At 75.2% G+C, this 52,779-nt stretch carries 52 protein-coding genes and 1 rRNA gene (1 of these 53 cut by a window edge); 14 read left to right on the plus strand and 39 right to left on the minus strand.

Annotation, left to right across the window (positions count from 1 at the left end; all coding sequences use genetic code 11):
* Positions 1–19, minus strand: partial view of a cysteine--tRNA ligase gene (gene cysS / locus ACZ402_RS15790; protein ID WP_375825183.1) — the beginning only. It extends 1,412 nt beyond the left edge of the window; only the first 19 of its 1,431 coding nucleotides appear in the window; its start codon is at positions 17–19; the stop codon falls past the left edge of the window.
* Between the two features lie 90 nt (positions 20–109).
* Positions 110–1,390 (minus strand): alanine racemase, encoded by a 1,281-nt coding sequence (locus ACZ402_RS15795; protein WP_375825181.1) that lies wholly within the window; start codon positions 1,388–1,390, stop codon positions 110–112.
* Positions 1,391–1,434: 44 nt separating this feature from the next.
* Here ACZ402_RS15795 and ACZ402_RS15800 point away from each other — a divergent pair, with 44 nt between their 5' ends.
* Positions 1,435–2,856 (plus strand): D-arabinono-1,4-lactone oxidase, encoded by a 1,422-nt coding sequence (locus ACZ402_RS15800; RefSeq protein WP_375825179.1) that lies wholly within the window; start codon positions 1,435–1,437, stop codon positions 2,854–2,856.
* Between the two features lie 31 nt (positions 2,857–2,887).
* On the opposite strand, the gene ACZ402_RS15805 is transcribed toward ACZ402_RS15800, so the two are convergent.
* Complete coding sequence (locus tag ACZ402_RS15805; protein WP_375825178.1) at positions 2,888–3,526, minus strand: TetR/AcrR family transcriptional regulator; 639 nt, start codon at positions 3,524–3,526, stop codon at positions 2,888–2,890.
* 175 nt (positions 3,527–3,701) lie between these two features.
* Between ACZ402_RS15805 and ACZ402_RS15810 the strand changes: the two genes are divergently transcribed.
* The gene (locus ACZ402_RS15810) at positions 3,702–4,280 is read left to right on the plus strand and encodes an LpqN/LpqT family lipoprotein (protein WP_375825176.1); all 579 of its coding nucleotides are present in this window, start codon (positions 3,702–3,704) and stop codon (positions 4,278–4,280) included.
* Between the two features lie 2 nt (positions 4,281–4,282).
* Here ACZ402_RS15810 and ispF read toward each other — a convergent pair whose 3' ends face one another.
* The 3 genes from ispF to ACZ402_RS15825 form a co-directional block, all read right to left on the minus strand.
* The gene (gene ispF, locus ACZ402_RS15815) at positions 4,283–4,828 is read right to left on the minus strand and encodes a 2-C-methyl-D-erythritol 2,4-cyclodiphosphate synthase (protein WP_375825175.1); all 546 of its coding nucleotides are present in this window, start codon (positions 4,826–4,828) and stop codon (positions 4,283–4,285) included.
* Positions 4,825–5,604 carry a 2-C-methyl-D-erythritol 4-phosphate cytidylyltransferase gene (gene ispD, locus ACZ402_RS15820; RefSeq protein ID WP_375825173.1) on the minus strand — a complete coding sequence of 260 codons (780 nt, stop codon included), beginning with the start codon at positions 5,602–5,604 and terminating at the stop codon, positions 4,825–4,827. Before ispD ends, ispF begins: the two co-directional genes overlap by 4 nt.
* A gap of 96 nt (positions 5,605–5,700) precedes the next feature.
* Complete coding sequence (locus ACZ402_RS15825; RefSeq protein WP_024841917.1) at positions 5,701–6,183, minus strand: CarD family transcriptional regulator; 483 nt, start codon at positions 6,181–6,183, stop codon at positions 5,701–5,703.
* Between the two features lie 313 nt (positions 6,184–6,496).
* Here ACZ402_RS15825 and ACZ402_RS15830 point away from each other — a divergent pair, with 313 nt between their 5' ends.
* Both ACZ402_RS15830 and ACZ402_RS15835 read left to right on the plus strand, forming a co-directional pair.
* Positions 6,497–7,003: a hypothetical protein gene (locus tag ACZ402_RS15830; RefSeq protein WP_375825171.1), complete on the plus strand. Its 507-nt coding sequence runs from the start codon at positions 6,497–6,499 to the stop codon at positions 7,001–7,003.
* 110 nt (positions 7,004–7,113) lie between these two features.
* On the plus strand, positions 7,114–7,641 hold the full coding sequence (locus ACZ402_RS15835; RefSeq protein WP_375825169.1) for a septum formation family protein: 528 nt from the start codon (positions 7,114–7,116) through the stop codon (positions 7,639–7,641).
* Between the two features lie 90 nt (positions 7,642–7,731).
* On the opposite strand, the gene pstB is transcribed toward ACZ402_RS15835, so the two are convergent.
* From pstB to ACZ402_RS15865, 6 genes are all read right to left on the minus strand, one after another.
* A complete protein-coding gene (gene pstB, locus ACZ402_RS15840) occupies positions 7,732–8,511 on the minus strand; it encodes a phosphate ABC transporter ATP-binding protein PstB (RefSeq protein ID WP_087469843.1) in 780 nt (259 codons plus the stop codon).
* Between the two features lie 14 nt (positions 8,512–8,525).
* Positions 8,526–9,509: a phosphate ABC transporter permease PstA gene (gene pstA, locus ACZ402_RS15845; RefSeq protein ID WP_375825167.1), complete on the minus strand. Its 984-nt coding sequence runs from the start codon at positions 9,507–9,509 to the stop codon at positions 8,526–8,528.
* Complete coding sequence (pstC, locus tag ACZ402_RS15850; RefSeq protein ID WP_375825166.1) at positions 9,509–10,522, minus strand: phosphate ABC transporter permease subunit PstC; 1,014 nt, start codon at positions 10,520–10,522, stop codon at positions 9,509–9,511. Before pstC ends, pstA begins: the two co-directional genes overlap by 1 nt.
* Positions 10,523–10,635: 113 nt before the next feature.
* The gene (gene pstS / locus ACZ402_RS15855) at positions 10,636–11,775 is read right to left on the minus strand and encodes a phosphate ABC transporter substrate-binding protein PstS (protein WP_375825165.1); all 1,140 of its coding nucleotides are present in this window, start codon (positions 11,773–11,775) and stop codon (positions 10,636–10,638) included.
* 259 nt (positions 11,776–12,034) lie between these two features.
* Positions 12,035–12,739 carry a response regulator transcription factor gene (locus ACZ402_RS15860; RefSeq protein WP_375825164.1) on the minus strand — a complete coding sequence of 235 codons (705 nt, stop codon included), beginning with the start codon at positions 12,737–12,739 and terminating at the stop codon, positions 12,035–12,037.
* Positions 12,736–14,037, minus strand: a complete 1,302-nt coding sequence (locus tag ACZ402_RS15865) for a sensor histidine kinase (protein WP_375825163.1) — start codon at positions 14,035–14,037, stop codon at positions 12,736–12,738. Before ACZ402_RS15865 ends, ACZ402_RS15860 begins: the two co-directional genes overlap by 4 nt.
* 219 nt (positions 14,038–14,256) lie before the next feature.
* Between ACZ402_RS15865 and phoU the strand changes: the two genes are divergently transcribed.
* Positions 14,257–14,940, plus strand: coding sequence for a phosphate signaling complex protein PhoU (gene phoU / locus ACZ402_RS15870; protein ID WP_375825162.1), 684 nt, complete (start codon positions 14,257–14,259; stop codon positions 14,938–14,940).
* 181 nt (positions 14,941–15,121) lie between these two features.
* Here phoU and ACZ402_RS15875 read toward each other — a convergent pair whose 3' ends face one another.
* On the minus strand, positions 15,122–15,859 hold the full coding sequence (locus ACZ402_RS15875) for a phosphoglyceromutase (RefSeq protein ID WP_375826023.1): 738 nt from the start codon (positions 15,857–15,859) through the stop codon (positions 15,122–15,124).
* A 124-nt stretch (positions 15,860–15,983) separates the two neighbouring features.
* On the opposite strand from ACZ402_RS15875, the gene ACZ402_RS15880 reads away from it, so the two are divergent.
* Positions 15,984–16,430 carry a nitroreductase family deazaflavin-dependent oxidoreductase gene (locus ACZ402_RS15880; RefSeq protein ID WP_375826024.1) on the plus strand — a complete coding sequence of 149 codons (447 nt, stop codon included), beginning with the start codon at positions 15,984–15,986 and terminating at the stop codon, positions 16,428–16,430.
* A 25-nt stretch (positions 16,431–16,455) separates the two neighbouring features.
* Here ACZ402_RS15880 and mshA read toward each other — a convergent pair whose 3' ends face one another.
* The 20 genes from mshA to ACZ402_RS15980 all read right to left on the minus strand — a co-directional run bounded on the left by mshA (position 16,456) and on the right by ACZ402_RS15980 (position 39,131).
* Entirely contained in the window at positions 16,456–17,718 is a 1,263-nt protein-coding gene (gene mshA / locus ACZ402_RS15885; protein ID WP_375826042.1) for a D-inositol-3-phosphate glycosyltransferase, read from the minus strand.
* A 69-nt stretch (positions 17,719–17,787) separates the two neighbouring features.
* Positions 17,788–18,981, minus strand: a complete 1,194-nt coding sequence (locus ACZ402_RS15890; protein ID WP_375826025.1) for a lactonase family protein — start codon at positions 18,979–18,981, stop codon at positions 17,788–17,790.
* Positions 18,982–19,116: 135 nt separating this feature from the next.
* Positions 19,117–19,452, minus strand: coding sequence for a histone-like nucleoid-structuring protein Lsr2 (locus ACZ402_RS15895; RefSeq protein ID WP_253052582.1), 336 nt, complete (start codon positions 19,450–19,452; stop codon positions 19,117–19,119).
* Positions 19,453–19,627: 175 nt separating this feature from the next.
* Positions 19,628–19,807, minus strand: coding sequence for a hypothetical protein (locus tag ACZ402_RS15900; protein ID WP_375826026.1), 180 nt, complete (start codon positions 19,805–19,807; stop codon positions 19,628–19,630).
* Between the two features lie 26 nt (positions 19,808–19,833).
* Positions 19,834–21,369 carry a lysine--tRNA ligase gene (lysS, locus tag ACZ402_RS15905; protein WP_375826027.1) on the minus strand — a complete coding sequence of 512 codons (1,536 nt, stop codon included), beginning with the start codon at positions 21,367–21,369 and terminating at the stop codon, positions 19,834–19,836.
* 122 nt (positions 21,370–21,491) lie between these two features.
* Positions 21,492–22,448, minus strand: coding sequence for a carboxylating nicotinate-nucleotide diphosphorylase (nadC, locus tag ACZ402_RS15910; protein WP_375826043.1), 957 nt, complete (start codon positions 22,446–22,448; stop codon positions 21,492–21,494).
* A 140-nt stretch (positions 22,449–22,588) separates the two neighbouring features.
* Positions 22,589–24,304, minus strand: a complete 1,716-nt coding sequence (locus ACZ402_RS15915; protein ID WP_375826028.1) for an L-aspartate oxidase — start codon at positions 24,302–24,304, stop codon at positions 22,589–22,591.
* Positions 24,301–24,768 (minus strand): aspartate 1-decarboxylase, encoded by a 468-nt coding sequence (gene panD / locus ACZ402_RS15920; protein ID WP_375826044.1) that lies wholly within the window; start codon positions 24,766–24,768, stop codon positions 24,301–24,303. The genes ACZ402_RS15915 and panD overlap by 4 nt, the downstream gene beginning before the upstream one ends.
* A 53-nt stretch (positions 24,769–24,821) precedes the next feature.
* Positions 24,822–25,841: a pantoate--beta-alanine ligase gene (panC, locus tag ACZ402_RS15925; protein WP_375826029.1), complete on the minus strand. Its 1,020-nt coding sequence runs from the start codon at positions 25,839–25,841 to the stop codon at positions 24,822–24,824.
* On the minus strand, positions 25,838–26,845 hold the full coding sequence (locus tag ACZ402_RS15930) for a Rossmann-like and DUF2520 domain-containing protein (RefSeq protein WP_375826030.1): 1,008 nt from the start codon (positions 26,843–26,845) through the stop codon (positions 25,838–25,840). Before ACZ402_RS15930 ends, panC begins: the two co-directional genes overlap by 4 nt.
* Complete coding sequence (locus ACZ402_RS15935; protein ID WP_375826031.1) at positions 26,842–28,452, minus strand: PH domain-containing protein; 1,611 nt, start codon at positions 28,450–28,452, stop codon at positions 26,842–26,844. Before ACZ402_RS15935 ends, ACZ402_RS15930 begins: the two co-directional genes overlap by 4 nt.
* Positions 28,449–28,967: a PH domain-containing protein gene (locus ACZ402_RS15940; RefSeq protein WP_375826032.1), complete on the minus strand. Its 519-nt coding sequence runs from the start codon at positions 28,965–28,967 to the stop codon at positions 28,449–28,451. Before ACZ402_RS15940 ends, ACZ402_RS15935 begins: the two co-directional genes overlap by 4 nt.
* Positions 28,968–29,038: 71 nt before the next feature.
* Positions 29,039–29,548: a DUF3180 domain-containing protein gene (locus ACZ402_RS15945; RefSeq protein WP_375826033.1), complete on the minus strand. Its 510-nt coding sequence runs from the start codon at positions 29,546–29,548 to the stop codon at positions 29,039–29,041.
* Complete coding sequence (folK, locus tag ACZ402_RS15950) at positions 29,548–32,229, minus strand: 2-amino-4-hydroxy-6-hydroxymethyldihydropteridine diphosphokinase (RefSeq protein WP_375826034.1); 2,682 nt, start codon at positions 32,227–32,229, stop codon at positions 29,548–29,550. The genes ACZ402_RS15945 and folK overlap by 1 nt, the downstream gene beginning before the upstream one ends.
* 128 nt (positions 32,230–32,357) lie before the next feature.
* On the minus strand, positions 32,358–33,236 hold the full coding sequence (gene folP / locus ACZ402_RS15955; RefSeq protein ID WP_375826045.1) for a dihydropteroate synthase: 879 nt from the start codon (positions 33,234–33,236) through the stop codon (positions 32,358–32,360).
* Between the two features lie 64 nt (positions 33,237–33,300).
* On the minus strand, positions 33,301–33,948 hold the full coding sequence (gene folE, locus ACZ402_RS15960) for a GTP cyclohydrolase I FolE (protein ID WP_375826035.1): 648 nt from the start codon (positions 33,946–33,948) through the stop codon (positions 33,301–33,303).
* On the minus strand, positions 33,948–36,050 hold the full coding sequence (ftsH, locus tag ACZ402_RS15965; RefSeq protein ID WP_375826036.1) for an ATP-dependent zinc metalloprotease FtsH: 2,103 nt from the start codon (positions 36,048–36,050) through the stop codon (positions 33,948–33,950). The genes folE and ftsH overlap by 1 nt, the downstream gene beginning before the upstream one ends.
* Before the next feature lie 201 nt (positions 36,051–36,251).
* Positions 36,252–36,806, minus strand: a complete 555-nt coding sequence (hpt, locus tag ACZ402_RS15970) for a hypoxanthine phosphoribosyltransferase (RefSeq protein WP_047233909.1) — start codon at positions 36,804–36,806, stop codon at positions 36,252–36,254.
* A 5-nt stretch (positions 36,807–36,811) separates the two neighbouring features.
* On the minus strand, positions 36,812–37,933 hold the full coding sequence (gene tilS, locus ACZ402_RS15975; protein ID WP_375826037.1) for a tRNA lysidine(34) synthetase TilS: 1,122 nt from the start codon (positions 37,931–37,933) through the stop codon (positions 36,812–36,814).
* A 4-nt stretch (positions 37,934–37,937) separates the two neighbouring features.
* Positions 37,938–39,131: a zinc-dependent metalloprotease gene (locus ACZ402_RS15980; RefSeq protein WP_375826038.1), complete on the minus strand. Its 1,194-nt coding sequence runs from the start codon at positions 39,129–39,131 to the stop codon at positions 37,938–37,940.
* 81 nt (positions 39,132–39,212) lie between these two features.
* Between ACZ402_RS15980 and vapB the strand changes: the two genes are divergently transcribed.
* Together vapB and ACZ402_RS15990 are read left to right on the plus strand one after the other, a co-directional pair.
* Positions 39,213–39,446 carry a type II toxin-antitoxin system VapB family antitoxin gene (gene vapB / locus ACZ402_RS15985; RefSeq protein ID WP_375826039.1) on the plus strand — a complete coding sequence of 78 codons (234 nt, stop codon included), beginning with the start codon at positions 39,213–39,215 and terminating at the stop codon, positions 39,444–39,446.
* Complete coding sequence (locus tag ACZ402_RS15990) at positions 39,443–39,865, plus strand: type II toxin-antitoxin system VapC family toxin (RefSeq protein WP_375826040.1); 423 nt, start codon at positions 39,443–39,445, stop codon at positions 39,863–39,865. The genes vapB and ACZ402_RS15990 overlap by 4 nt, the downstream gene beginning before the upstream one ends.
* Before the next feature lie 10 nt (positions 39,866–39,875).
* On the opposite strand, the gene dacB is transcribed toward ACZ402_RS15990, so the two are convergent.
* On the minus strand, positions 39,876–41,384 hold the full coding sequence (dacB, locus tag ACZ402_RS15995; protein ID WP_375826041.1) for a D-alanyl-D-alanine carboxypeptidase/D-alanyl-D-alanine endopeptidase: 1,509 nt from the start codon (positions 41,382–41,384) through the stop codon (positions 39,876–39,878).
* Positions 41,385–41,543: 159 nt separating this feature from the next.
* Between dacB and ACZ402_RS16000 the strand changes: the two genes are divergently transcribed.
* Complete coding sequence (locus ACZ402_RS16000) at positions 41,544–42,047, plus strand: inorganic diphosphatase (RefSeq protein ID WP_034655165.1); 504 nt, start codon at positions 41,544–41,546, stop codon at positions 42,045–42,047.
* 67 nt (positions 42,048–42,114) lie between these two features.
* Here the strand turns inward: ACZ402_RS16000 and ACZ402_RS16005 are convergent, their stop codons facing one another.
* The 4 genes from ACZ402_RS16005 to ACZ402_RS16020 form a co-directional block, all read right to left on the minus strand.
* Positions 42,115–42,768, minus strand: coding sequence for a response regulator (locus ACZ402_RS16005; protein WP_375826101.1), 654 nt, complete (start codon positions 42,766–42,768; stop codon positions 42,115–42,117).
* Positions 42,765–44,006, minus strand: a complete 1,242-nt coding sequence (locus ACZ402_RS16010; protein WP_375826102.1) for a sensor histidine kinase — start codon at positions 44,004–44,006, stop codon at positions 42,765–42,767. Before ACZ402_RS16010 ends, ACZ402_RS16005 begins: the two co-directional genes overlap by 4 nt.
* Positions 44,003–44,941 (minus strand): hypothetical protein, encoded by a 939-nt coding sequence (locus ACZ402_RS16015; protein WP_375826103.1) that lies wholly within the window; start codon positions 44,939–44,941, stop codon positions 44,003–44,005. The genes ACZ402_RS16010 and ACZ402_RS16015 overlap by 4 nt, the downstream gene beginning before the upstream one ends.
* 75 nt (positions 44,942–45,016) lie before the next feature.
* On the minus strand, positions 45,017–46,435 hold the full coding sequence (locus ACZ402_RS16020; protein ID WP_375826104.1) for a C40 family peptidase: 1,419 nt from the start codon (positions 46,433–46,435) through the stop codon (positions 45,017–45,019).
* A 375-nt stretch (positions 46,436–46,810) separates the two neighbouring features.
* On the opposite strand from ACZ402_RS16020, the gene ACZ402_RS16025 reads away from it, so the two are divergent.
* From ACZ402_RS16025 to ACZ402_RS16045, 5 genes are all read left to right on the plus strand, one after another.
* Entirely contained in the window at positions 46,811–48,148 is a 1,338-nt protein-coding gene (locus ACZ402_RS16025; RefSeq protein ID WP_375826105.1) for a bifunctional o-acetylhomoserine/o-acetylserine sulfhydrylase, read from the plus strand.
* 101 nt (positions 48,149–48,249) lie between these two features.
* Positions 48,250–49,509: a homoserine O-acetyltransferase MetX gene (gene metX / locus ACZ402_RS16030; RefSeq protein WP_375826106.1), complete on the plus strand. Its 1,260-nt coding sequence runs from the start codon at positions 48,250–48,252 to the stop codon at positions 49,507–49,509.
* 61 nt (positions 49,510–49,570) lie between these two features.
* The gene (locus tag ACZ402_RS16035; RefSeq protein ID WP_375826107.1) at positions 49,571–50,281 is read left to right on the plus strand and encodes a maleylpyruvate isomerase N-terminal domain-containing protein; all 711 of its coding nucleotides are present in this window, start codon (positions 49,571–49,573) and stop codon (positions 50,279–50,281) included.
* A gap of 76 nt (positions 50,282–50,357) precedes the next feature.
* Complete coding sequence (locus ACZ402_RS16040) at positions 50,358–51,317, plus strand: zinc-binding dehydrogenase (RefSeq protein ID WP_375826108.1); 960 nt, start codon at positions 50,358–50,360, stop codon at positions 51,315–51,317.
* A complete protein-coding gene (locus tag ACZ402_RS16045) occupies positions 51,314–52,285 on the plus strand; it encodes an alpha/beta hydrolase (protein WP_375826109.1) in 972 nt (323 codons plus the stop codon). The genes ACZ402_RS16040 and ACZ402_RS16045 overlap by 4 nt, the downstream gene beginning before the upstream one ends.
* A 191-nt stretch (positions 52,286–52,476) precedes the next feature.
* Here the strand turns inward: ACZ402_RS16045 and rrf are convergent.
* Positions 52,477–52,593, minus strand: a 5S ribosomal RNA gene (gene rrf / locus ACZ402_RS16050).
* Positions 52,594–52,779 lie beyond the last annotated feature (186 nt).

Raw genomic sequence — 52,779 nt, forward strand, 5'->3', positions numbered from 1 at the left:
CGAACAGGCGAAGAGTCACGTCCGCAAGGGTACCGGGGACGTACCACCACGGCCGAAGCGGCACGGGCAGGTCTCACGGCCGGTCCCGGTCCGGCCACGGCCGGCCCGGTCAGCCGAAGCTCTTGCCCTCCCCGCGGTACGTGGGCACGACGTCGACCACCTCGTCCCCGCGCACGAGGTGCACGCGGTCGAACCGCTCCATCGCCTCCCCGGCCTTCCCGTGCCGGAACCAGACGCGGTCGCCCACGCCGAGGTCGGGGGCGCCCGCGGCGCCGCGGGTCCGGTGCAGCGGCGTCTGGACCTCGCCCGCGCCCTCGCGGCCCGTGAGCGACCACCCGGGCGTGGCGACGCGCGGCAGGCGGCTGCGCGACGCGGGGCCGGACGCGACGTAGCCCCCGCCGAACGCCGTCGCCCAGCCGGGCGCGGGGACGCGCACGACGTCGAGGCCGAAGAACGCCGAGGGGCGCGGGCGGAAGGAGCGGTACTCGTCGAACAGCCCGGGCACGTAGAGCCCCGACCCGGCGGTGACCTCCGTGACGACGCCGTCCGCGGACGACGTCTCGAGCGACCCGGTGCCGCCCGAGTTCACGAGCTCGAGGTCTCGCCCGACGACGTCGCGCACCGCGGCGACGACCTCGCCGCGGCGCTCCCCCAGCTCGAGCACCGAGAGCCGCTTGACCGCGCGGACGGCGAGGCTCGAGTCGGGCATGCCGGCGACCTGCGCCTCGTAGAACATCAGGCCGCGCAGCGCGAGCCCGGGCGTCGAGACGACCCGGGCGGCGAGCGACGCGACGTCCGGGGGGTCGTGCAACGGCGAACGCCGCGTGCCGAGGTGGACCGTGACGAGCCCGAGGCCGACCCGCAGCGAGGCGTCCACGTCGAGGCACACGCGCACGGGGGGCGCGTCGCCCGCAGCCGCCTCGGCGAGCGCGTGCCGCACGAGCTCGAGGTGCGCGGGGTCGTCGACCATGAGCGTGATCTCGCGCCGCCCCGCCTCGTGCCGCGCGAGCGCGGCGAGCGCACCGCGGTCCACGGAGGGGTAGCCCACGAGGACGTCGCGCACGCCCGCGTCGACGAGCCACAGCGCCTCGCGGACCGAGAACGCCATGACGCCCTGGAAGCCGCGCTCGCCCGCCCGCGTCACCAGCGAGCGGACGCGCACCGACTTCGACGCGACGCGCACGGGCACGCCCCCGGCACGGGAGAGGAGCTCGTCGGCGTTGGCGTCGAACCGGTCGAGGTCGACGACGGCGAGCGGCCCGTCGAGGTCCGCGGTCGCGCGCGTCAGCCGGGCGAGCAGCGACGGCGTCGCACCGCGCTCGTCCCCGGCAGGGTCGGCCGTCCCCGTCCTCGTCCCCGAGCCCGGTCCGGGCGCCGCGTCGGTCGTCATGGGGAGAACGTACGCCACCCGGGGGGCGTGAGACAGTACGACCTGTGAGCAGCGACGACGCCCTCTCCTGGACCAACTGGGCCCGCACGGCCTCCGCGACCCCGCGCCGCCGGGCCTCCCCGCGCGACGAGGCAGAGCTGGGGCGGCTCGTCGCCGGCGCGGCCGCCGAGGGGATGCGGGTGCGCGCCGTCGGGGCGGGCCACTCCTTCACCCCCGCGGCCGTCACGGACGGGCTCCTGCTCGACCTCGACCGCGTCGGGCTCGTGGAGCGCATCGCGCGCGGCACGGGCGCACCCGGTGAGGCCGACGCCGACGCGATCCTCGTGACCGTCGGGGCGGGCATCCGCCTGCACCGGCTCAACGAGGCCCTCGCGGCCGCGGGCCTGGCCATGCGCAACCTCGGCGACATCGACCGGCAGTCGATCGCCGGGGCGATCTCGACGGGCACGCACGGGACCGGCGCCGGGCTCGGCGGGCTCGCCACCCAGGTGCGCGGCGTCCGCGTCGTCGGGGCGGACGGCGAGGTCCGCGAGGCGTCGGCGACGCGGGACCCCGACCTCTTCGAGGTGAGCCGCCTGGGGCTCGGGGTCACGGGCGTCCTGTCCGCGGTGACGCTCGAGGTGGTGCCCGCGTTCCTGCTCCGCGCGCAGGAGGAGCCGTGGCCGCTCGACCGCGTGCTGGAGGGCCTCGGCACGCCGGACGACCCCGACGGCCTCGTCGGCGGCAACGACCACTTCGAGTTCTACTGGTTCCCCCACACGCGCCGGGCGCTGACCAAGCGCAACAACCGGCTCGCCCCCGACGACGAGGCCGCGGAGCTCGAGCGGCTGCGGACCACCGGTCCCGGGCCGGTCGCGCGGGCGCGCACGTGGGTCGACGAGGAGCTGCTGTCGAACGGAGCGTTCGAGCTCGTCAACCGGCTCGCGACCGCGGTGCCGCGCGTCACGCCGCGGCTCAACGCCGTCTCGGCCCGCGCGCTCGCGCCGCGGACCTACGTCGCGCCGTCGCACCAGGTCTTCGTCACCTCGCGCCGCGTCCGGTTCCGCGAGATGGAGTACGCGGTACCGCGCGAGCGCCTGGTGGACGTCCTGTCGAGCATCGACGGCTGGCTGGACCGGTCCGGCGAGCACGTGCCCTTCCCGGTCGAGGTCCGGTTCGCGGCGCCCGACGACGTCTGGCTGTCCACCGCGCACGGGCGCGAGACCGCGTACGTGGCGGTGCACCAGTACGCGCGCCTGCCGCACGCGCGGTACTTCGACGCCGTCGAGCGCATCGTCGCCGAGGTCGGCGGGCGCCCCCACTGGGGCAAGCTGCACGGGCTCGACGCCGAGCGGCTCCGCGACCTCTACCCCCGGTTCGACGACGCCGTGGCGGTCCGCGACGCGGCGGACCCCGACGGGGTGTTCGCGAACGCGTACACGGACCGGGTGCTCGGGCGTGCGCCGGGAGCGGCCGCGCGCGGCTGACGGCCGCCGCCCCGGTCCGCGCGCCGGTCGGTCAGGAGACGGGCTCCGGGCCGTGCTCGCGCACGGGCGAGCCGTCGGGACGGACCATGAGCGACAGCACGTACTCGGCGAGCGCGTGGAAGCTGCGGACCGCGGTCTCGTCGTCCTGCTCGACGAGCCACGCGATCTCGATGCCGTCGATGTACCCGGCGACGATGCGCGAGAGGAAGCCCATGTCCATCGAGTAGGTGACGTTCCCGCGCTCGGCGACGTTCTCGAGGAAGCCGCGCGTCATCGCCCACGTCTGCTCGAGGTGCGTGTGCGCGACGGAGCGCAGCGCGCGGCTGCGCACGCCCGCCGTCGCGAACTCGAACGTGAGGAGGCGCATGTGCCGCCGCGGCGTGAGCCCGCTCCAGAGGCCGTCGGCGGCGGCGTGCGCGAGCTTCACGACGTCGCCGTCGACGTCGAGTGCGGCGCGCACCGGCTCGGACGCGACGAGCGCGAGGCTGTTGCCCATCGCCTGGAGGAGCTCGTCCTTGTCCTCGAAGCAGTAGTGCACGACGCCGAGCGAGACGCCGGCCTCGGCCGCGACGCCACGGATCGTGACGGCCTCGACGCCCTCGCGGACGGCGATGGTCATCGCCGCGTCGACGAGCTGGGCTCGGCGTTCTTCGACGGACATTCGGTTCATGTGCGATTCATCCCATGTGTCGTTCTTGGGAAAGTCAAACACATCGATGCGCTCTCAGCGATCGTAGTGTCTGCTCGTGGGCCTGGCACCCGGGACGCCGGGAGGCGAGAATGGCGAGCCGAGACCCCGAGCCCGCCCAGCCCGCCACACCCACCGCCCTGGACGAAGGACGACCGTGCCCCGACCGCGCCACCCCCGCACCTTCTGGACCGCCGCGCCCCTCGTGATCCCGGTGGCCGCGGTGCTGGCCCTCGCGGGCTGCGGCGGCCCCGCGGGCACCGGGGGCGACGACGCGCCGGTCACCTACGACGTCCCCGAGGTCCCGGTCCAGGTCACCGCTCCCCCCGGCTGGGAGCGCGTCACCCGCGACGGGGCGTTCGTGCTGCGCGCGCCGAGCGGGACGGGCCCGGAGGAGTTCCGGGCGAACGTCGTCGTGACGGGCGAGCAGTCCACGGAGCCGCTCGAGCAGGCCGGCGCCGCGACCGCGGCAGCCGTCAGCGCGATCCCCGGCTGGGCTCCGGGCGTCGACGGCCAGGGCCCGACGACCCTCGGCGAGCTCCCCGCCTTCCGGGTCGCGGGCACGTACGAGACCGCCGGGGCCGTCGTCGCGCAGGAGATCGTGGCGGTCCGGACCGGCGACGGGCCGGACGCCTGGGTCGTCGACCTCACGGCCTCGTACGCCGAGGCCGACGCCGACGGCGCCGCGCAGGCGCGTGCCGTCCTCGAGAGCGTGCAGCTCGCCCCCACGGGCTGAGGTCACGCGGGCGTCCCGACGGCGACGACGAGGGCCGTCGCGACGGCCGCGACGCCCTCCCCGCGGCCCGTGAGCCCCAGACCGTCGGTCGTCGTGGCGGTGAGCGTCACCGGGGCGCCCGCGGCAGCCCCGAGGGCGGCCTCCGCCTCGGCCCGGCGGGGCCCGAGGCGGGGGCGGTTCCCGATGACCTGCACGGCCACGTTCCCGATCTCGAACCCGGCGGCCCGGACCCGGCGCGCCGCCTCGGCGAGGAGGCTCGACCCGCTCGCCCCCGCCCACTCGGGCGCGCTCGTGCCGAAGTTCGAGCCCAGGTCGCCGAGCCCCGTCGCCGAGAAGAGCGCGTCCGCGGCGGCGTGCGCGGCGACGTCCGCGTCCGAGTGCCCGGCGAGGCCCCGCTCGCCCGGCCAGCGCAGCCCGCCGAGCCACAGCTCCCGCTCCTCGCCCTCGGGGGCGAACGCGTGCACGTCGACGCCGACTCCCGTCCGCGGCAAGGGGGGCACGGTGCCACGGTGCAGCGCGGCCTCGGCGTGCTCGGCGGGGGTCGTCATCGGTCCTCCCGGAGGGTCAGCGCGGCGACGCGCAGGTCGTGGGCGGTGGTGATCTTGGCGGCGGCGGCGTCCCCGGGCACGACGTGGACGGGGAGCCCGAGCGCCTCGACGAGGCCGGCGTCGTCGGTCGCGGCGGACCGCTCGTCGTCGGCCCGGTGGCTCGCGGCCTCGTGCGCCCGGACCAGGAGCGCCCGGTCGAACCCCTGGGGGGTCTGCACCGCGCGCAGGGCCGCCCGGTCCACGGTCTCGGCGACGGGTTCCGCGCGGGACGGGTCGCCCGCCCGTGCGGCGGTCACGCGCTTGATCGTGTCCGTGACCGGCAGCCCCGGGACGACGGCGCCGTGGCCCGCCCGGACGGCCTCGACGACACGGCGGACGAGCGCGGGCGGCGCGAGCGGTCGCGCCGCGTCGTGGACGAGCACGACGTCGACCGCGGGCTGCGCGGGGGCCGAGTGCTCCCCGGTCCCGGTGCCGGACTCGTCGGCGCCCAGACCCGCACGCAGGCCGGCGGCGACGGAGGCTTGGCGGGTGCCCGCGCCCTCGACCACCCGCACGGGCCGGTCGACCGCCGGGTCGTCGCGGAGCAGCGCCGCGACGTGCTCCCGCAGGCCGGGTGGTGCCGTGACCACGATCGTGTCGACCGCCCCGGACGCGCACAGCCGGCGCGCCGCCTGGACGACCAGGGGCAGGCCGTCGAGCTCGACGAGGGCCTTGGGCAGGTCGAGCCCGAGACGGGTCCCGGAGCCCGCGGCGGTGAGGACGGCAAGAGTCGGCACGGGCACACGCTACCCGGGCACGACGACGGGGAGGGCGCCGTCCGCACGGACGGCGCCCTCCCCGGTGGTCTGTCGCTCGGGCCGAGGCCCGGGACGTCAGGAGGCCAGCACCTCGTCGAGGATGGCCTCGGCCTTCTCCTCCTCGGTGTGCTCGGCCAGCGCGAGCTCCGAGACGAGGATCTGCCGGGCCTTCGAGAGCATGCGCTTCTCGCCGGCCGAGAGGCCGCGGTCGGCGTCCCGGCGCGACAGGTCGCGCACGACCTCCGCCACCTTGATCACGTCGCCCGACGCCAGCTTCTCGAGGTTCGCCTTGTACCGACGCGACCAGTTGGTCGGCTCCTCGGTGTAGGGTGCACGCAGCACCTCGAAAACGCGGTCGAGACCCTCCTGGCCGACGACGTCACGCACGCCGACGAGGTCGACGTTCTCGGCTGGGACTTCGATGGTCAGGTCGCCCTGCGCGACCTTGAGCTTGAGGTAGATCTTGTCCTCTCCGCGGATGGTGCGCGTCTTGATCTCCTCGATCAGTGCGGCTCCGTGGTGCGGGTAGACAACGGTCTCGCCTACTGTGAACGTCATCTGCAGATGTCCCCTTTCGCGGTGGTCCACCTTACCACGCGGAAGGCCGGAAATCCGAGCCCCTGCGCCCCTTGACAAGTCCCCCTGGTGGGCGTCTTCGCAGGTCAGAGCCGTGTCAGCGCGCCTCACGAACCTCGGCGAGCGGGGCGCGGAGGCCCGCCGACCGCCGTCGGGCGCGCCACGCGGGCGCGCGACCCCGCGTGACGCCGCTCACGCCACCCTCCCGGAGAGCCGGTTCCGGCCGCCCCGCCTCGCCCGACGCACTAGGCTGGGCGCGGAATCCAGTCCCCCCTCTCGCAGCCCTGGAGTGCACGTGACCCGCATCCCGACCCCCCGAGCAGCGACCCGCGCGGCGTCCCGAGCGACCGGCCGCGCGCGCTACTGGGCCGTCCCCCTCGTGGTCGCGAGCGTGGCCGTCGCGTCCGCGTGCTCCCCCATCGAGACGAACCGCCCCTACTCGCCGTCGGACGGCCTGCGCGTCGACCTCACCGACGACCTGCGCGGCCTCAACCTCCTCGTCGTGAGCGCGGCCGACGGCGACGCCGGCGCGCTCGTCGGGGCGTTCGCCAACGACTCGACCGAGGACGTGGAGTTCGACGTGACGCCCGAGGGCGGCGACCCGGTGACCGTCCCCGTCGCCGCCGGCGAGACCGTCTACCTCGGCACGGAGGACGGGTTCGACGCGCAGATCGGCCGCGTCGACGTGGCCCCGGGGGGCATGCTGCCCGTGACGGTCAGCGTGACCTCGGGCGAGGAGCAGGGCATGTCGCTGCCCGTCCTCGACGGCACCCTCGAGGAGTACGCGCACCTGCTGCCGTGACGTGACACGGCCCGGGCCGGAAATGGGCTCGGGCAGTGTCACCGGTGGGCGCTAACCTTCGCGTGCCGCCCTGACCGTCGTGGTCGGGGCACGTCCACGAAGGAACCCAGGTGACCCTGTCCCGCACCACCCGTCGGCCGCTCCTCCTCGTCGTGAGCGCCGTCGCCCTCGCCCTGACCGCATCGGGCTGCGGCGCGATCCTCGACGAGATCTCCGGGCCGTCGGAGGCCCAGCGCGACGAGCCCGGCGGCGAGGTGACCGAGGCGTCGGACGCCGACGTCTTCTCGATCCAGGTCGGCGACTGCATCGTGACGTCGAAGCTGCCCGACGGCGAGAACGTCGAGTCCGTGCCCGTCGTCCCGTGCTCCGAGCCGCACGACGCCGAGGTCTACGCGGAGACCGAGCTCCCCGAGGGGGACTACCCCGGCGACGAGGCCGTCCAGGCGAGCGCCGAGGACTTCTGCCTCGGCGAGTTCGAGGGCTTCGTCGGCCTCTCCTACGACGAGTCCGCCTACTATTTCTGGCCCTTCACCCCGCGCGAGGACGGCTGGAACACGGTCGACGACCGCGTGGTCCAGTGCGTCCTCGACACCGACGGGACCGACGTCACGGGCACGCTCCAGGGCTCGGCGACCTGACCCTCCCGCCCCGCGCACGACGGCGCCCCTCCCGGACCGGGAGGGGCGCCGTCGTCGTCCGGCCGGGTCGGCCGGCCTGTGGGGATCAGGTCACCCGAAGCGGCCGGAGATGTAGTCCTCGGTGGCCTGCTGGGTGGGCGAGGAGAACATCGTCGCGGTGTCGTCCATCTCGATGAGGCGACCCGGCTTGCCGGTGCCCGCGATGTTGAAGAACGCCGTGCGGTCGCTCACGCGCGCCGCCTGCTGCATGTTGTGCGTGACGATGACGATGGTGTACTCGTCCTTGAGCTCGGCGATGAGGTCCTCGATCGCGAGCGTGGAGATCGGGTCGAGCGCCGAGCACGGCTCGTCCATGAGGAGCACCTGCGGCTTGACCGCGATGGCGCGCGCGATGCACAGGCGCTGCTGCTGGCCGCCGGACAGGCCCGAGCCCGGGCGGTCGAGGCGGTCCTTCACCTCGTTCCACAGGTTCGCGCCGCGCAGCGAGGTCTCGACGAGCTCCTCCGCCGCGGACTTCGAGATCCGCTTGTTGTTGAGCTTCACGCCCGCGAGGACGTTCTCCTTGATGGACATCGTCGGGAACGGGTTGGGCCGCTGGAAGACCATGCCCACCTGACGGCGCACGGCGACCGGGTCGACGTCGTCCCCGTAGAGGTCCACGCCCTCCATGGCGACCGTGCCCTCGACGCGTGCGCCGGGGATGACCTCGTGCATGCGGTTGAGGGTCCGCAGGAACGTCGACTTGCCGCACCCGGACGGGCCGATGAAGGCCGTCACGGACTTGGGGTCGATCGTCATGCCGACGTCCTGCACGGCGAGGAAGTCGCCGTAGTAGATGTTGAGGTCCTTGACGTCGATGCGCTGTGCCATCGGGGTGTCCTGTTCTAGCGGAGGGTCTTGGGGGCGAACCAGCGGGTGACGAGTCGCCCGACGAGGTTGAGCAGCATGACGATGAGGATCAGCGTCAGGGCGGCCGCCCAGGCCCGGTCGTAGTTGATGTCGGGGATGCACACGACGTCGGTGACGTTGCTGCAGGGCACCAGGCCCTGGCTGTACTGCCGGTACACGTACACGGGCAGCGTCATCATGCGGCCCTCGAAGAGGTTGCCGTTGATGGAGTCGACGACGCCCACGGTGATGAGGAGCGGCGCGGTCTCGCCGATGACGCGCGCGACGGCGAGCATGACGCCCGTCGTGATGCCGGCGATCGACGTGCGCAGCACGACGCGCACGACGGTGAGCCACTTGGGCACGCCGAGCGCGTAGGCCGCCTCGCGCAGCTCGTTGGGGACGAGCCGGAGCATCTCCTCGCACGAGCGCACGACGACGGGGATCATGAGCACGGACAGCGCGACGGAGCCGACGATGCCCATGCGCACGCCGGGGCCGAAGACCACGGCGAAGAGCGCGTACGCGAAGAGGCCGGCGACGATCGACGGGATGCCCGTCATGACGTCCACGAAGAACGTCACCGCGCGGGCCAGCGGGCCACGGCCGTACTCGACGAGGTAGATCGCGGCGAGCAGGCCGATCGGGACCGAGATCACCGCGGCGCCGAGCGTGATGAGCAGCGTGCCGAGGATCGCGTGGTAGATGCCGCCCGCGTCCATGCCGCCGAACACGCCGCGCATCGAGTGCGTGAGGAAGTAGACGTCGAACCGCTCCATGCCGTGCACGACGACGGTCCACGCGACGGACACGAGCGGCACCATCGCGAGGGCGAACGCGCCCCACATGAGGACCGTCATCGTGCGGTCCTTGCGGCGGCGGCCGGCGTCGGCACCGCGCAGGAGCGCGCGGACGGAGGCGGTGCGCTCCGGGTCGGGGGCGGAGGCCCCGCGCGCGGGGCTGGTGCTGAGGGCGCTCATCAGTTGGCTCCCGAGAAGTCCTTGCGCCGCGCGACGATCGCGCGGGCGCCCATGTTGACGAGCAGGGTGATGACGAACAGCGCGAGACCTGTCGCGATGAGGGTGCTCACCCCGAGCGGGTTGGCCTCGGGGAAGTCGGCCGCGATGTTCGCGGCGATCGTCTGCTGCTGCCCGGCCTGCAGGATCTTGAACGAGTAGAGGAGCCCCGGCGAGAGGATCATCAGCACGGCCATCGTCTCGCCGAGCGCGCGGCCGAGGCCCAGCATCGCGGCCGAGATGACGCCGGACCGTCCGAACGGGATCACCGCGGTGCGGATCATCTCCCAGCGGGTCGCGCCGAGCGCGAGCGCCGCCTCCTCGTGGAGCTTCGGCGTCTGGAGGAACACCTCGCGGCTCACGGCGGTGATGATCGGCAGGATCATCACCGCGAGCACGAGCGCGACGGTGAGCAGGACGCGGCCGGTCGGGGACGCCGGCCCGGCGAAGAGCGGGAACCACCCGAGCGTGTCCGCGAGCCACGACCACACCGGGACGACGATCGGCGGGAGCACGAGCGAGCCCCACAGGCCGTAGACGACGCTGGGGATCGCCGCGAGGAGGTCGACGACGTACCCGAGGGTCGACGCGAGCCGGCGCGGCGCGTAGTGCGAGATGAAGAGCGCGATGCCCATCGCGACCGGCGTCGCGAGGAGGAGGGACAGCGCGGCCGCGAGGAGCGTGCCGAAGATCAGCGGACCGACGAACGACAGCAGCGACGCGCCCTCCGGGAACCAGGACACCTCCTCGCCGAGGACGTCCCCGCCCGCGGTGAGCGCGGGCCACGCGCGGAGCACGAGGAAGATCGCGACCGCGGCGAGGACGGCGAGGATGAGCCCTCCGGCGCCGGTCGCGGTCCAGCGGAACGCGCGGTTGACGCCGCGGTCGGTGTTCCGGGCCCGGCGGCGCGGGGCGCCCGCGCGAGGCGTCGGGCTCGGCGTGGCGCCCGGCGTCGTGGGTGGGGCTGTGGTGGTCACTCGTGCTCCCGGTGCATGCGGTCCTGCTGCGTGAGGTCTGGGTCGCGGGCGATCTCGCGGGTGAGGGGCGGCGGGGCTCGTAGCCCCCGCCGCCCCCTGGTTCCCGGCGGTCGTCAGCCGGCGGCGCCGACCGTGATGGCCTCGATCGCCGCGTGGACGTCCGTGCGCAGGTCCTCCGAGATCGGCGCGTTGCCCGCGGCCGACGCGGAGGCCGACTGGCCCTCCTCGCTCGAGATGTACGTGAGGAACGCCTTGACGAGGTCGCCCGTCGCCTCGTCCTCGTAGCTCGTGCACGCGATCGCGTACGAGACGAGCACCAGCGGGTAGGCGCCGGCCTCGGTCGTCGTGCGGTCCAGCTCGACCGCGATGTCGTGCTCGCCACGGCCCTCGACGCGCGGCGACGCGTCGACGACCTTCGCGGCGGCCTCGGGCGAGTACGCGACCCACTCCTCGCCGACCTTGATGCTCGCGGTGCCGAGGTCGCCGGCCTTCGAGGCGTCGGCGTAGCCGATGGTGCCCTCGCCGCCCTGGACCGTCTGCACGACGCCGGAGGTGCCCTGCGCGGACTCCCCGCCCTGCGTCGGCCAGTCGCCGCTCGGCTCGTGGCCCCACGCGTCCCCGGCGGTCGCGGCGAGGTACTCGGTGAAGTTCTCGGTCGTGCCCGACTCGTCGGAGCGGTGGACCGGCGTGATCGCGAGGTCCGGGAGCGTCGCGTCGGGGTTGTCGGCGGCGATCTCCGGCGCGTTCCACTGCGTGATCGTGCCGTTGAAGATGCCCGCGATCGTGGCCGGCGCGAGGTTGAGCTCCGCGACGTCCGGCAGGTTGTAGATGATGGCGATCGGGCTGACGTAGACCGGGAGGTCGATCGCGCCGTCGGGGCCGCACACGGCCTGCGACTGCGTGATCTCCTCCTCCTTGAGCACCGCGTCCGAGCCGGCGAACGCGACGCCGCCCTCGAGGAACTGGGTGCGACCGCCACCGGAGCCGACCGGGTCGTAGTTGACGGTGACGTCGGGGTTCGCGCTCTGGAACCCGGCACGCCACGCCTCCATGGCGGACTCCTGCGAGCTCGCGCCCGCACCGTTGAGCTCACCGCTGAGGTCGCTCGCGGTCTCGGACGAGCCCTCGGAGGAACCGTCGGTGGCGCCGTCGGCGCTGCCGACGGGGTCGTCCGACCCGCAGGCGGCGAGGGTCAGCGCGAGCGCACCGATCGCGACGGCGGATCCAGCACGGGAGAATCGGCTGAGCTTCACTCTTCGTTCCATCCTGTTCAAGCGTCTCGTGGCACCAGCGAGCGCCGGTGACGATCCCGACGCTAAGAGCGCCGGGTGACGCGTTCCCCGAGAGCGGGTGAACGAGGGATGAACAGTGCACAGACCTTCCGTGCCACGTTCCCGACCGGGTCGGGCAGGGGCCGGCCCGCGGCCGGCCGGGGCCTCTGCGCCGCACGACGACGGCCCCGGCGCGTCCGTGAGGGACGCGCCGGGGCCGTTCGTGCGCTGCGCCGGAGGGTCAGGTCTGGCCGACGCCGTCCGCGATCTTGTAGCCGAGCCCGCGGACCGTGAGGAGGTAGCGCGGGCTCGCCGGCTCGGGCTCGATCTTCGACCGGATGCGCTTCACGTGGACGTCGAGCGTCTTGGTGTCGCCCACGTAGTCCGTGCCCCAGACCCGGTCGATGAGCTGCCCGCGCGTGAGCACGCGCCCCGCGTTGCGCAGGAGCAGCTCCAGGAGCTCGAACTCCTTGAGCGGGAACGGCACGACCTGGCCGTCGACGCTCACCGTGTGCCGCTCGACGTCCATGCGCACCGGACCGACCTCCAGCGCGCTCTCCGCGACGACCTCGCCCCCGTTCTCCCCGCCCTTGCGGCGCAGCACGGCCCGCACGCGCGCGAGCAGCTCGCGGAACGAGTACGGCTTCGTCACGTAGTCGTCCGCACCCAGCTCGAGGCCCACGACCTTGTCGATCTCCGAGTCCTTCGCCGTGAGCATGATGACGGGCACGTCGCCGCGCTGCCGCAGCTCGCGGCACACCTCGGTGCCGCTGAGCCCGGGGAGCATGAGGTCGAGCAGGACCAGGTCCGCCCCGTCCGCGTCGAACCGCTCCAGCGCCTCGGTGCCCGTCGCGGCCTCGACGACGTCGAAGCCCTCGCGTCGCAGCTGGTACGTCAACGGGTCGCGGTACGACTCCTCGTCCTCCACCACCAGGATGCGCGTCACGCGCCTACCTCCTTGTTCTGTACGTCCTCGTCCCGTGCGGGTGCCTGCGCGGCCCGTCGCACGTCGTGCTGCACGGTCCCGGGGTCCGCCCCGGCCGTGCCCTCGTCCCCGGCGGCGTCGTGGGTCGTGCCCGACGGCGCGGCGGGCGCCTGCGCGGTCGGCACGTCCGCCGCGGGGATCCGGAGCGTGAAGGTCGAGCCGCGTCCCGGCTCGGACCACATGGTGACCTCGCCGCCGTGGTCGGCGGCGACGTGCTTGACGATGCTCAGGCCGAGGCCCGTCCCGCCGGTGTCGCGCGAGCGCGCGGGGTCCACGCGGTAGAACCGCTCGAACACGCGGGCCTGCTCGTCGGCCGAGATCCCGATGCCCTGGTCCACGACCGCGATCTCGACCAGGTCGCCCGCGAGCGAGACGCCGACCCCGACGCGCGTGTTCTCGCCCGAGTAGGCGACCGCGTTGTCGAGGAGGTTGCGCACCGCGGTGACGAGCAGGTTGTGGTCGCCGTACACCGCGGCGTCGAGCTCTCCCCCGGTCGTGAGCGTGATGCCCTTGCCCTGCGCCGTCGTGCGCGCGCGGTCCACCGCCTCCTCGACGACGCCCCGCACCGGGACGACCGTGACCTCCTGGAGCGCGCCCGCGACCTGGAGCCGCGAGAGCTCGATGATCTCCTGCACGAGCGCGGACAGACGCGTCGCCTCCGACTGCATGCGTGCGGAGAACCGCCGCACCGCCACGGGGTCGTCGGCGGCGTCCTGCACCGTCTCGGCGAGCAGCGCGAGCGCCCCGACCGGCGTCTTCAGCTCGTGCGACACGTTCACGACGAAGTCGCGCCGGATCGCCTCGACGCGCCGCGCCTCCGTCCGGTCCTCCGCGAGCACGAGCATGTGCTGGGGGCCGACCTGGGCGACGCGGACCTGGAGCATGACCGTGCCCCGGCCGACCGGCCCGCGCGGGAGCTCGAGCTCCTCGTCGCGGATCACCCCGTCCCGGCGCACGTCGTCGATCATGTCCCGGATCGCCGCGTGCGCGACCGCGTCACCGCGCACCACGCCGAGCGCGTACGCCGGCGGGCTCGCCCGGACGACCTCGCCCTCCTCGTCCAGCACGACGGCGGCGGACCGCAGGACGGCCAGCACGCGGACGAGTCCCTCGTCGAGCTCGGGCGTCGGCTCCACCCGCGCGGCGCGCTGCTGGCGCTCGCTCACGCGGAACGCGATGGCCGCGATCACGCCGACCACGACGCCCACGACACCGGCGAGGAGCACGGTCGCGCCCTCGATCAGACTCTCGGCTTGCACACGTCCAGCGTACGGTCGTACGCGCGCCCCACCGGCCGAACAGGCGCCCGCACGGGCGCGAGCCGCCAAGAGTTCACCTCGCGGCGCCCTGGAGTTCACCGCCCGGTCGACCGCGCCTGCGAGCGTGACGGGAGCCGACGGCGTGCCCGGGCGCCGCCCGGCGCGCAGGGGCGCACGCCGTCACGGACCGGACCGACCGGTCACGACGAGAGGGAAGCGATGCGGGAGATCTTCGAGGCCGAGCTGAAGCAGGTCGGCGACGACCTGGCCGAGATGAGCCGGCTGGTGGAGTCGGCCGTGAACCGTGCGGGGCAGGCGCTCCTCACGGCTGACCTGCAGCTCGCGCAGACGGTCATCGGCGACGACCACACGATCGACGCCCTCGAGCGCGAGCTCGACGAGCGGTGCGTGCTGCTCCTCGCCCAGCAGCAGCCCGTCGCCACCGACCTGCGGGTCGTGGTCAGCGCGCTGCGCATGAGCGCCACCCTGGAGCGCATGGGCGACCTCGCCCGCCACATCGCGCAGGTCGCGCGCGGCCGCTACCCGGCGCGCGCGATCGAGCCGTCGCTGCACCGCACGTTCGAGCAGATGCACGACGCCGCCGTGCGCGTCGCCCGCCGGACGACGACGCTTCTCACGACGCGCGACCTCACCGTCGCGGCGAACATCGAGCGCGACGACGACCTGCTCGACAAGCTGCACCAGGACACCTTCACCGCGCTGCTCGACGGCACGTGGACCGGGACCCCCCAGGAGACGGTCGACGTCACCCTCGTGGGCCGCTACTACGAGCGCTTCGGCGACCACGGCGTCTCCATCGCCAAGCGCGTGACGTACCTCGTCACCGGCGACTTCGCCGACGACCGCGGCACCCCCGCCGGCTCCGCCCGCGCCACCGCCTGACGACGGGGCGGACCCTACCCCGCGAGGTAGAGCCTCCGGTCTCGAGGGAGAACCCGCAGGCGTCTACCTCGAGACCGGAGGTTCTACCTCGCGCGACCGCGGTTGTACCGCGCACACGACAGACGGCCGTGGCCCGTCCGGATGTCCGGACGGGCCACGGCCGTCTGTACGGGGTGTGCGGTCAGCGGCCCTGGTTGGCGACCGCGGCGGCGGCCTCGGCGGCGGCCTCGGGGTCGAGGTAGCGGCCGCCCTTCGTGATCGGCTTGAGGTCCTCGTCGAGCTCGTAGAGCAGCGGGATGCCGGTCGGGATGTTGAGCGCGGCGATGTCCTCGTCGGAGATGCCGTCGAGGTGCTTGACGATGGCGCGCAGCGAGTTGCCGTGCGCCGCGACGAGGACGGTCTTGCCCGCCTTCAGGTCCGGGACGACCTCGCCGTCCCAGTACGGCAGGGCGCGCTCGAGCACGTCCTTGAGGCACTCGGTGCGCACGACGGGCGCGTCGGCGTAGCGCGGGTCCGCGTCCTGCGAGAACTCGGAGCCCAGCTCGATCGCGGGCGGCGGGACGTCGTACGAGCGGCGCCAGAGCATGAACTGCTCCTCGCCGAACTCCTCGAGCGTCTGCTTCTTGTTCTTGCCCTGCAGCGCGCCGTAGTGGCGCTCGTTGAGGCGCCACGACCGCTTCACGGGGATCCAGTGCCGGTCCGCGGCGTCGAGCGACAGGTTCGCCGTCGTGATGGCGCGGCGCAGGAGCGAGGTGTGCACGACGTCGGGCAGGACGCCGGCCTCCGTGAGGAGCTGACCGCCGCGCTTCGCCTCCTCGGTCCCCTTCTCCGACAGGGCGACGTCCACCCAGCCGGTGAACAGGTTCTTGGCGTTCCATTCGCTCTCGCCGTGGCGGAGCAGCACGAGGGTGTAGGTCATGGGTTCCATCCTGCCGCACGGCCCGGCGCGCGGGCACCCGCGTCCCACGTGGTGGTGACCGTCGCCGTCGGGCGTGGGACGAAGGTCCGGGAATCCGGCGGGCGGCGCGCACGTTGCCCCCGACATGCCGATCGACGGAGAGTACGCCCCCAGCCCGAGCGCCTGGTCCCGCAAGCAGGCCGAGTCCTACGAGTCGTCCGGCGGGACGCGCAGCACGACCCTGAACGGGATGCCGGTGGTCGTGCTCACGACCCTCGGGCGCCGCAGCGGGAAGGTCCGCAAGACGCCGCTCATGCGGGTCGAGCACGACGGCGTGTACGCGGTCGTCGCGTCGCTGGGCGGCGCCCCGAAGCACCCTGTCTGGTACTACAACGTCCTCGCGCACCCGCAGGTCGAGCTCCAGGACGAGGCCGAGCGCCACGACTACGTCGCGCGCGAGGTGCACGGCGAGGAGAAGGCGGTGTGGTGGGAGCGTGCCGTCGCCGCCTACCCGCCGTACGCGGACTACCAGGAGAAGACGTCGCGCGAGATCCCCGTCCTGGTCCTGGAGCGCGTCGCGCCGGACGCCTGACCGGCGCCGCCCGGCACCGGCGACGTCATCGCGCCGCGCGGACCTTGCGCGCCTGCGCGTAGACGTCGAGCATGCGCAGCGCGGCGGTGTCCCAGCCGAACCGCTCGCCGGCGCGCCGGGCGCCGTCGCCGAGGGTGGCGAGGCGCTGGTCGTCGGCGAGCAGGTCGCCGAGCACGCGCGCCCACGTCTCGGGGTCGTGGCCGGGGACGAGGACGCCGGAGACCTGGTCCTCCACGACCGTCAGCAGGCCGCCGACGGCGGCGGCCACCACCGGCGTCCCGCTCGCCTGCGCCTCGGCCGCGACGAGCCCGAACGACTCGTTGTGCGACGGCACGGCGACGACGTCGGCCGCGCGGTACCAGCGCACGAGCTCGTCGCGCGAGACCGGTGGGCGCACGACGAGCCGGTCGCTCACCCCGAGCTGGTAGGCGAGCGCCTCGAGCTCGCGGACCGCCGTCGGGCGCCCGCTCGGGCCGCCCAGCACGACGAGCGTCGGCACGGGCTCCCCGCGCTCGGCGAGGACGCCGAGCGCCCGGACGAGGACGTCCGGACCCTTGAGCGGCTGCACGCGCCCCGCGAAGAGGACGAGGCCGCCGTCCGTGGGGAGGCCCAGCCCGGCGCGCAGCGCGCGGCGCCGACCCCGCCGCGCCGCCCCGTCGCCGGGCGAGGCGCCCGCGCCGGGGTCCGGGGAGAACAGGTCGAGGTCGACGCCCGGCGGCACGACGTGCACGCGCGCGGGGTCGGCCGCGTAGTCGCGCACGAGGTCGTCCGCCTCGGCGTCGGTGCTCGCGACGAGCGCGTCCGCCTCGGCGACGACCTGCTCCTCCCCGATGATCCGGCCCAGGGGCTCGGGCGCGTCGCCCGGGGCGAGCGCGGCGTTCTTCACGCGCGCCAGCGTGTGCATGGTGTGCACGAGCGGGACGTCCCAGCGGTCGGCCGCGAGCCAGCCCACCTGGCCCGAGAGCCAGTAGTGGGTGTGGACGACGTCGTACCAGCCCTCGTGGTGCCGCGCCTCCGCGCGCAGCACCCCCGCCGTGAAGGCGCAGAGCTGGCCGGGCAGGTCGTTCTTGTCGAGCCCCTCGAAAGGACCGGCGACGACGTGGCGCACCGTCACGCCGTCGGACACCTCGACCTTGCGGGGCTGGCTCGACGCCGTGGCGCGCGTGAAGATCTCGACCTGCGTGCCGCGGCGGGCGAGCGCGTGCGCGAGCTCGGTGACGTACACGTTCATGCCGCCCGCGTCGCCGGTGCCCGGCTGGTCGAGGGGCGACGTGTGCACCGAGAGCATCGCGACCCGCAGCGGGGTCGCCGGGTCCGGGGAGACGCCGTCGGGCAGCTCGAGCGCGGTCACGGCGGGTCAGGCCTCCACGACGCACGCCGGGGCCGGCAGCGCGAGCACGTCGAGCACCTGGGCGGCACCGTCCGAGCGGCGCACGCGCAGGAGCGCGAGGTTCGACGTCGGCTCCTCCCCCGCGGGGGCGTCCGGGCGCTCGATCAGCGGGTCGTCGTTCTGGTTCGCGACGACGACGAGGTCGTGCAGCGGATCGTCAGGGGCTCCGGAACCGTCGAGCACGGCGAAGTGGCGGGGCCAGGCGCCGCCCACCGGGGAGTCCGCGAGGTGGCGCAGCGTGGGGACGCCGCCCTCGGTCGCCTGCTCGACCGCGTGCACGGCGAGCACGTCGGCGCCGCGCACCGCGACGAGGACGCGTGAGCCGTCCGCCGAGACCGCGACGTGCGAGGGGTAGTTCCCGCCGCCCGCGGGCGGCGCGGCGTGCGTGACGTCGTGCCGGGCGACGACGTCGTACGTGCGCACCCCGTCCGGACCGTCGACGGGCGCGAGGACGAACAGGGCCGGGTCGAGCTCGCCGACCACGACGAGGTGGCCCGACCGGAGCGCGGCGAGGTGGCGCGGGCCGGTGCCCGGCGGGAACGTCGCGACGACGCGCGGGGCCGAGCCGTCCGGAGCCGCGGGGTCGTGCCGGCGCAGCTCGTCGGTGCCCAGGTCGACGACGAGGACGTCGCCGCTGCCGTCGTCGGCGGCGCCGAGGTGGGCGAGCGGGGCGACGAAGTGGGCGTGCGGCCCCTCCTGGCGGTCGGCGACCGGCCCCGTGCCCGCGTGCCCCTGACGGCGCACGGCGAGGTCGGCCCCGGCACCCGGCGCCGCGGCGAGCGAGCCGTCCGCCGCCTTCTCCACCGCTGTGAGGAGACCGTCGCCGTAGTTCGCGACGAGCACGTCGCCGCTCACGGCCACGTGGCACGGGTACGTCCCGCCCGTGGCGACAGGCCCGCCCCGGGGTGCGAGGCCGCCGTCGGGCGCGACGGCGAACGCCGACACCGAGCCCGGCTCCGTCTCCCCCACCGCGTACAGGGTGTCGCCGTCCAGGGCGAGGAACGACGGCGACGGCGTCTCGGCCACCAGCACCCCGCCCACGAACGACCCCGTCCCGGCCACCGCGTCGGCGTCGAGCCCGACGCGCCACACGCCTTCCGCGCCGCCGTTCGCCGGGTGCGGGTAGGTGCCGATCCAGAGGGCGCGGGTCGCGGAGGTCATGACCCGAGCCTAGTTCTCCGGACGGGTGCCTCCGGCCCCGGGCGGACGCTGCTGCCCGACCGAAGGGGACCCGAGAAGGGCGCCCTGCCGACGGTGCTCGTCGGCAGGGCGCCCCGGGCTCGGTGCGGCGTGGCGTCAGTGCGCCGCGTCGTACGCCGTCTGGATCTCCTGGGAGATGCGGCCGCGGTCGTTGACCGTGTAGCCGTTGGCGCGTGCCCACTCGCGGACCTCCGTCGCGCGGGCCGATCCGGCGGAGCGGCTGCTGCGGCGCGCGGGGCGGGCCGTGCTCGTGCGGGACGAGACCTTGCGCGCGTTACCGACCCACGACGCGAAGGCGTCGCGCAGCTCCTGCGCATTCTTGGTGCTGAGGTCGATCTCGTAGGAGACGCCGTCGAGTGCGAACGTGACGGTCTCGTCGGCCGCGCCCCCGTCGAGATCGTCGACGAGAATTACCTGGACTTTCTGGGCCACTGTGGTTACCTCACGCTTCACAGGAATGATTGTCCTCGTCAGGATGCCATCGAAAAGTCGGGACCGTCAATTGGCCACGCCGTTGTCCGGCGCGCGTCGCCCCGGCACGGCGCCCACCATTCCTGGACGCGGGTACAGCATTTTCTCGCTCTTTGCGCGCGGCGCCGGGCGGGAATCAGGAGTCGCGCGAGGCCGTGGCATTCCCGTCGGCGGCCGACTCCTGTTCCGCGTCGAGGCGCGCGAGCGCGGCGCGCTCGTTGCGGTCGGCGCGCACGATCGCGCGCATCGCGACGTAGAAGAGCACGCCGACGCCGATCGAGGGGATCAGCGCCGCGACGGTGGGCCAGATGTCCATGCTGTCGATCCTTGGTCTCGGCCGCGCTACTGCGCGGGCTTCACGAGCGGGAAGAGGATGGTCTCGCGGATGCCGAGGCCGGTGAGCGCCATGAGCAGCCGGTCGATGCCCAGGCCCATGCCGCCCGACGGGGGCATCGCGTACTCCATCGCGGTGAGGAAGTCCTCGTCGATGCGCATGGCCTCCTCGTCGCCGGCGGCCGCGAGCAGCGCCTGCGCCTCGAAGCGCTGACGCTGGACCACCGGGTCCACCAGCTCGGAGTACGCCGTCGCGAGCTCCACGCCGCGCACGTAGAGGTCCCACTTCTCGACCTGGCCGCGCACCGCGCGGTGGTCGCGCGTGAGCGGGGAGGTCTCGACGGGGAAGTCGCGCACGAACGTCGGCGCGACGAGGTGGTCGCCCACCAGGTGCTCCCACAGTCCCTCGACGAGCTTGCCGTGGTTGACGTTCTTCGGGTCGAAGGTGAGCTCGAACTTGTCGGCGTACGTCAGCAGCGACTCGACCGGCGTCTCGGGCGTGATCGCCTCGCCCAGCGCGTCCGAGAGCGAGTCGTACATCTTCAGCTGCGTCCATTCGCCGCCGAGGTCGTATTCCGTGCCGTCGGCGAGCGTGACCAGGGTCTTCCCGAGCGCGTCCTGCGCGGCCCGCTGCACGAGGTTCTGGGTAAGCACCGCCATCGTGTCGTAGTCGCCGTAGGCCTCGTACGCCTCGAGCATCGCGAATTCCGGCGAGTGCGTGGAGTCCACTCCCTCGTTGCGGAAGTTGCGGTTGATCTCGAACACCTTCTCGACGCCGCCGACGGCCGCGCGCTTGAGGAACAGCTCGGGCGCGATACGCAGGAACAGGTCGATGTCGAACGCATTCATGTGCGTCTCGAACTGGCGCGCGGCCGCGCCTTCCGGACGCGTCTGGAGCATCGGCGTCTCGACCTCGACGAAACCTCGCTCCCAGAAGTTCTCGCGGATCGAGCGCACGACGGCGGCGCGCAGGCGCACCGTGTCCCGGGCGGCCGGGCGCGCGATGAGGTCCACGTAGCGCTGGCGCACGCGCGCCTCCTCCGAGAGCTCCTTGTGGAGCACGGGAAGCGGTCGCAACGCCTTCGCGGCGATCTGCCACGCGTCCGCGAAGACGCTCAGCTCGCCACGGCGCGAGCTGATGACGCGGCCGTGCGCGAAGAGGTGGTCGCCCAGGTCGACGTCCGCCTTGAACGACGCGAGCGACTCCTCGCCCACGACGGCCTGGCTGAGCATGACCTGCAGGCGGTTGCCCTCGCCGTCCTGGAGCGTGGCGAAGCAGAGCTTGCCGGTGTTGCGCAGGAACACGACGCGGCCGGCCACGCCGACCTCGTCCTGCGTCTCCTCGCCGGTCTCCAGGTGCGCGTACGCGGCCCGGACGTCGGCGATCGTGGTCGTGCGCGGGACGGAGACGGGGTACGGCTCGTCGCCGCGCGCGAGGATCCGCTCGCGCTTCTCGCGGCGGACCTGTATCTGCTCCGGCACGTCGTCGACGTGCTCCTCGGGCTCGCGCACGTCAGGAGAGGGGGTTCCGGCGGGGGAGGTCACCCGAGGATTCTACCGACGCTCGCGCGCCGTCGAGGTAGAGGCGTGGTACCGCGAGGTAGAGGAGTGGTCATGACCAGGGCTCTACCTCGCGCTACCAGTGCTCTACCTCGCGGAACCGGGCTCTACCTCGGCGGGAGGGCGGGCAGGAGGTCGAGGGCGAGGTCGAGGATCGGGGCCGAGTGGGTGAGCGCGCCGACCGAGAGGTAGTCGACGCCCGTGCCCGCGACCTCGCGCGCGCGGTCGAGCGTGAGGTTGCCCGTCGCCTCGAGCGCGACCTTCGCCGGGACGCCGTCGCTCCCCTCGCGCGCCCGGACGGCAGCGACCGTCTCGGCGAGGACCGGGGTCGGCATGTTGTCGAGCAGCAGGAAGTCCGCGCCCGCAGAGACGGCCTCGAGCGCCTGGGCCGTCGTGTCGGCCTCGACCTGGACGAGCACGTCCGGGAACGTGCGGCGGATCGCGTCGATCGCGGCGCTCACCGACCCGGCGGCCACCACGTGGTTGTCCTTGACCATCGCGACGTCGTAGAGCCCCATGCGCTTGTTCGTCCCGCCCCCGGCGCGCACGGCGTACTTCTCGAGCGCGCGCAGGCCGGGCGTCGTCTTGCGCGTGTCCAGCACCTGCGCGCCCGTGCCGGCGAGCTCGCGCACCCACGCGCGCGTCGCCGTCGCGACGCCCGAGGCGCGGCTCGCGAGGTTGAGCAGCGTGCGCTCGGCGGTGAGGAGGACCTGGACCGGTCCCGTGAGCGCGGCGAGCACGCGGCCGTGGCCCACGGCCTCGCCGTCGGACGCGACGAACGTCACCTCGACGCGCGGGAGACCGAACCGCTCCGCGACCTGCCGCGTCACCTCCTCCACGACGACGAGCCCCGCCACGACCCCGTCCTCGCGCGCCACGAGGTGCGCGGTCCCGGTGGCCGACGGCGGCACGGTCGCCTGCGTCGTGACGTCGCGCCCGGGCGCGACGCCCAGGTCCTCGTCGAGCGCCCGCGCGACGGTCTCGGCGATCCAGGCGGGGTCGAGCCCCGGCTCGACGCGTGTCGGGACGGGCGGCGCTCCGTCGTCGGACGGAAGGGCGGGCACGGGCTCGGCAGGGCTGCTCACGGGCCCCACCGTAGTCGCCCGCGCGAGCGCCGAGCACGACCCTGCGCGCCGTCGAGAACGAGGTTGCTGTCGTTGTCCGGCGGATGACGACAGCAACCTCGTGCTCGGCGGCGGACCGGTCAGCGGACGCGCAGCGTCCCGTCGGCGTCGAGGGAGACGAGGATGCGGCGCTCCCATGCCGGGTCCGTGTCCGGGAAGTCGGTGCGGAAGTGGCCGCCGCGGCTCTCGGTGCGCAGCGCCGCCGCCGCGGTGAGGGCGGTCGCGACCTGGTGCACGTTCGTCGTCTCCCACTCCGCGGCCTGCGGCCGCGCGACGACGTCGCTCGCCTCGTGCGCGTCCGTGCGGACCGCGGCGAGCCGGGCCGCGGCGGCGGCGAGGCCGTCGCCGTCGCGGATCACGCCGGGACCGGCCGAGGCGATCGCCTGGATGCGCGAGCGCGCCGCGGCCGCGACGAGCGCCGACGGTCCGGGGCGCCCGACGGGCTCGACCTGCTCGAGCTCGCCCGCCGCGACGCGCTCGGTGATCTGGCGCGCCGCGCGGTGCGCGAAGACGAGCCCCTCGAGCAGCGAGTTGGACGCGAGCCGGTTGGCGCCGTGCACGCCGGTGCACGCGACCTCGCCGATCGCGTACAGCCCGTCGACGGTCGACCGCCCGTGCAGGTCCGTCACGACCCCACCCGAGTGGTAGTGCTGAGCGGGTGCCACGGGGACCGGCTCCTCGGTCCAGTCGAGACCGTTCTCCGCGAGCCGCTCCGTGATCGTGGGGAAGCGCGAGCGCAGGAAGTCGGCGCCGAGGTGGCGCGCGTCGAGCAGCACGTGGTCCGACCCCGTCGCGGCCATCTGCCGCACGATCGCGTGCGCGACGACGTCGCGCGGCGCGAGCTCCGCCATGGGGTGCTGCGCGGGCATGAACCGGTGGCCGTCGGTGTCGAGCAGGATCGCGCCCTCGCCGCGCACGGCCTCGGAGATGAGCGGGAGCTGGCCCTTCGCGCCGAGCCCGAGCCAGAGGACGGTCGGGTGGAACTGGACGAACTCGAGGTCGCCGAGCGTCGCACCCGCGCGCAGCGCCGCGGCGATGCCGTCGCCCGTCGCCTGCGGCGGGTTGGTCGAGGAGCGGAACACCTGCCCCACTCCCCCGGTCGCGAGCACGACCGCGCGCGCCAGCACCGCCCCGACGCCGTCGCGCGTGCCCTCGCCGCGCACGTGGAGCGTGACCCCGCACGCGCGCGGGTCACGGTCGTCCGGCCCGCCAGCAGCTGACGGTCCCGTGAGGACGTCTAGCACGAGCGCGTTCTCGATGACCTCGATGCCCGGGTCGGCGCGGACCGCCTCGAGCTGCGCGACGAGCGCGCGCGAGATCTCGGCCCCGGTCGCGTCGCCGCCCGCGTGCGCGATGCGGTCCGCGTGGTGGCCGCCCTCGCGCGTCAGCGCGATGTCGCCGTTCTCGGCCAGGTCGAAGTTCGCGCCGCGCGCGACGAGCTCGCGCACGCGCGCCGGGCCCTCGGTGACGAGCACCTCCACGGCGGCCGGGTCGCACACGCCGCCGCCCGCGACGAGCGTGTCCGCGAGGTGCGCCTCGGGCGAGTCCTCGGGGTCGAGCGCCGCGGCGATGCCACCCTGCGCCCACACCGTCGAGCCCGACGACAGCTCGCCCTTCGTCACGAGCAGGACGCGCGGCACGCGCGTGCGCAGCTCGAGCGCCGCGGTGAGGCCCGCGATGCCGGAGCCCACGACGACGACGTCCGTCGTCGTCGTCCAGCCCGGTGCCGGGGCGGCGAGGGTCCGGGCGAGCGCCCGGACGCGCACGGGCGCCGGGGACCCCTCGCGTCCGCTCACGCGGGGCGCACCACGGGCGCGTCGCCGCCGGCTGCGCCCGCGCCGCCCCCGCCGCGGAACGGGGCGAACGGCAGGCCGCTCGCCTCGAGGCCGTGACCGGCGGGCACGAGGCCCGGCTCGTCCGAGAGCTCGACGATCCGGTTCTGCTCGTCCACGAAGACGACGTTCGGCAGGTAGGTGCGCGCGTCGGCGTCGTCGAGCATGCCGTAGGCGATGAGGATGACGACGTCGCCCGGCTTCACGAGGTGCGCGGCGGCGCCGTTGATGCACACCTGCCCGGCGCCGCGCTCACCCGGGATGACGTACGTCGTCAGCCGTGCGCCGTTGGTGACGTCCACGACGTCGACCTGCTGGCCGGGGTAGAGGTCTGCGGCGTCGAGCAGGTCGGCGTCCACGGTGATCGAGCCGACGTAGTGCAGGTCGGCCTGCGTCACCGTCGCGCGGTGGATCTTGCCGATCATCATGGGGCGCTGCAGGGACGCCGGACGACGGTGCGGGCTCGGCGGGGTCGGCGCGGTCACGCGGTACCTCCAGGTGCGGGGGCACGGCCGGCGGGGTCGGCGGCCCGGGTCGCGGGCGGCGCGATCTCGACGGCCGCGTTGTCGATGAGACGGGTGGTGCCCACGCGTGCCGCGACCAGGAGGAGCCCGGGGCCGACGGCGCCGGGCGCCAGGTCCTCCACGGTAGCGGGATCGACGAGCACCACGTAATCCAGGTCAACGCCGTCGGCGGCGTCCAGGATTCCCCGCGCGGCGGCGAGGACGCTCCCGGCGTCGGCGCCCGCGGCGGCGGCGTCCCGACCGGCCTGCAGCGCGCGGCTCAGCGCGAGCGCCTCGTCCCGCTCGGCGGGCGACAGGTAGGCGTTGCGCGAGGAGCGCGCGAGGCCGTCCGCCTCGCGCACGGTGGGCACCGCGAGGATCTCCACGTCGAGGTCCAGGTCGGCGACCAGGCGCCGCACCGCGAGGAGCTGCTGCGCGTCCTTGGCACCGAACACCGCGACGTCGGGCCGCACGAGGTGGAGCAGCTTGAGCACGACCGTGAGCACGCCGTCGAAGTGCCCGGGCCGGGACGCGCCCTCCAGCACGGTCCCGATCCGGCCCGACGTCACGCGGACGATCGGGCCCGTCCCGCCCGTCGACGGCCCGAGGTCCGGGTACAGCTCCTCGACGGCGGGGGCGAACACCACGTCCACGGCGACGTCGGCACCGGCGGCCGTGAGGAGCGCGACGTCCGCCGCGACGTCGCGCGGGTAGCGCTCGAAGTCCTCGCCCGGGCCGAACTGGAGCGGGTTGACGAAGTCGGTGACCACGACCTGGCCGTGCGGCCCGACCTCGGCCCGCGCCCGGCGCACGAGCTCGAGGTGCCCGGCGTGCAGCGCGCCCATCGTCATGACGACGGCGCGGCGCGCGCCCGGGTGCCCGGCGGACCAGGCGTCGAGCGTCGCGCGGAGGTCGGCGCGGGTCGCGACGACGCGCGGGGTCGCGGTCAAGACGTCGGCCGGGGCGGCCGCGGCGTCCGGGTGGGGGGTGCTGGTCATGCCGTTCCTTCGTCGTCGTGCGGGGCGCCCGCCGGGTCGGAGGGTGCGGCGGGCTCGTCGGGGTCCGCGCGGAGCGCGTCGAGGAGCGCGCGGGCGGCCCCCTCGTCGAGGCGGCCGCCCGCGAGCGCCCGGTGGGTCGCGGCGCGGCTCAGTGCTCGGTACGACGGCGGCACGTCGGCCGCGTCGCTCGTCGCCGCGAGCGCGTCGAGGGCGGCCAGGTGCTCGCGGACGGTGCCGACGTCGCCGCGCACCACGGGACCGGTGAGGCCGAGGAGCGCGCCCGCGCCCGCGCCGGTCCCCGACTCGGCGCCCGCGTCGGCGCCGCGGGTCGCGCCGTCGAGCGCGGCGGCGAGCAGCGGCGCGAGCGCGCGGCCCGGCTGGTCGACGCCGGCGGCCTCGAGCGCCTGCGCCGCCTGCGCGACGAGCACGACGAGGTGGTTCGCGCCGTGCGCGAGGGCCGCGTGGTAGAGGCCGCGAGACTCCTCCGCCACGACGACGGGCTCCCCGCCGAGCTCGACGACGAGGGCCTGCCCGATCGGCAGCACGGGCCCCGGCGCGGTGACGGCGAACGTCGTGCCCTCGAGCCGCGCGAGGTCCAGCGACGTGCCCGTGAACGTCATGGCGGGGTGCAGCGCGAGCGGGATCGCGCCCGCGGCGCGGGCCGGGTCGAGCACGGCGGTCCCGTAGCGACCGGACGTGTGCACGACGATCTGTCCCGGTTGCCAGGCCCCCACGTCGGCGAGACCGCGGACGAGGTCGCCCAGGGCGTCGTCGGGCACGGCGAGGAGCACGAGCTCCGCGCGCTCCACGACCTGCGGGACCTCCAGCACCGGCACGCCGGGCAGGAGGGTCTCGATGCGCTCGCGCGACGCGTCGGACACGCCGCTCGCGCCGACGACCGCGTGGCCGGTGGCGCGCAGCGCGCTGCCGAGCACGGCGCCGACGCGGCCCGCGCCGACGACGCCCACGCCGAGGCGCCCGGGCCGCGAGCCCGTGGCGCTCACGGCTGCTCCCCGTCGCCGGCCCGCCGGTCGACGGCGGCCGTGCCGGGTGCCGCGCCGGGGTCGGGCGCGGAGGCGGGGACCAGGGGGACGTCGTCGCGACGCATCCACAGCTCCGGTCCGGCGTGCGCGCGGGCCTCGCGGGCGCGCTGGGCCTGGGTGTCGAGGAGCCGCGCGGCGTCGCCCGCGTCGAGGTGCCAGACCTTGGGCGAGACCGGGCCGGGCGTGGAGTGCACCGCGAACGTCGCGACGTCGAACCGGCGCTGCAGGGGGCCCTGCTCGAGCCCGAGCGACTGCGTGCGCTCGTGCGGCACGACGACGAGGCTGCGGAACACGCGCCCGCCGCGCAGCACGAGCGCGCGGTCGGTCACGGTGAAGCCGTTGCGCCGCCACGACACGAGGTCGAGCAGGCGCGCACGGCGCGGGGTCACGGTGAAGTGCTCGCCGGCGTCGAGGCCGGACAGGCCCTCGTCGAGGAGCGCGCGCGGGTCGGACGTGCCGAGGTCGGGCAGGACGAGCCACAGCGCGGCGAGCGCCTCGTCGCGCGTCCCGACGGGCAGGAGCACGCTCGTCGTGTCCGAGCCGTCGGAGCTCACGCCGTAGCCCGCCACGTTCACGTCGACCCGCCACCAGTCCGGCCCGCGCCAGAACGGGCCCTGCCGCAGCCGCACGGCCTGGACGCGGCCGGGCGGGATGGTCTGCGACCGGGTCTCCAGGAGGCCGTGCCGCAGGCGGATGCCGTCCGGCGAGATCGCCGAGCGGAAGCCGAACTCGCCCGAGAAACGGGAGAAGAGGAAGCCGCCGAACCCGAGGACCGCGGGCAGCGCGCTGAACAGCACCCCGATCTCGCGCGTGCCGATGACGACCCCGGCGATCCCCAGGACACCGAGGACGAGGCCGACCGTCGCGCCCGACCGCACGAGCGAGGCGACGAGCCGCCCCGGCCCGACCGCGGTGACCGGCTGCTCGGGCGCCTCGGGCGCGACCAGGAGCCCGTCGGCCGCCGGACCGGGTGCGGCCACCCCGGCGTCGGCCGTCGCGCCGGCCGGGCCACCGGCCGCCTGCTGTGTCCCGGTCGCGTCCGTCGCGGGGGCACCGGCCGGGCGCTCCCGCGCGACCCGCAGCCCCGCGGCGCGCGCGAGCAGGTCGTTGCGGAGCCGGTTGGCCTCCACCTCCTTGAGGAAGCCGAGCTTCACGCCGGAGTCCGCGCCCCCGGCGACCTCGAGCTTGAGCTCCGCGAGGCCGAAGAAGCGCGCGAGGAGCGGCTGCACGACGTCAACCGCCTGCAGACGGTCCAGCCGCGCCTTGCGCTGCTGCCGGAACAGCACGCCCGTGCGCAGGTGGACGGACTCGTCGTCGACCGCGTAGCTCGTCATGCGCCACGCCAGCGCCGAGTACCCCAGGCCCACCAGCCCGACCGCGAGGATGCCGAGCAGGATCATCCACCAGCGGTTCCCCTCGAGGAGGTTCTCCCCCTCGGGCAGCCCGTTGAGCGTCTGCTGCCCGACGACGACGAGCAGCACCGCGATGACCGTCCAGCCGCGCACGAGCGGGGTGACCGGGTGCACCCGGTGCCACACGAGGTCGTCGGTGGCCGGTGCTTCGCTCACAGGCCCGCCAGCCTCGCCTCGCCGCGCGACGCGAGGCGGTCGCGCAGGCGCTCCGCCTCGGCGGGCTCGAGACCGTCGATCGTCGCGTCGGTGGACGCCGACGCCGTGTGGAGCTGCACCTGCGCGATGCCGAGCTTGCGCGCGAGCGGCCCGGCCTGCACGTCGACGTACTGCATGCGGCCGTACGGCACGACCACGAGCTGGCGGAACATGATGCCGTGGCGGATCAGCAGGTCGTCGTCGCGCTCGGCGTACCCGATCGCGCGCACCTGGCGCGGGACGAGCACGAGCGCCCACAGCCCGAGGACCACGAGCACCCCGAGCACGAGCCACTGCCACCAGTGCGGGAAGAGGATCGCCAGCACGATCGCCGCGACGGCCGGCACCGCGAGCGTGATGCCCACCGACAGCAGGCGCGCGGTGATCAGCCGGGGCGACACGCGCGTCCACTCGATGCCGGGCGGGTCGAAGGGGCCGGTGCCGCGGGCGTCCAGGCCCCGTGCAGGGTCGGTCATGCGTCGATTCTCCCATCCCGTCCCGGTGCGCCCGGGTCGCGTGTCGCGCGTCACGCCCGCGCCCCGCGGCGTCAGGCGGGCGTGCTCGCGCCCGGCGTCTCCGGGTCCTCGCGCGTCGTCGAGCCCTCGCGGCCCTCGCCGCGGTCGTCGGGCGGGAGCTGGCAGAACCGCTCCGCCACGAGCCCGACCACGGCCAGCAGCACCGCGCACGCGACGGCGACGCCCGCCGCCACCGCGCGGTCGCGCTGCGCCTCGATCGAGAGGTCGGGCAGGGCGACGAGCACCTGCGCGCCGTACCAGCCCGCGAGCAGCGCACCCGTGAGCGCGGCGGCCTTGGCGAGCACGAACGTGCGGGCCGCGCGGATCGCGTCGAGCGAGGGCCGCTTGCCCCGCTGGTAGGCGCGGACGGTCCACCCGGCCCAGAACACCGCCCCGGCGAGCGCGACGACCGCGACGTCCACGATCCACGGCACCGCCGGCAGGTGCGTGCCGCGACCCTGGAGGAGCCGCACGACGAACCAGCCCACGACCGCCGTGGCGACCGCCACGAGCAGCAGGGTGCGGACCGAGGTGCGCCGCATCAGCGCTGGGCGTCGTGCGCGGGGCCCGAGACCGGCCCGAACGGCGGCCACGGGTCGCTCGCCGGGGGCAGCGACGCGTCGGCGAGCGGCCCGGGGGCCGACGCCTGGTTCGGCGCCTGGCCGGGAGGCTGGACCGGAGCGAACGGCACCGACCGGATCATGCCGTCGTCGACGGTGGCCGCCGGGTCGGCGGGGGCCGGCGCGTGCGGTGCGCCGACGGGCGGCGCCGCCGGGTGGACCGGGGCGAAGGTGGGGAACGCCGGGGCGCCGTGCTCAGCGGGCTGGGCGGCGTCCTGCACCGGGGGCTCCCGGTCGGGCAGGACCGCCGGGCGGTGCGACGGCCCGGGGAACGGCGCGACGCCCGGCAGCCCGTCCTCGTGCGCCCCGAACGAGCCGTCCGGGACGACCGTCGTGGACGACCCCTCGGCCGTGGGCACCACGCCCTCGGAGACCGGGGCGAAGACGGGCCGGACCACGGGGGCCTCTGCGGGGACCGCGGCCTGCGGCGGGAGCGCGGCCTGCGGCGGGGCGACGGGGAGCGCCGCGCCCGGGGCGGGGGGCTCCTGCGGCGGCACCGGCTGGGCGGGCGGCTGCTGCTGGGCCGGCGGTCGCTGGGGCAGAGGCTGCTGCGGCACCGCAGGGCGCTCGGGCAGCGCCTGGTGCGGGGCCTGCGCCGGGTGCGGGGCCTGCGCCGGGACGGGCGGGTGCTGCGGCCCGACCGGCGCGTGGGCGTCCGTCGGCGCCGGCTGCGCACCGACGGGCGTCGGCCCCGACGTCGACGGCGCGTCCTGCGGTCCGGTCGCGGCGTCCGCCGACGGCTGCCGGTACGGGTCGTCGACCACCGCGGGCTCTGCCGGCGCAGGGGTCGACGGGGCAGGGGCGGCGTCGGAGCCCCCGGTCGCGACCGGGACCGCCCCGGTGGGCTCGGGCGCGTCGGTCAGCCAGTCGAGCGCGAGCCACCGGATCCCGCCCCGGTCGGGCGCGGTCGCGGCGAGCGCGGCGACCGGTCCGCCACCGAGACCGGGCAGCACGGCGTCCGGGTCGATCTGCGACCAGGGCTCGAGCACGAACGCCCGCTCGTGGGCGCGCGGGTGCGGCAGCTCCAGGTCGTCCGCGACGGCCGTGAGCGTGCCGTACACGACGAGGTCCACGTCGAGGGTGCGCGGCCCCCAGCGCTCGTCGCGCACCCGGCCGTGCGCGTGCTCGACGGCCTGGCACGCGTGCAGCAGGTCGCGGGCCGAGAGGCGCGTGCGCGCGAGCAGCACGATGTTGAGGAAGTCGGGCTGGTCGGGACCGCCCACCGCCGCCGTCCGCGCGAGCGGCGACACCTCCGTGATCTCGAGCCCGGAGATCCGGTCGAGGTCGGTGATCGCGTCGCGCAGCGTCTGCTGCGCGTCGCCGAGGTTCGCCCCGAGGGCGAGCACCACCTCGACGAACCCGGCGGGGACGTCGTCCATGCGGTCGTGCTCGGCGGGCGGCGCCTCGTCCGCGGCACCCGGCCCGGCCGGCTCCTCGGGCGCCGCGGCCGGGGCGTCGGGCGACACCGCCGCGAGCGGCGCGGGGGCCTCGGCGTGCGGCGCGGACGTCGGCTCGGCGGGCTCGCGCTGCCCGGCGTGCTGCGCGGGCTCGTCGAACGGCGCGGGAGCAGGCGCCGCCTCCTGGCTCCGCTCCGGCAGGGGCGCGACGACCGCGTCGGCGCCCGGGTGCTCCGGCGCGACGGGCTCCACCCCGGCCGGGACGGCAGGGGCCGGCACCGGTGCGACGGGCGCGGCCGGCACCGGCTCCGGGGCCGGCGCGACGGGGGCCGGGGTGGCCTCGAGCAGCGCGTCGTACGGTGCCGGGCTCTGCTCGTCGGCCGGCCGGGCAGCGTAGGCGGGCTCCTCCGGGGCGGACACGGCGGGCGCCGGCTCGTCGACCACCACGGGCGCCTCCCGGGTCGCGTCGGACGCGTCGTCGAGGAGCGGGCTGTCGTCCACCGGTTCGTGCACTGCCTCGGGCACGTTCTCGAGCGCGGTCTCGTAGGCCGGGTCGTGCAGGTCCTCGTCCGCGGGCGACGGGACGTCGACCGGGACCGGCGTCGTGCCCGGCGGGATGCTCGGCGGCATGACGTCGGGCGCCGGGGCCAGCTCCACGCGCTCCTCGGCGACCGGGGTGTCCCCGACGCCGTGGATGAGCGCCGGGGCGACCGAGCCCACGGGGATCGGCCCGACGGGCGGCGCGTCCCGCAGGCCGTGCTGCTCGGACCGCCGGGCGAGCGGCCCGACGACCGGCACGACGACGCGGTCGCGGCGGATGACGACCTCGACGTCCTCGAACGGGACCGTGATCGGCGCCTGGGGCTTGTGCACGGCGACGTCGACCGCGACGACCTCGTCGTGGGTGAGGATCGTCGCGGCGATGCGCTCCGCCACCGTCTCGACGAGGTCGGCGGGCGAGCCCGCGAGGACGGCCACGACGTCCTCGGCGACGCCCGCGTAGCTGACGGTCTGGGCGAGGTCGTCCCCGCTCGCCGCCGCGCGCGTGTCCAGGTGGAGCACGACGTCGGCGCGGAAGAGCTGGCCCTCGGCCTTCTCGTGCTCGAAGACACCGTGGTGCCCCGTGGCGCTCAGGCCCGTGAGCCGGATCCGGTCGAACGGCCGTCCGTCCGCGTCGAGGACCGCTCCTGCGAACGCTGTGGTCACGTCGTGCTCCCGTCCGGTGCTCCGCCGCCGCCCGCCGGTCGGGCGGACGGACCTCTCGTCACCGTGTCTCGTTACGTGTGTCGTGCTGCGCCGGGCCGGCCGCGCCGCGGGGCCCGTCGCCCATCCTGCTAGGTCGTGGGCCGCGCCGTCGAGTCGCTTCCGGTCCTCGGTCGGTCGGTCCCGCCCGCGCCGGTCCCGTCCGGCGACCCCGCGCCCGCGCGCGACCAGGCGGCGGCGACCCGCACGGCGTCGGCCGACGCCCGGACGGTGTGGACCCGCACGCACCACGCTCCCGCGGCGGCGGCGAGCGTCGTGATCGCGGCGGTCGCGTCGTCGCGCAGCAGGGGCGGCACGGGCTGCCCGTCGGACCGCGCGAGGAGATGGCCCAGGAACCGCTTGCGGGACGCTCCGACGAGCACCGGCAGGCCGAGCTCCTCGAGCTCGCCGAGGCGGGCGAGCAGGGGCCAGTTGGACGACCCGGCCTTCGAGAACCCGAGGCCCGGGTCGAGGACGACCTGGTCGCGCCGCACCCCGGCCGCGCGCAGCGTCCCGACGCGGGCCGCGAGCTCGTCGCGCACGTCCGTCACGACGTCGTCGTAGTCCTCGAGGTCGTCCATCACGTCGGAGTGGCCGCGCCAGTGCATGCACACGTACGCGACCCCGGTGCGCGCGACGACGTCGGCCATCGCCGGGTCCGCGAGCCCGCCCGAGACGTCGTTGACGATCCGCGCCCCCGCCGCGACCGCGCGCTCGGCGACCACGGCCCGCGTCGTGTCGACGCTGACGACCGCGCCCTCCGCCGCGAGCGCGGAGATCACCGGCAGCACGCGCGCGAGCTCCGCCTCGACGGGGACCCGGCCGGCACCCGGCCGGGTCGACTCGCCGCCCACGTCGAGGATGTCGGCGCCCTCGCCCAGCAGCTCACGCCCGTGCGCGATCGCGGCGTCGGGCTCGTACCACTCGCCGCCGTCGGAGAACGAGTCCGGCGTGACGTTGACGACGCCCATGACGAGCGTCCGGCCCACGTCGGCCAGCTCCTCGAGCCCGGCGACCACGAAGCGGTCCACGGGACTAGCGCCCCAGGATGAGGCTCATCGCCTCGGCCCGCGTCGCGCCGTCACGCATCTGGCCCCGCACCGCCGACGTCACCGTGCGCGACCCCGGCTTGCGCACGCCGCGCATCGACATGCACAGGTGCTCGCACTCGACGACGACGATCGCGCCGCGCGGCTGCAGGTGCTCCACGAGCGCGTCGGCGATCTGCGACGTGAGGCGCTCCTGGACCTGCGGGCGGCGGGCGTAGACCTCGACGAGGCGTGCGAGCTTCGACAGGCCGGTGATGCGGCCGTCGACGTTGGGGATGTAGCCGATGTGCGCGACGCCGTGGAACGGCACGAGGTGGTGCTCGCACGTCGAGTACACCTCGATGTCCTTGACGAGCACCATCTCCTCGTGACCGAGGTCGAACGTCGTCGTGAGGACGTCCGCGGCCTCCTGGCGCAGGCCCGCGAAGATCTCGCGGTACGCGCGCGCCACGCGCGCAGGGGTGTCCCGCAGGCCCTCGCGGTCCGGGTCCTCCCCCACCGCGAGCAGCAGCTCGCGGACGGCGGCCTCGGCGCGCTCCTGGTCGTACGGGGGCACGTCCGCCGGGGCGCGCAGGTCCTCGGCCGAGCGGGCTCGGCTGATCGCGCCCGCGGGAGCGTCCGTAGGGGTGCCCATCAGTCCTGCCCCGGCTCGCGCACGTCGGTGACGTCGGCCGTGCCGTCGCGGCCGAGCGCCCGGTCGAGCGGGCTGTCCGCGGGGACCTCGCCGATGCGCTCGGGCGGCAGCTCGTCGTTCGCGGCCGCGGCCTCGTCCTGCGGGATCACCGGGGCGCCGTTCTGCGCCGCCTTCTCGGCGTCCGTGAGCACGGGCCCGCGCTGCGAGACGGCGCGCTGCTCGCTCGAGAGCCACACGTCGCGCGCGTCGCGCTTGACGACGGGCTCGAAGACGCGGGCGAGCTCCGCCTGGTTCAGCGTCTCCTTCTCCAGGAGCTCGAGGACGAGCGCGTCGAGCACGTCGCGGTACTGCGTGAGCACCTCCCACGCCTCGTCGTGCGCGGCCTCGACGAGCTTGCGCACCTCGTGGTCGACCGTGCCCGCGACGGACTCGGAGTAGTCGCGCGTGTGGCCCATGTCGCGGCCCATGAACGGTTCACCGGACCCGGTGCCCAGCTTGATGGCGCCCACGCGCTCGCTCATGCCGTACTCGGTGACCATCTTCTTGGCGATCGCCGTGGCCTTCTCGATGTCGTTCGAGGCGCCCGTCGTCGGGTCGTGGAAGACGAGCTCCTCGGCGACGCGCCCGCCCATGGCGTACGCGAGCTGGTCGAGCAGCTCGTTGCGCGTCGTGGAGTACTTGTCCTCGGTCGGCATGACCATCGTGTACCCGAGCGCGCGTCCGCGCGGCAGGATCGTCACCTTGGTGACGGGGTCCGTGTAGCGCATCGCCGCGGCGACGAGGGCGTGGCCGCCCTCGTGGTACGCCGTGATCTTCTGCTCCTTGACGTTCATGACGCGCGTGCGCTTCTGCGGGCCGGCCACGACGCGGTCGATCGCCTCGTCGAGCGCACGGTCGTCGATGAGCTGCGCGCCGCTGCGGGCCGTGAGGAGCGCGGCCTCGTTGAGCACGTTCGCGAGGTCGGCGCCGGTGAAGCCCGGCGTGCGGCGCGCGACGGCGGCGAGGTCGATCTCGGGGACGATCGGCTTGCCCTGCGCGTGGACGCGCAGGATCGCCTCGCGACCCTTGAGGTCGGGCGCCTCGACGGCGACCTGGCGGTCGAAGCGGCCCGGGCGCAGGAGCGCCGGGTCGAGGATGTCGGGGCGGTTGGTCGCCGCGATGAGGATGACGTTCGTCTTGACGTCGAAGCCGTCCATCTCGACGAGGAGCTGGTTGAGCGTCTGCTCGCGCTCGTCGTGACCGCCGCCCATGCCGGCGCCGCGGTGGCGGCCGACGGCGTCGATTTCGTCGACGAAGATGATCGCGGGCGAGTTCTCCTTGGCCTGGGTGAACAGGTCGCGGACGCGGCTCGCGCCGACGCCCACGAACATCTCGACGAAGTCCGAGCCGGAGATCGAGTAGAACGGCACGCCGGCCTCGCCGGCGACGGCGCGCGCGAGCAGCGTCTTGCCGGTCCCGGGCGGGCCGTAGAGCAGCACGCCCTTGGGGATCTTGGCCCCGACCGCCTGGAACTTGTCGGGCTCCGCGAGGAACTCCTTGATCTCGTGGAGCTCCTCGACGGCCTCGTCGGCGCCCGCGACGTCCGCGAACGTCACCTGCGGGGTGTCCTTGGAGACGAGCTTGGCGCGCGACTTGCCGAAGCCCATGACGCGCGAGCCGCCGCCCTGCATGCGCGAGAGCAGGAACCAGAACAGCACGCCGATGATGAGGAACGGGATGAGCAGGCCGAGCAGCGAGGACCAGAACGACGGCTGCGCGACCTCGGAGTTGTACCCGTCCTTCGGCTCCGCCTGGACGACCGCGTCGACCACGGCCTCGCCCTGCGGCTGGACGTAGTAGAACTCGACGTTCTTGCCCTTGTTCTCCTCGGTGTCCGTGCCCTCGTCGACCACGTAGTCGTCGGACAGCGTGAGGCGCACGCGCTGGTCGCCGTCCACGATGAGGGCCTGCTCGACCGTGTCTCCCGAGAGCAGCTCGAGGCCCTGGGACGTGTCGATGCGCTGGACCGTCGGGCGCGACAGCGTCGCGAAGGCGATCCACAGGATCACGAGGCCCAGGACGATCCAGACGATCGGCCCACTGAGAATCTTCTTGATGTTCATCGGCGACGGGGCGTGCGCCCCGGATCCCTCCGCTCGCGCAAGTGTTCGGGCTCGAAACTACACTCTGGACCTTGACGCCTGCTGGGGATCACGCCTCTGTTCGCCCAGGGCGTGGCCCACGTCGCCTGGGCGCGGGCGGCACGCCGCCCGGACGCGGGCGGTCGTCGCGCCCCCGTGGCCGGGGGCGCGCCCGCCTCCCGTTCAGCTCGAGTACACGTGCGGCGCGAGCGTCCCGACGAACGGCAGGTTGCGGTACTTCTCCGCGTAGTCGAGGCCGTAGCCGACGACGAACTCGTTCGGGATGTCGAACCCGACGTACCGGACGTCGACGTCGGTCTTCGCGGCGTCGGGCTTGCGCAGCATCGCCGCGATCTCGACCGACGCCGGCCCGCGCGAGCGCAGGTTCGACAGGAGCCAGGAGAGCGTGAGGCCCGAGTCGATGATGTCCTCGACGATGAGCACGTTGCGGCCCGTGAGGTCCGCGTCGAGGTCCTTGAGGATGCGCACGACGCCCGACGACTTGGTGCCCGACCCGTACGACGAGACGGCCATCCAGTCCATCTCGACGTGGCTGTGCAGGCGCCGCGCGAGGTCCGCCATGACCATGACGGCGCCCTTGAGGACGCCGACGAGCAGGAGGTCCTTGCCCGCGTAGTCGCGGTCGATCTGCGCCGCGATCTCGTCGAGCCGCGCTCCGAGCTGCTCCTCGGTGAGCAGGATGTTCTCGAGGTCGCCTGCGACGTCCGATGCTTCCACGGGGGTCACTCCTGAGGTGTGGGGGTCGGCGGGGGGATGCTGCGCCGGGGCGTCGTCTCCGGGCCCAGGGAAAGCCTGCCACACGCGCGCGCGGCCCTCAGGTCGCCCGGCAGGTGCACCGGGCCCTGGCCGCGCCACGCCGTGACGAGCGCGTCGAGCGCGTCGACGTGCACGGCGAAGAGGTCGCCCGCGGGGCAGCCCGCGCGCAGCGCCGCCGTCCGCAGCGCCCGACGCCGCAGGGCCGGGTGCGCGGTGGCGAGCGCCCCGGCGTCCAGCACCACGTCCTCGGCGCCCGACGCCGCAGGCTCGCCGACCGGGCCGCCCTCGCCGTCGTCCGGGGTCGCCACGAGGGCGGTCACGAGGAGGTCCGCGGCGAGCGCGTCGAGCAGGTCGGCGTCGTCGCGCAGCAGGTCCGCGGTGCGCGCGAGGGCCGGCACAGCCCCGGGGCCGAGCACCTCGACGAGCGCGGGCACGACGAGCGTCCGCACCTGCGAGCGCAGGGGCAGCGCCGTCGCGCCCGGCCGCGCCGCGTCGTCGCCCGGCGCCTGCAGGCCGTTCGTGGGGTCGTCCCACCACGCGAGCCCGAGCGTGCGGCACACGGCCTCGGTGTCCGCGCGCCGCAGCGCGAGGAACGGGCGCCGGTGGACGCCGCGTCGGGGCGCCATCCCGGCGAGCGAGCGGGCACCGGCCCCGCGGGCGAGACCGAGCAGCACCGTCTCCGCCTGGTCGTCGAGCGTGTGGCCCAGGAGGACCGCGGCCGCACCGTGCCGGGCGGCCGCCGCGTCGAGCGCGTCGTAGCGGGCCGCGCGCGCGGCGCCCTCCGGGCCGTCGCCCGACGCCGGGACGACGACGCGGCGCACCTCGACCGGGTCGAGCCCGAGGCCCCGGCAGCGCTCCGCGGCGTCCGCCGCGACGCCCGCGCTGCCGGCCTGGAGCCCGTGGTCCACGACGACGGCGCCCGCGCGCAGCCCGAGCCGGGGCGCGACGAACGCCGCGGCGGCCGCGAGCGCCGTCGAGTCGGCGCCTCCCGAGCACGCGACGAGCACGAGGTCGCCGCGGTCCAGGTCCCCGAGCGCGTCGCGCACGGCCCGGCGCGCGGCGGCGACGACGGGCGCCGGCCCGCCCACCGGCTCAGCCGTGGACGCGGCGCACCCAGGCGCGCGCGTCGGCGATCTCGCGGGCGGTCGGCAGGTTCTCGGGCGACGCCCACACGGCGTTGAACCCGTCGCGCCCGACCTCCTTCTCGACCGCGCGCACGAACGCCGCGCCGTCGCGGTACTGCGCGATCTTGGCGTCCATGCCGAGCACCCGACGCAGCACGACGTCGAGCCCGGAGCGCCCCTCGCCGTCGCGCCGCGCCTCGAACTTGCGGCGGATGCTGCGCACGGTCCGCACGGTGCGCGGCCCGACGGCGTCCATCGCCACGTCGGCGTGCCCCTCCAACAAGGCCATGACGGCCGTGACGTCGGCGAGGCGGTCCTGCTCCTCGGGCGTGAGGAGGCCGTCGACGAAGGTGCCGTCCTCGCCGCGCACGGCGTGGAGGACGGCGCGACCGACGGTGGCGAGCTTCTCGCGCAGCCGCGCCTCGGCGAGCCGGCGCGAGGACGCGGAGAGCTCGGTGAGGAGCGCGCTCGCCCGCGCGCGCAGGTGGTCCGCGAGCCACGGCGCGGCGGCGAACTGGAGCGCGTGCGTCTGCTCGTGCAGGCACACCCAGAGGCGGAAGTCGGCGGGCTCGAGGTCCAGCGCGCGCTCGACCTGGAGGACGTTCGGCGCCACCAGCACGAGCCGCCCGGGCGAGCCGGTGGCCGCGGGCGCCGGACCGCCGTCGGGCACGGGGCCGGGCGCGATGCCGGGCGCGGCCGCGGGGCCGCCCAGCCCGCTGTAGGGGTCGAACTGGCCGAGGACCCGGCTGGACAGGACCGCGAGGACCGACCCGACCTGCGCGGCCCCGACGAGCGCGGTCGCCTGCGGGACGCGCCCGCGGTCGCCGACGAGCGCGTCGGCCACGCCGTCGGTGAGCGACGCCATGATCTCGGTGTTGGCGCGCGCCCAGCGCGCGCGGTCCACGACGTACACGGTGCCCAACTCGGTCGTCGACCCGCCCGCGGCGGGACTCATGCGCGTCACGTCGAGCACGTGGGGCACGGCAGCCTGGGCCACGCTGCGCAGCCCCTCGACCAGGTCGGCGAGCTCGTCGCGCGACGCCTGGGGTCCCGGGCGCGCGAGCCGGCCCGCGATCTGCGCGGCGGCCGACCAGTCGACGATCGACGTGTCGCCGCGCGACGGGTCGCTGCCCGAACGGCCGTCCTGCTCGACGAGTGTCACCGTCTCACCGTATCCCGGGACCGGGGGTCGCGTGAGGGGTGGGGATATACTTCCCGGATATACGACCGAGGAGGCCCGCCGATGGTCCGCACGACGGTGTTCCGCAGCAACCGGACGCAGGCAGTCCGCCTGCCCAAGGCAGTCGCGCTGCCCGACGACGTCCGCGAGGTCGAGGTCCGGGCCGTCGGCAGGTCCCGGGTGATCACGCCGGCGGGCTCCGGCTGGGACGAGTGGTTCGACCACGGTCTCCGCGTCGCCGCCGACTTCCTCCCCGACCGTGACCAGGGGACCGCCGAGGAGCGCGATGCCCTGTGAGCACGCTCTACCTGCTGGACACCAACGTCCTGGTGGCTCTGCTCCGCGGGAACGGCTCGGCGGCGCGCCCGCGGCTACGGGGGGCAGAAGGGCGCATCGCGGTCTCGACGGTGAGCGAGATGGAGCTCGAGTACGGCATCGAGAGGTCGGACGCACCACATCGCAACCGTCAGGCGGTCGACGAGCTGCTGTCGCTCGTGGACGTGCTCCCCTTCGACGGTCTCGCGGCGATGCACGCCGGACGCGTCCGTGCCCTCCTCGCCGCCCGCGGCACGCCCATCGGGCCCTACGACGCCCTCCTCGCCGGGCACGCCCGGTCGCTCGGTCTCGTCATGGTGACGAACAACGTCCGCGAGTTCACTCGCGTCCCCGGTCTCGAGGTCGAGGACTGGCTCACGGAAGCGTCGGACGAACCGTGAGCGACACCGTTCAGGCGGCGCAGCCGCACTCCGCGAGCGACGCGACGAAGTCGTCGAAGATGAGGCGCGCGCCGTACGTGCCGCCGTCGGGGACGGCGTCGGCCATGAGGGAGAACACGAGGAGGCGGTCGTCCGCCGTGACGACCGTGCCCGCCAGCGACGTGACGTTCGGCAGGCTGCCGGTCTTGGCCCGCACGACGCCGCGACCCGCGTTCTCGAGGTAGCGCTCGCCGAGCGTCCCGGACAGTCCCGCGACCGGCAGCCCGACGGCGCCGGGCCGCAGCCGCGGGTGCTCCGGGTCGGCGAGCAGGCCGACGACCTCGTCGAGCTGCGCGGGCGTGACGACCGAGCCGTCGCCGAGGCCCGAGAGGTCGGCGAGCGTCGCGCCCGTGAGGTCGACCCCGAGCCCCTCGACGGCCGTGCGGACGGCCTGCGTCGCGCCCGCCGCCGAGCCGGGCAGCCCCGCGTCGATCGCGACGATCCGCCCCACGACCTCGGTGATGGTGTTGTCGGAGTGCTGCAGCAGGTACGCGACGACCTCGCTCAGCGGCGCGGACTCCACCTCGCCGATCGTCCGGCCGTCGTCGGGCGCCGGGGCGCGCACGACGTCGCCCGCCACGGTGACCCCCTGCTCGGCGAGCGCGGCGACGAACGCCTCCGCGGCGGACATCGCCGGGTCCTCGGCGCGCGGCGCGTACTCCTCGTCCTCGAGCCGCGCGATGTCGACGGCGAGCGCCGCGACCGGTGCCACGTACCCGTTGCGCACGCTCGCCGGGTCGACCGTCGGCGCGACCGCGGCGCCGGTGAAGAGCGTGTCGTCGAGGCGGAGCGCGACCGTCGTGCGGCCCGTGAGCCGGAGCTCGCCCGCGACCTGCGCGGCGAGGTCGCCGAGGCCCGCCCGGCCGTTGACCGCCGTCGGGTCCCCGGCGCCCGCGGCGAGCATCATGTCGCCGCCGCCCACGAGGTACACGGTCTCCTGTCCCTCGAGGACGGCGCGGGTCGGGAGGGTCGCGTGCGCACCGGGCGACGTGAGGGCGGCCGCCGCGGTGAAGGTCTTGAGCGTCGACGCCGGGACGTGGCCGACCGTGTCGCCGCTCGCGCCGAGCACGTCGCCCGTCGCCGCGTCGGTGACCAGGACGCCGACGCGCGGGCCGAGCCGCGTGTCGGCCGCGAGCGCGTCGGCGAGGCCCTGCACGCTGCCCGCGGCGGGGACGGGGGCCGCGGCGTCGAGGGTCGGCAGGCCGGCCACGAGCGGGGGCGCTGCGACGGCTCCCGGCGCCTCGGGGAAGGGGTTCGGCTCCGGGTACGGCTCCGCGGTCGTGAGCACGCCCGGAACGACGTCGTACGCGTCCGCCGCGACGTACCCGCCCGCGAGGACGAGCACGACACCGACGGCCACGCCCGTGCGCGCGCCCCAGCCCATGCGTCTCCCCCGGATCGGTCCGTCCGTCGCGTCCGCGCGCGTCTGCTCGGCACCGGCGGGGACCGGTGCCTCCACCGGGACGTCGGGTGCGGGCACGTGCGCATTATCACTCAGCCCGGGCGGCCGTGAGGCCTGTGGAAACCCTCCCGCGCGGACCGCACGTGTCACACTAGTTCCCGCACGACGGCGTGGTCCGTCGTCCACAGACCCAGCCACCGCCCGAGCGTCGCGGTGCCGGTACGACTGGAGGAAGCAGTGGAGTTCGACGTCACGATCGAGATCCCCAAGGGGCAGCGCAACAAGTACGAGGTGGACCACGCGACCGGTCGCATCCGCCTCGACCGCATGCTCTTCACCTCGACGCGGTACCCCGACGACTACGGGTTCATCGAGGGGACGCTCGGCGAGGACGGCGACCCGCTGGACGCGCTCGTCCTGCTCGAGGAGCCGACGTTCCCCGGCTGCCTGATCCGCTGCCGCGCGCTCGGCATGTTCCGCATGCGCGACGAGGCCGGCGGCGACGACAAGGTCCTCTGCGTCCCGACGGGCGACCAGCGCGCCGCGTGGCGCCAGGACATCGACGACGTCTCCGACTTCCACCGCCTGGAGATCCAGCACTTCTTCGAGGTCTACAAGGACCTCGAGCCCGGCAAGTCCGTCGAGGGCGCCCACTGGGTCGGCCGCGCGGACGCCGAGGCCGAGATCGAGCGCTCGCTGCAGCGCGCCATCGACTCCGGGTACCACACGCCGGGCCACTGACCCGCGTACCACCCGCACGCACGACGGCGGCCGCTCACCTCGCGAGGTGAGCGGCCGCCGTCGTGCGTCACGGCCGGGCGAGGCCGTTCCGGTAGGCCCAGACGACGACCTGGACCCGGTCACGCAGCCCGAGCTTGGTGAGGACCCGGCCGACGTGGGTCTTGACCGTCGCCTCCGAGAGGTACACCCGCGCCCCGATCTCGGCGTTCGACAGCCCCTCGGCGAGCAGCGCGACGATCTCGCGCTCGCGCCCGGTGAGCACGCCGACGGCCTCGGACCGGGCGACGACGTCCGGGAGGACGGGGGCGACTTCGGCGAGGAGCCGCCGCGTCGCCGACGGTGCGATGACGGCGTCCCCCCGGTGCACGGTGCGGACGGCGGCGAGCAGCTCGTCGGTCGGCGCGTCCTTGAGCAGGAACCCGGCGGCGCCCGCTCGGAGCGCGGCGTAGACGTACTCGTCCACGTCGAACGTCGTGAGGATGAGCACCCGGCACGGAGGCATCGACGCGTCCAGCAGCCGCGCCGTCGTCTCGATGCCGTCCATGACCGGCATGCGCACGTCCAGGACGACGACGTCGGCCCGCCGCTCGCGCTGCACGCGCAGCGCCTGCGCGCCGTCGGCAGCCTCGCCGACCACGGCCAGGTCCGGCGCGGCGTCGATCACGGCGACCGCCCCCGCGCGGACGAGCGGCTGGTCGTCGACGACCAGCACGCGGATCACGGGCCACCGTCCGCAGGCCGAGGCGGTGCGAGCGCGTGCTGGTTCGAGGCCGGGACCGAGGCCGCGACCGTCCACGCCTCGCCCGCGCGGATCTCGAGCGTCCCGCCCGCCGCCTCGATCCGCTCCCGCATCCCCACGAGCCCCAGGCCCGCGCCGGTCGCCGGTGCGGCGTCCGGGCCGGGAGCGGGCCGGGCGGCCCCCGCGTCGTCGGACGACGGGACGTCCGCCACCTCCACGTGGAGCCCGGCACCGTGCCACGCGAGGGTGACCGTCGTCGACGAGCCGGGCGCGGCGTGGCGCGCGCTGTTGGTCAGCGCCTCCTGGACCGCGCGGAACGCGGCGAGCTCCGCCGTCGGCCCGAGCGGCACGGGGACGCCCGACTCGACGACCCGCACGGCGCGGCCGGCCCGGCGGACGCGGTCGACGAGGCCGGGCACGTCCCGGAGCGTCGGCGCCGGCGCCGCGGCCGCCGCACCGGCGGGGGCGCTCGCCGGCTCGGCGCGCAGCACGTGCACGATCCCCCGCAGGTCCCGCAGCGCCTCGCGCCCGGTCTCCTCGACCACCGCGAGCGCCTGCGCCGCGCGTCCGGGGTCGGCGCGGCCCACGCGCGCCTGGGCGACGACGACCGAGAGGGAGTGCGCGACGACGTCGTGCATCTCGCGCGCGATCCTGGTGCGCTCGGCGAGCACGGCCCGCTCGGCCCGCTCCTCGCGCTCGGCCTCCGCGCGCTCGCGCCCGGCCAGCGCCTCGCGCCGCACCTGCTCCTGCGACCGCCGGAGCAGGCCGGCGGTCCAGGCGACCACGACGAGGGCGGCGAGGAGCAGGCCCAGCAGCCACGGGCTCGGGCCGATCGGCGACGCCGTCACGCTCGGGTCCACGCGGTACCGGAGCGCGGTCGCCGCCACGCCGACGACGCCGGTCACCAGCCCGAGCGGACGCGGCCCCCACGCCGTGCAGGAGTAGACGGAGAGCAGGAACACGGCCGCCGACGGCAGCAGGAAGTAGAGGCCGGACACCGCGAGCATCCCCGCCGCGGTGAGCGCGACGAGCACGTGCGAGAGCACCGGGGCCGACCGGCGGGCGACGAAGGCGACGTGCGCCAGCGCGGCGAGCCCGACGAGGGCCCAGGCACGGGCGGCGGGGAGCGACTCCAGCGCGACCACGCACGTCACGGGCAGCAGGGCGAGCGCTGCCGCCGTCGCGACGAGCACGTCCCCGCGGGCGGGCCGCAGGCTCACGGGACGGCGACCGATCGGGTGCCGCGGAGGGCGGGGCGCGCCGCGGCGTCGCCCGCGTCCAGCGTCGCGACGAGCAGCGCCACGCCGATCACGAGCCAGGTGCCGTAGGTCAGGGCGACGATGACGGTGATCGCGCCGGCACCGAGGTCGACCGGACCGTCGTCGAGGCCCAGGAGCTGCGCGGCGGTCCCGAAGACCATGAGCGCCCCCATCGTGAGCCCCGCGGACGCCGCGACCCACCCGACGGCCTGCAGCGCGGCCCGGACGCCCCGGGCCGGGACCGGGCGGTGCGTCAGCGCGAGCACCAGGACGGCCGCCGTCGCGAACAGCACGACCTCCATCACCGGCGCTCCCCCCGTGTGCGGCTCGGGCCGTCCGAGCGTACCGCCCAGCCACCAGTAGGCCTTGAGCGCCGGGTAGGGCACGCACATCGCCAGGCCGAGCGCCCGCGGCCACCGACGCCGGACGGGCCGGGCGCCCGTCGTGGCGACCGACCACGTGCTCAAGGTCGTGACCACGGCCGTCAGCGTGGCGAGCGACCGCACCAGCGCCCCCGGGACGTCGACCACGGCGAAGTCACCGGCCGGGATCCCTGTCACGGCGAAGAACGCCCGGAACGCGTCGAGCGCGAGACCCCCGCCCGCCCAGAAGAGCAGGACGACCGCGGTCCAGCCGAGCCCGAGGGCCAGGCGCCGGGACGTGCGACGGCGACCACGGGCGGCCACGACCGCGAGCAGGGCGCTCCCCGCGGCGACGGGCGCGACCCACGACGGCGCGAAGATCGCCGAGTACCCCTCCGGGGGCGGCCCCCACCAGCGCAGGGCGCCGGCGACGAGGGTCACGGACGCGCAGGCCACCATCGCCGCGGCGGTGCGCGCGGAGCGGGTGAGCCCGGGGGGACCGGGGCGGAACCAGGACGAGGTCGTGTCGGTCATGGGACCAGGCTCGCCAGGGCGGCCCCCTGGACGCGTCGCCCTCAGGTCGCGACGGTGCGCGACCCAGGTCGTGCGTCAGGGGCGGCCCGCGTAGGGCATCGCGTCGGCCCAGCGCATCGCCACCTCGTGCACGGGGCTGCCGGGCTGGCGGGCCTCGATCATCATGCCGTTGCCGGTGTACATGGCGACGTGGCGGATGGTCGACGGGTTCGACGTGTCGTCGGCGTAGAAGATCAGGTCGCCCGGCCGGAGCTGGTCGTAGGAGATCTTCTGCACGCGCTGGTACTGCGACCGCGACGTGCGCGTGATGTCGACGCCCGCCGCGGCCCAGGCGCGTGACGTGAGGCCCGAGCAGTCATACCCCGGCCCGGTGCCGCCGAACACGTACGGGGCGCCGATCTTGGTGCGCGCCCACGCGACCGCGGCCTGGCCCTGCGCGGCGCTGCCCACACCGGTGCCCGGGGGCGGCGTGACGACCGGCGGCGGGTCGGGGGCCGGCGCGGGCGTCGGTGCGGGTGCCGGGTTCGGCGCAGGTGCGGGGTCCGGGGCCGGGGGCGGCGCGGGTGCAGGGTCGGGCGCCGGGTTCGCGGGTGCGGGGCTGCTCGTCAGGGGCGCCGCGGGCGTGCCCGACGACGTCCCCGTCGCCGGGGCCTCGACGCGGGCCCGGGCGGCGGCCTCGCGCTCGCTCGCGGCCTGCGCGTCGAGGGCGTCCTGGCGCTGACGCTCGACGTCGACGCTCGTGGCGCGCGCGCGGGCGAGCTCGGCGAGGAGCGCCTCGCGGCGGGTCGCGGACTCCTGCACGGCGTCGGCGAGCGCGTCGGACGAGACCTGGGCGGCGGCGAGCGCGTCCCGTGCGCGGTCCTCGACCTCGCCCTGGTGCGCGAGCGCCGCGTCGGCACGGGCACGGGCGGTGTCGGCCACGGCGCGCGCCGTCGCGTGCGCGTCGACGGCACGACCCGCGGTGCGGCCGGCGACGCGCTCGGCGTTCTCCCGCTCGACGACCTGGCCCACGCCGTCCGCGTCCAGGACGGCGCGCAGCGCGTCGAGGTCGGCGGAGCCCTGCCGCGACGCGCGGAAGAGCGCGCCCACGGCGGCGCGGGCGTCCGTCTCGCCCGTCCGGGCCGTCGTGAGCGCCTCCTGCGCGTCGCGGACCTCCGCGTCGGCCGCGGCGAGCGCGTCCTGCGCGGCCGCGTACTCCTCCGCCGCGGTCTCGACCGCCGCCTCGGCGGTGGACTGCCGGTCCCGCAGCGACGCGAGCTCGCTCTCGACCGTCGCGACGTCCCGGGCCGCGCCCTCCGCGGCCTCGCGCGCGGCGCGGACGTCGTCGTCGGACGGCGGGTCGGACGACGCGGAGGGCGCGAGCCCGACGCCGAGCACGAGCGCGAGCAGGCCTGCCGAAGCCGCGGAGGCGAGGCGTCGGGGCCCGGTCGAGCGTCGCCGCGCTCCCCCGAGGGACTCGGTCCGGGCGGCGGGCGCCGACGTCACGTCGTCCATCGCTCCTCCTTCGACCGGTCGCGCGGCGTGTCCCGTTGACAGCACCCGCACGAGTCTGCCCAGAAGGTCCGCGATGCGCCATCGGAGCGCCGTGCTTCTTCTCAGGATGTGGTCTCGCATCGCGAGACCCCCCTGTCGGACGGCGAGGATCCCGCCTAGCCTCGCCAGCATGTCCCGTCGAATGTGTCGCTGACCCCAGCACACGTTCGCCTGCCCGCGAGCCGTCGTCGACGACGTCCTCGCCGTGGCGATCCCGTCCCGTGTGCGCCCCCCGCCGCGGTCGACGGCCGGCCTCCCGCCCTCTCGTCCCCGTGGCCCCCGCCCGGCGCGCCGCGCCGACGTCTTCCCCACCCCCACCACCCGCAGGAGAGCACCATGAGCACCGAGAACGCCCCCGCCTGGTCCTTCGAGACGCGCCAGGTCCACGCCGGCCAGACCGCCGACCCGACGACCGGGGCCCGCGCGCTGCCCATCTACCAGACGACGTCGTTCGTCTTCCCCGACGCGTCCGTGGCCGCCGACCGCTTCGCGCTCAAGGACCTCGGCCCCATCTACACGCGCATCGGCAACCCGACCCAGGAGGTCGTCGAGAACCGCATCGCCTCGCTCGAGGGCGGCGTCGGCGCGCTCCTCCTCGCGTCCGGGCAGGCCGCGACGACGTTCGCGATCCTCAACGTCGCCGAGGCGGGCGACCACGTCGTCGCGTCCCCGAGCCTCTACGGCGGCACCTACAACCTGCTGCAGTACTCGCTCGCCAAGCTCGGCGTCGAGACGACGTTCGTGGCCGACCCGCACGACCCGCAGGCCTGGCGCTACGCGGTGCGCCCGAACACCAAGCTGTTCTTCGGCGAGACGATCCCCAACCCGCAGGCCGACGTCCTCGACATCGAGGCCGTCGCGACGGTCGCGCACGAGGTGGGCGTCCCGCTGGTCGTGGACAACACGGTCGCGACCCCCTACCTGCTGCGCCCGCTCGAGCACGGGGCGGACGTCGTCGTGCACTCCGCCACGAAGTACCTGGGCGGCCACGGCTCCGCGATCGGCGGCGTGATCGTCGACGGCGGCACCTTCGACTACGCGGCCCACCCCGAGCGCTTCGCGAACTTCAACACGCCCGACCCGTCGTACAACGGCCTCGTCTACGCGCGCGACCTGGGCGTGGACGGCATCCTCGGCGCGAACCTCGCCTACGTGCTCAAGGCCCGGGTCCAGCTCCTGCGCGACCTGGGGTCCGCGATCTCCCCGTTCAACGCGTTCCTCATCGCGCAGGGCATCGAGACGCTCTCGCTGCGCGTCGAGCGCCACGTGGCGAACGCGCAGAAGGTCGCGGAGTGGCTCGAGGCGCGCGACGACGTCCGCACCGTGCACTACGCCGGGCTCGCCTCGAGCCCGTGGCACGCCGCCGCGCAGAAGTACCTGCCGCGCGGCGCGGGCGCGGTCCTCGCGTTCGAGCTCGACGGCGGCAGCGAGGCCGGGCAGGCGTTCGTCTCCGCGCTGCAGCTCCACTCCAACGTCGCCAACATCGGCGACGTGCGCTCGCTCGTCATCCACCCCGCGTCGACGACGCACAGCCAGCTCACGCCCGAGGAGCAGGCGCAGTCCGGCGTGACGCCGGGCCTCGTCCGCCTCTCCGTCGGCATCGAGCACGTCGACGACATCCTCGCCGACCTCGAGCTCGGGTTCACGGCCGCCAAGTCGTCGCTGGGCGCCTGAGCGACGACGCCCGCACGCGCGGCAGAACGACGACGAGGACTGCGATGACGGATCTGGACAGCCGGGGCGCCCTGCGCGCCCCGGCCGTACAGTGGCCGACGGTGAGCCCTGTGAACGACGACCTCCTCCCCTCCGCCCCCGACGGCCGGCGCGGTCCCCGCGCGGACGCCGCGGCGGGGCACGGGGTCGCGCCGTCGCGCGCCCGGGTGAAGGCTCCGGTCCCGGCGACGGGAGCGTGGCGCGAGGGCGACCCGGCCGGGCGACGGCGCTTCGCCGACGTCGGCACGTTCGACCTCGAGTCCGGCGCCCGCCTGCCCGACGTCCGCGTCGCGTACGAGACGTGGGGCACGCTCGCACCGGACGGGTCGAACGCCGTCCTCGTCCTGCACGCCCTCACCGGCGACTCCCACGTCAGCGGCCCCGCGGGCGAGGGCCACGCCACCGCGGGCTGGTGGGAGTCGCTCGTCGGACCCGGCGCGCCGATCGACACCGACCGCTGGTTCGTCGTCGCGCCCAACGTGCTCGGCGGGTGCCAGGGCACCACGGGCCCGGCGTCCACCGCGCCCGACGGGCTCCCCTGGGGCAGCCGCTTCCCGCGCGTCACGACCCGCGACCAGGTCGCCGTCGAGATCGAGCTCGCGCGGTCGCTCGGCATCTCGTCGTGGGCGTTCGTCGTCGGCGCGTCGATGGGCGGGCACCGCGTCCTCGAGTGGGCCCTCCTCGGCCCCGAGGCCGGGATCGACGTCGTCTCGCTCGCGGCGATCGCCACGAACGCGCAGACCACCGGCGACCAGATCGCGTGGGCGCACCCCCAGCTCGGGGCCGTCCGCGCCGACCCCGGATTCCGCGGCGGCGACTACTACGACGCCGCGGACGGCGAGGGCCCGCACGTCGGCCTCGGCATCGCCCGGCAGATCGCGCACGCGACCTACCGGTCCGCGCGCGAGCTCGACGACCGGTTCGGGCGCCTCCCGCAGGGCGGCGAGGACCCGTTCACCGACGGGCGCTACGCCGTGCAGTCGTACCTCGACCACCACGGCGACAAGCTCGCGCGGCGCTTCGACGCCAACTCGTACGTCGTGCTCACGGAGTCGATGCTCACGCACGACCTGGGGCGCGACCGCGGCGGCGTCGAGGCGGCGCTCGCCCAGGTCACGGCGCACGCGCTCGTCGTCGCGGTCGACACCGACCGGCTCTTCCTCCCCGCGGACTGCGCACGCATCGCGGCCGGGATCCCGGGGGCCGACCCGATGCGGACGCTCACGAGCGACTTCGGGCACGACGGGTTCCTCATCGAGTTCGACCAGCTCGGCCCGATCGTCGCCGACTTCCTCGGGGAACGGGCCGGCGTCCGCGACTGAGACCTGTCCACGGGACGGTGCCGTGGCGGGCGTGCCCACGCCGTCCTGGCACGATGAGGAGATGGACAGCGACGTGACCGAGGCAGCCCAGCACCTGCGCGCCCAGTGGGACCGGCTCGACCGGTGGCTGCGCGACCTCGGGGACGAGCTGGACCGCGACGCCGGCCGGGAGAGCGTGCTCGACGGCTGGACCGTCGGCGAGCTCGTCACCCATCTCGGCCGGGTCATGGAGACCCTCGCGCTGTGCGGGCCGGTGCCCGCCGGGACCGTCCCCCTCACGCTCGCGGAGTACCTCGGCACGTACCCGGAGCGGGCGGAGGAGATCGAGCACGCGACGCGCGCCCTCGACGAGCAGATCGCCGACGACCGCCTCGGGCACGTCGAGGCCTTCGCCGCCGCGGGCTTCGCACGCCTCGACGAGCTCGCCGACGAGAGCGTCGTGCAGGCGCGACGGGGACCCATCACGCTCCTCGACATGGTGCGCTCACGCGTCCTCGAGCTCGTCGTGCACGCCGACGACCTCGCCCGCACGTTCCCCGGCGTCCCCGCCGACCCCGTGGACCGTGCCGCGCTCGACGCCGTCGCGGCCGAGCTGCTGCGCGTCGTCGTCACGCGCGGCGGCTGGGCGCTCGAGGTGCACGACGCCCGCCTCTGGCTGCGGGTCGCGTGCGGCCGCGTCCCCTACGACGTCGACGAGCTCGCGCGCGCCCTGGAGCCCGTGCACACCTCCGAGGCGGTGCCCGACCTCGGCCGGATGCTCCCGCTCCTCTGACCGCTCCCCCGGTGGGGTGACGCGCGGCACGCAGCCTCCCGTGGTTGCGGCGCGGGCCGGACCGTAGGTTGGGGGCATGCTTGCCGCCTACGCCGACCACCTCGACCCCGACGACCCCCTGGCCGGGCTGGTCGTCGGGGAGCGCCCCGAACCCGACGCCCGCGAGCACTGGACGACCGTGGACGTGCGCGCCGCGTCGCTCAACCACCACGACCTCTGGTCGCTGCGCGGCGTCGGGCTGCCCGCCGACCGGCTCCCCATGATCCTCGGGACGGACGCCGCGGGCGTCACGCCGGACGGCACCGAGGTCGTGGTGCACGCGGTGGTCGGGGCGGACGGGCACGGCGTCGGTCCGACGGAGCGGCGGTCGCTGCTCTCCGAGCGGTACCCCGGCACGCTCGCCGAGCGCGTCGCCGTCCCGACGCACAACCTCGTCCCCAAGCCGCCGGAGCTGACCTTCGTCGAGGCCGCGTGCGTCCCCACGGCGTGGCTCACCGCCTACCGGATGCTGTTCACCGCCGGCGGCGCCGCCCCCGGCGACCGCGTCCTCGTCCAGGGCGCCGGCGGTGGCGTCGCGACGGCGGCGGTCGCCCTCGGCGCGGCCGCCGGGCTCGAGACGTGGGTGACGTCCCGCTCCGCCGGCAAGCGCGCCAGGGCAGCAGGGCTCGGGGCCGCTGCGACGTTCGAGCCCGGCGCCCGGCTCCCCGCACCGGTCGACGTCGTCGTCGAGACCGTCGGCCGGGCGACCTGGGGCCACTCGCTGCGCTCGGTGCGCCCGGGCGGGACCGTCGTCGTCGCGGGGGCGACCAGCGGCGACGCGTCGCCCGCGGAGCTCACGCGCGTCTTCTTCCACGAGATCCGCATCCAGGGCGTGACGATGGGGTCGCGCGACGACCTCGCCGCGCTGCTGCGGTTCCTCGCCCGCAGCGAGGTGCGCCCCGTCGTCGACCAGGTGCTCCCCCTGGCGCGCGCCCGCGACGGGCTCGCGCGCCTCGCGACCGGCGACCACTTCGGCAAGGTGGTGCTCACGCCGTGACGTCGACCGCGTGGCGCCCGGACGTCCTCGGAGCCGGGTACGAGCAGCGCACGGTCGAGCTGGAGCCCGACGACGAGGGCGAGGTCGTCGTCACCGTCGTGCGGCACGCACCCGAGACGCAGGAGCCGGTCCGCCCCGCGCGCGCCGTGCTGTACGTCCACGGCTGGAGCGACTACTTCTTCCAGACCGAGCTCGCCGAGACGTGGCACGGCCTGGGCGCCGCGTTCTACGCCCTGGACCTGCGCAAGTACGGGCGAAGCTTGCGCCCGCACCAGACGCCGGGGTACGTCGAGCACCTCGTCGACTACGACCCCGACATCGCGGCCGCGCTCGACGTCGTCCGCGGGGACCTCGGCGCGCACGTCGCGATCATGCTCATGGGCCACTCCACCGGAGGGCTCGTCGCGGCCCTCTGGGCGCACCGGCACCCGGGCGCCGTCCGCGGGCTCGTGCTCAACAGCCCGTGGCTCGAGCTCCAGGGGTCGTCCGTCGCCCGGACCGTCTCGGGCCCGGCGATCCGTCAGCTCGCGCGCTTCCAGCCGCGCACCCCGCTGCCGAACGTAGACCCCGGGTACTACGCGCGGACGTTGCGCGACCGCGACGACGGCGCCTGGGTGATCGACGACGCCTGGCGGCCCGTCCCGTCGTTCCCCGTCCGCGCCGGCTGGCTCCGCGCGATCATCTCCGGCCATGCCCGCGTCGCGGCGGGGCTCGCCATCGACTGCCCCGTGCTCGTGCTCCTCGCCGAGAGGTCGCTCTTCAGCACCCGCTGGTCCGAGGACATGCGCTCCGCTGACATCGTGCTCGACGTCGAGCCCCTCGCGCGCCGCGCGGCGCACCTGGGGCGGGTCGTCACCCTCGTCCGGATCCCCGGCGGGATGCACGACCTCTCGCTCTCCGCCCCCGAACCGCGGGCCCGGTTCTTCGCGGAGATCGTCCGCTGGTCAGCAGCCTACGGCTGGGCCTGACGTCGACGGCCACACGCCGTCCAGCCCAGGAACCACGCCTCTACCTCGGCGGACCAGGGCTCTACCTCGGCCGACCGCGGCTCTACCTCGCGCGACCGCGGCACTATCTCGGCGGCGAGAGGTACCTGAGTGAGGGTATGCGGAAATGCCGAAGGCCCACCCCGTGTGGGGTGGGCCTTCGGTGAAGGGTTGTCCGGCGGCGTCCTACTCTCCCACCCCGTCTCCAGGGCAGTACCATCGGCGCTGAAGGGCTTAGCTTCCGGGTTCGGTATGGGACCGGGCGTTTCCCCTTCGCTGTGACCGCCGTAACTCTATGGAACCTTTGTCAACACTGGGCACCCCGTGTGTGGGGTGTGGTGTTGGTGGTTCGGGAACCGCACAGTGGACGCGTAGCAAAATGTGTTGGTGTTGAAGTTGTCGGCTGATTAGTACCGGTCAGCTGCACGGGTCTTTCGTCCCCGCTTCCACGTCCGGCCTATCGACCCAGTGTTCTG

The sequence above is a fragment of the Cellulosimicrobium sp. NPDC030954 genome, from assembly GCF_055571305.1.

Bases quoted from the DNA above. Each gene is read 5' to 3' on its own strand.
- ACZ402_RS15795 (WP_375825181.1), bottom strand. From the start codon at position 1,390: ATGACGACCGACGCGGCGCCCGGACCGGGCTCGGGGACGAGGACGGGG.
- ACZ402_RS15805 (WP_375825178.1), bottom strand. From the start codon at position 3,526: ATGAACCGAATGTCCGTCGAAGAACGCCGAGCCCAGCTCGTCGACGCG.
- ispF (WP_375825175.1), bottom strand. From the start codon at position 4,828: ATGACGACCCCCGCCGAGCACGCCGAGGCCGCGCTGCACCGTGGCACC.
- ACZ402_RS15825 (WP_024841917.1), bottom strand. From the start codon at position 6,183: ATGACGTTCACAGTAGGCGAGACCGTTGTCTACCCGCACCACGGAGCC.
- pstB (WP_087469843.1), bottom strand. From the start codon at position 8,511: ATGGCACAGCGCATCGACGTCAAGGACCTCAACATCTACTACGGCGAC.
- pstA (WP_375825167.1), bottom strand. From the start codon at position 9,509: ATGAGCGCCCTCAGCACCAGCCCCGCGCGCGGGGCCTCCGCCCCCGAC.
- phoU (WP_375825162.1), top strand. From the start codon at position 14,257: ATGCGGGAGATCTTCGAGGCCGAGCTGAAGCAGGTCGGCGACGACCTG.
- ACZ402_RS15875 (WP_375826023.1), bottom strand. From the start codon at position 15,859: ATGACCTACACCCTCGTGCTGCTCCGCCACGGCGAGAGCGAATGGAAC.
- ACZ402_RS15880 (WP_375826024.1), top strand. From the start codon at position 15,984: ATGCCGATCGACGGAGAGTACGCCCCCAGCCCGAGCGCCTGGTCCCGC.
- mshA (WP_375826042.1), bottom strand. From the start codon at position 17,718: ATGCTCTCGGTGCACACGTCGCCCCTCGACCAGCCGGGCACCGGCGAC.
- ACZ402_RS15890 (WP_375826025.1), bottom strand. From the start codon at position 18,981: ATGACCTCCGCGACCCGCGCCCTCTGGATCGGCACCTACCCGCACCCG.
- ACZ402_RS15900 (WP_375826026.1), bottom strand. From the start codon at position 19,807: ATGGACATCTGGCCCACCGTCGCGGCGCTGATCCCCTCGATCGGCGTC.
- panD (WP_375826044.1), bottom strand. From the start codon at position 24,768: ATGATGATCGGCAAGATCCACCGCGCGACGGTGACGCAGGCCGACCTG.
- panC (WP_375826029.1), bottom strand. From the start codon at position 25,841: ATGACCAGCACCCCCCACCCGGACGCCGCGGCCGCCCCGGCCGACGTC.
- ACZ402_RS15940 (WP_375826032.1), bottom strand. From the start codon at position 28,967: ATGACCGACCCTGCACGGGGCCTGGACGCCCGCGGCACCGGCCCCTTC.
- ACZ402_RS15945 (WP_375826033.1), bottom strand. From the start codon at position 29,548: ATGCGGCGCACCTCGGTCCGCACCCTGCTGCTCGTGGCGGTCGCCACG.
- folP (WP_375826045.1), bottom strand. From the start codon at position 33,236: ATGGGCGTCGTCAACGTCACGCCGGACTCGTTCTCCGACGGCGGCGAG.
- folE (WP_375826035.1), bottom strand. From the start codon at position 33,948: ATGGGCACCCCTACGGACGCTCCCGCGGGCGCGATCAGCCGAGCCCGC.
- ftsH (WP_375826036.1), bottom strand. From the start codon at position 36,050: ATGAACATCAAGAAGATTCTCAGTGGGCCGATCGTCTGGATCGTCCTG.
- vapB (WP_375826039.1), top strand. From the start codon at position 39,213: ATGGTCCGCACGACGGTGTTCCGCAGCAACCGGACGCAGGCAGTCCGC.
- ACZ402_RS16015 (WP_375826103.1), bottom strand. From the start codon at position 44,941: ATGACCGACACGACCTCGTCCTGGTTCCGCCCCGGTCCCCCCGGGCTC.
- ACZ402_RS16020 (WP_375826104.1), bottom strand. From the start codon at position 46,435: ATGGACGACGTGACGTCGGCGCCCGCCGCCCGGACCGAGTCCCTCGGG.
- ACZ402_RS16025 (WP_375826105.1), top strand. From the start codon at position 46,811: ATGAGCACCGAGAACGCCCCCGCCTGGTCCTTCGAGACGCGCCAGGTC.
- ACZ402_RS16035 (WP_375826107.1), top strand. From the start codon at position 49,571: ATGGACAGCGACGTGACCGAGGCAGCCCAGCACCTGCGCGCCCAGTGG.
- ACZ402_RS16040 (WP_375826108.1), top strand. From the start codon at position 50,358: ATGCTTGCCGCCTACGCCGACCACCTCGACCCCGACGACCCCCTGGCC.